Source organism: Halocynthiibacter styelae, assembly GCF_016123485.1.
GTDB classification, from domain to species: Bacteria; Pseudomonadota; Alphaproteobacteria; order Rhodobacterales; family Rhodobacteraceae; genus Halocynthiibacter; species Halocynthiibacter styelae.
In genome coordinates this window covers 111,462-165,333 of record NZ_JADCKQ010000005.1, presented here as the reverse complement: position 1 = coordinate 165,333, position 53,872 = coordinate 111,462, and the positions used below count along the sequence as shown (strand labels likewise).

Here is a 53,872-nt window from a genome sequence, read left to right as displayed (position 1 = left end):
TCGGGTGGCGATTGATCAGGAACTGGTGGAATTTGATGCCTCTCTGGCGGGCGCACGCGAAGTGGCGTTCTTTCCGCCTATGACCGGCGGCTGACATGGATATCCGCGTTCAGGAAGCGCCCTTTGATTTCGGCGCAGAGGCCCAGGCGTTTTCCGATGCCCAGGAAGGTGCAGGCGCAATTGTGACCTTCACAGGCCTTGTGCGCGATCTGCCCGGCACGCCGCTGGATGTGATGGAAATCGAACATTACCCGGGCATGACGGAAAAGGCCCTGGCGAAGATTGCAGAGGACGCACGGGCGCGCTGGGAGCTGTCCGGCTGCCTGATTATCCACCGGTTTGGCAAAATGCGCCCGGGCGATCAGATCATGATGGTTGCGACCGGTTCAAAGCACCGCAAAGATGCCTTTGAAGCCGCAGAATTCCTGATGGACTACCTCAAATCCCGCGCGCCTTTCTGGAAGCGCGAAGTGACGTCCGACAACACCTCCTGGGTTGCCAGTAAGGCCGAGGACGAAGACGCGCTGAGCCGCTGGGATCAGACCCGGTAACATATTGCCCGACACCTGGATCGCCCGTACCCTGCTGATGATTTAAGCAGGAGATTTGATTTGGCAAATGAGATTGCAGAACGGGTTGTCGCGAAATATCTGACCGTTAAGAAACCCGGCTATGCACTGATGCTGGATGCGCCCTGGGGCAGCGGGAAGACCCATTTTATCCGGAAGGTGACCGATCACGAAACGAATGAAACGCGACTGTATGTATCGCTTTTCAATGTTCACACTGCAGAAGAGTTTGAGTGGGCACTTGTCCGGGCGCTTAAACCATGGTCCGAGCAAACAGAGAAATGGGGAAAACGCATTTCTGAGTTTGTAAGTGGGGTAACGGTTGCCGGGTGTTCGGTTGATCTGACAAAGGTCAATATGACAGAGATCGCCTTTGACAGCCTTCCCGATACCCTGATCTTTGATGATGTCGAACGCTGTGGGATTGATCCGAAACAGCTTTGGGGCCTGATCAACGGATTTGTTGAACATGAGGGCAAGCGCGTCATTCTTGTCTGCAACAGTGTTAAGGGTGCGAAAAAGAAGCAACTGGCAGCGATCCGGGAAAAGCTGGTTGGTCAGGTTGTTACGATTGAACCTGATATTGGGGCGGCATTGACAACGGTCTGGGTGCGCTTGCCGGATGGGCCGGGTAGGAAGTTCCTGCAACTGCGGCAGGATGTGATCCGGGAAACATTTGCCGATGCAAAGCATAATAATCTGCGATTACTTCTGCGTGCTCTTCGGGATGCTGTCGATCTGATTGATCAGATAGCACCGGATATGCGGACTTTTCACGAGCCACTGGAACGACTGGTGCGCACATTTCTGGCGTTACATATGGCCTTTCACGAGGGGCGGATTTCAAAGGAAGACCTGGTTAATCGCGGTGAGGTTGCGATATTTCATTCTCTTGGTGGCGGAGACGAAAACCACCCCCTTCACCTGTTGAAAAGAGATCAGGTGAAGGCAGAAATTGATGCTGCTTATAACACTGTATTTTCAGCTGAGCTTGGCAGGAAATTGATTGGCGATGGATATGCGTCATATGCTGTTATCAATGAAGCGCTGCATGAAACACATCAGTTCAGAGAGACAGAGGCGAAGTCGGATTGGGTGCGTCTCTGGGAATGGGCAGATGAGGATGAGACTGAACTGATTGCGCTGGAAGACCGGATTGCGCAACGGATGCAGCGGTTTGAGATAACGGAACCGGGAGAGATCCTGCAATTGTATGGTGCACGAGAGTTTAAAGGGGCGTACTTTGATGACTTTTGTTCGAAAGAGAATGCACGTGAATTTTGTAAATATATTCATGAACTAGATAACCGGGAGCTGTTGCCGACGCGCTTGCCTGCCACGACAAGGGATCGGGAAGGCTATGGGTTTGATGCAGAGTTCGGGCGAATTATATACGAAGGGCGTGCATTTAAACCTGATCTCCGGGCGCGGGTTCTGGTGAGGCTGCTAAAACAGAAGATGGATGCAGCTTACGAACGCGCCTTGCCGGATGTTGCCGCGCAATTGTTCGCGGATCTTCGAAGTGATCCCGTTGCGTTCAGAGAACAGTTGGAAGCACAGGCAGGTGTGCATAACTACAGTTATGCTGCGATTCTGCATCATCTGGATGTCGCAGATGTTGCCCGTATTTTGCTGCGATACTTTATCGAAGAGCGCGAGATTACCGCAGTGCTGGTGTTTGATACAATTGGCAATCGCACAAGCCCACATCGACAGGGGCTTGCGGAGGAACAGGACTGGATAGCTGCATTAAAGCAGGAACTTGAGCGCCAGGCCGGGAATGTATCCGTGATCTGCCTGGCGCAAATGCGCTTGTTTCTTCAACGCCACATGAGAGCTGAGTAATTTTAGCCCTGATTCTGGCGTTCGATCCAGGCACGGAGTTCTTCGGCTTCCTGGCGGGCGGCGCGCAGGCCGTCCATGGCGGCGGCAAGTTCGGCTTCGGTCTGGGTCAGCTGGTTTGTGACTTCGGCCTCGCGCTGATGCGCCCAGGTGATGGCCTGGTCGCGGGTTTCTTCGGCCTCGTGCAGGGATTGCGCCATGTTATCGAGTTCGCCCAGATCGCCCTGCGACACGCGGGTGAACTTATTCACCAGCCAATGGGCAAACCAGCCCAGCAGGAAGGTCACAAAGAGGATGACTGCGATAATCAGGATCAGTTCGGTTCTGTTATTCATTGCCTGCCTCTGTTGTCTCTTCCGCAGTTTCTTCTGTTGCGGTTTCGTCGGTGTTTTCTTCTGCGTCCGGTGCGTCATCCACCAGGGTAAATTCGATCCGGCGGTTGGCTTCGCGGCCTTCTTCGGTCTCATTGCTGGCGATGGGATCGGATTCGCCATAGCCTTTGGCGCTTAAGCCTTCTGTCAGGATACGGCGCGACATCAGCGCATTCAGAACCGCATCTGCGCGCGACTGGCTGAGCTGTTCGTTCATGGCTTCGCGGCCCTGGCTGTCGGTATGCCCGGCGATTTCCATTTTCACATGGGTGCAGCGTTCCATTGCCGTTGCAATGGCCGTCAGCGTATCACCACTGCCCGGCGCGATATTCGCAGAACCCGGTGAAAACGCCAGTTTGGTATTTGTCAGAATGGCGTTGATCTGTTGGACACATTCTTCGCCGCTGGGCAGGTCAGCCTGTGGATCAAGTGCTTCGACATATTCCACATCAATGGCGAAATCCTCAGATGTGCCAAGCTTTTCTGACAACACCCGCGCGATATCTGCGTTTGCATCCGGATTGCCGGTTTTGCCGCGCACGGACACATGGTTTTCAAGGATCTCAACCGCGCCGTTTTCAAGGAAGGCCAAGGCTTCGATGCCGGACAGAACACGCACCGGCCAGCCTTCGGGCAGTTCCGGGTCAAGATCGGTGGCGGCATAGACCTGATCGGCGCCAAAGCGCGAGCTGGCATAGCTTTCGACGGCGGCTTTGGTGCGCTCATCGGTCATGCGGCCACGCAATTGCACCTGCCCTTCCGGGCTGAGCGTTACAGAGAATTCCGGTGGCATAACTTCGGCTTCTTCCTCGGTGACGGGGAAAACCGTGTGCAGGTTAAACAGGTCCGGCAGTTCGGACTGCAGCTGCGATGTCGCGCGTTCAAATGTGTCGGCGTCACTGCTTTCGGCGGCAATCAGGGTGATGTCCGTGTCAGAAAACGTGACAGATCCATCCCCGACCTCAGCCAGGGCATTCAGCGCAAGACTGACAGCTTCGCCCCATTTGGGCGATGGGTTGCCAAGTGCGATTGTGCAACTGGCCGGGCCTTCATGTCCGGCGGCTTCGGCAGCGCGCAGGATTTGCAGGCGGCTGCGGTCGGTGTCGGTGAAGCAGGCGTCAAAGCGACCCTGACCATCTTCACGCAGGAAACGCAGGGTGAAGGGCGAGACAACTTCGCGCGGGGCGGAAATATCAAGCTGCACTTCCAGATCAGACGGGATCGCGCGGGACAGTTCCCGTTTCAGGCGGTCACGGTCATCCGTGCTTTCACTGTTGGCTTCGACGATGACACGTCCGGGATGGACGGAAATCTTGCTGTGGGGCAGTGTGGCAAGGGCATCCACCGCATAGGCCATGGCAAGGTTCCAGCCGGTGGGCGGGTCATAATCTGCGGTTTCCATCATGTCGGACACCGTGTCACTGCCGACAAGATCAGACAGGGTTTCAGCGATCTGCGCCCGATCTGTGGAATCCGGGATCAGGCCGATCAGGGAAATATGATCATCATTGCGCAGAATTTCGACAGAGAAATCGGGGGGGATAAACCCGGCGCTGGCTTCGACCTGCATATCGTCACGGATGCGATAGGAATCGACGACCTCGCCGGCAATTGTCAGGGCATGAAAGCGGGCGGATTCACGCGGTGCAACGCCGGTCAGGCGCAGGTGCAGACCTTCGGCTTCGACCTGTGCCCAGTCTTCGCCTTTCAGCAACAGGGCACGACGCACGCCGTCTTCGGAATTGCGTTCAATCCGGTCGACAGAAACATTTGCAATCAACAGGGACAGGGCGGCAACGCCGGTAAAAACGGTAAAAATGGCTACAAAGGATTTAAGCTGCATCCTGTCTCTCTCTTGCTTGCGATATGCTTACGCCTGGCGGGGCCAGTTTTCAATCACAGCATGGCGGAAACGGCGAAAAACAGCGCAGGGATGAGACCGGTGTTCCGGTTTTCGCGGAAAAGGCGCAGGCAGGCATCCGGATCATCAATTTTCAGGCGACGGATCTGGGTCATCAGGTGCATGCCAAAAGCCCAGGGGCCGCCAATTGCGATGACAAGCGCCAGGACGTTGCCCTTCATGATCACAGCTGAAATCACCGCAAGCGCCATGACAGATACAGACAGCATCAGGAAACGGCGCAGCCAGGCGGCGGTGTTGTCCCCGAACAGGCGCGCGGTGGATTTCACCCCGATCATCGCGTCGTCTTCTTTGTCCTGATGGGCATAGATCGTGTCGTAAAACAGCGTCCAGATGATGCCCGCGATATACAGCAGCACCGCCGGTGTTTCCAAAACCCCGCGATGGGCGGTCCAGGCAACAAGCGCGCCGAAGTTAAACGCGAGCCCCAGGAAGGCCTGGGGCCACCAGGTGAAACGTTTGGCGAAAGGGTAGATCGCGACAAAGATCAGCGAAGACAGCGCCAGCAGGATTGTGTTCAGGTTAAACGTGATCAGAACCAGCGCGCTGATGCCCATCTGGATGAACATCCATACAAGCGCCTGCTTCACGGTCACCTGACCAGAGGGCAGAGGACGGGACCGTGTGCGTTCCACCTGACCGTCAAAGTTGCGGTCTGTGATGTCATTCCAGGTGCAGCCCGCACCGCGCATCAGAAACGCGCCAATGGTGCAGCCCACCGCGATCCAGAGATCAAACAGCACAAATCCGTCCATGGCCGCCGCCAGTGTCAGCCCCCACCAGCAGGGCAAAAGCAAAAGCCAGGTGCCGATAGGCCGGTCCGCCCGGGACAGGCGCAGATAGGGGCGGGTCCAGGCCGGGGCACGGTGATCCACCCAATTGCCGGTATATGCGTCAGCAACCTGGCCATTCTTATGGTGCTCGGACTCTGTGCCCTCTGGCATTCCGGGATCTGCGGACATATGTTTCGCCTTATGACAGGTGCAAAAATCAGACTTTATGTAGACCATGATCTCGCCCCGGGGCAATCCATTGCGCTGACGCGGGAGCAATCAAACTATCTTTTTGCCGTTATGCGGCTGGAAGCAGGCACGCAGGTGTCACTGATCAACAGCCGCGACGGCGAATATCTGGCGGATATTGTGGTCGCGAACAAAAAGAATGGCATTCTGGTCTGCCAGGATCAGGTGAAGCCGATGCTTCTGCCGCCCGACCTTTGGCTGGTGTTTGCACCGGTGAAGAAAGACCGCACGTCTTTCATCGTTGAAAAAGCCACAGAAATGGGGGTGCGTGAAATTATCCCGGTGATGACCGAGTTCACGCATTTTGACCGAATTCGCTGGGATAAAATGGATCTGCAGGCGATTGAGGCCGCTGAACAATGCGGTGGCACCTATGTACCGGGTATTGAGGCAATGGAAAAACTGTCGGATGTGCTGGCCACCTGGCCTGAAGATCGTCAGATCCTGTTTTGTGATGAAAGCAAAGCGGGCCAGCCCACGTCCCTGAAAGAAATTCCGGCAGATCCCGGTGCCCCCTGGGCCATTCTGATTGGTCCCGAAGGCGGGTTTTCTGAAGATGAACGTGCGGCTCTGCAAGCCCATCCCAATGCCCACGCTATTTCCCTTGGCCCGCGTATCCTGCGCGCAGACACGGCCGCCGTTGCGGCGCTGACCCTGTGGCAGGCACAGCTGGGGGACTGGGGATGAGCTTTATCCGACCAGAAGTTGCGGCCCATTTCCGCCGTTATCGCGGTGTGCTGGAAGGGGTGGCCTTTCTGCTGGTCGGGCTCTGGATGTTTTTGCGGCTGTATGGCGCGGTGAAGCTTGTCGGCGCGCTGGTGTTTCTTGTGGGTCTGGGCCTGTGCTGGAATGCGATCCGCCGGGCGAAATTGCGTCAGCGTGAAGGCGGCAAAGGCGTGATCGAGGTCACTGAACGCCGTTTCAGCTGGTTCACCGCAGACGGGGGCACACGGTTTTCCCTGGATGATGTGGTAAAGATCGAAATCGAAACCAATGACCGCGGCCCGGTGGAAGAAGATCTGTTCTGGTATTTCACCCTGTTTGACGGCAGCCGCCATGAAGTGGCTGGCAGTGCGGCCCAGGGCGATACAATTTTTGATCTGCTCGCCACTTTTCCCGGTGTGGACTACGAAAAAGTTATAAAAGCGTCGTCTTCAACCATCTGTGATCACTTTCTGATATGGCAAAAACGCGATTGAACACTGGTAATTTCATCGCTACCGATTAAGTGCTTAAGATCCGCGCCAGAACCTACGCGCCCGCAGGAAAGGAAATGCCCATGTCTATCCCTCAGTCCGGCGGAGGCCCGATCGAACATCGTGATCAGCTTGCGGAATATTTGTCGTCGGGTTGTAAGCCGAAAGACGACTGGCGTATTGGCACGGAACACGAAAAATTCGGGTATTGCAAAGACACGCTGAAGGCGCTGCCATTTGAAGGTAAACGGTCCATTGTGGCCGTGTTGGAAGGTCTGCGCGATCGCCATGGCTGGGCGGAAGTGCGGGAAAGTGGTCATCTGATCGGTCTTGAAAAAGATGGCGCAAATGTATCGCTGGAACCAGGTGGTGCGCTTGAATTGTCCGGTGCCCCGCTGGAAACCATCCATGAAACCTGTGATGAGGTGAATGTTCACCTGCGCGAAGTCAAAGATATCGCGGATGAGATTGGCGTTGGGTTTATTGGCCTCGGGGCCGCCCCGATCTGGCAACATGACGAAGTGCCGTTGATGCCAAAGGGCCGCTATAAGCTGATGGATGCTTATATGGAAAAGGTTGGCACCATGGGCCGTTCCATGATGCGCCGCACGTGTACTGTGCAGGTGAACCTTGATTTCGCGTCTGAGGCCGACATGGTGCAGAAGCTGCGCGTGGCACTGGCGCTTCAGCCGGTTGCGACCGCATTGTTTGCCAATTCGCCCTTTTTTGAGGGCAAGCCAAACGGTCACAAATCCTGGCGGTCACGTATCTGGCGGGATCTGGATGACGCGCGCACAGGTATGCTGCCATGGGTGTTTGAAGACGGCATGGGCTTTGAAAAATGGGTCGACTATGCCCTTGATGTGCCGATGTATTTTGTCTATCGCGACGGGAAATATATCGACGCGCTTGGCATGTCTTTCCGCGATTTCATGCAGGGTAAACTGCCTGCGCTGCCCGGCGAAACCCCAACCCTGTCTGACTGGGCTGACCACCTGACCACCGCTTTCCCGGAAGCCCGGATCAAGAAATATATGGAAATGCGCGGGGCCGATGGTGGCCCATGGCGTCGCCTGTGTGCCCTGCCTGCCTTCTGGGTTGGCATGATGTATGATCAGTCTGCACTGGATGCTGCCTGGGATCTGGTCAAAGGCTGGTCTGCGGAGCAACGCGAAGCGCTGCGGGTTGCCGCGTCTGTCGATGGCCTTCAGGCAAAGGTCGAAGGCATCAATATGCATGACCTGGCGCGTGAAGTTGTGTCTATCTCCGAAGCCGGCCTGAAAGCCCGCGCCCGTGCCGGTGCCGGTGGCATGGTGCCGGATGAAACACATTTCCTGAATGCGCTGAAGGACAGTCTGGAAACGGGCAAAACCCCTGCGGATGAACTGCTGGAACAATATCACGGTGAATGGGACGGCGATCTGACAAAGATCTTCGCGGCGCATAGCTACTGATGGATCTGGGCCGTTTCATACCTGCCCAGGAGGCGCATTATGAAACGGCGCTTGCCGAACTGAGGGCTGGGAAAAAAGAAAGCCACTGGATGTGGTTTATCTTTCCTCAGTTGCGCGTTCTTGGCCGTTCTCCGCGGGCGCATTTCTTTGGTATATCCGGGCGTGCAGAGGCTGAAGCCCTTCTTTCGGATGACGTGTTGGGAAAACGGCTTTTCATCTGTTGCGAAGCGCTGTTGATACATGTGGGCCATAGTGCAGAAGATATTCTTGGTGGAACAGACGCCATGAAGCTGCGATCTTCCATGACCTTGTTCAGGGAATGTGGTGAGAATGAAGTTTTCTCACATGTATTGAGGGCGTTTTGCGATGATATCCCCTGTGAGAAAACGATCACTGCTTTAGAGAAAGAGTGACCGGATTTCTGGTGAAAGTTCGAATGGCGGCAGATCACTCTGTCGCCATTTTTGTTCAGGCCGGGGCTGCTTCGGGCACGGGGAGTGCGGGTGCCTCCGGGCGTGGCGGGTTCATGGCCCGATCAACAACTGCGCGCAGGGTGACAACCGCATTGCTGAACCCAAGCCCAAGGCAAAGCGACGCCAGACCAAGCGCCCCCAGCAGGCCTGCCAGTTCACCCGGGGCAATCGCGACATAGCCTGCGCCAATCAGGATCAGCCCGCCAAAGCCAACGGCGGTATATCCGGTTGCGATGGTGACGGCGGCGGCTTTGGCGGCGCGTCCGCTGTCCGGGCACTCGCCAAGCAATGCGCCAACCTTCAGGATCATACCCGCAAGGGTGATGGTCAGGGCAAGGGCCAGAGCGAAATAGAGAGACAGTAACATGGTATTTCCTTTCAGAGGGTAACAGGGTGGGAATAGATCTCGCGGCGCCAGCATGTATAAAGCCAGCCGCTTGTGCTGCCCCAGAGCGGGGCAAAGACAAAGCCGAAGAGGGAAAGAATAACTGCGCCGCCCATGTCGTGCGCGAATGTATGTGCCGGAGCCAGGGCAACAATCAGGGCACTTGCGCATAGCAGGGCTGTAAATGTTAGCAATGCGCTCCATCCAAAAAGCCTTGCGGAGGCTCTGTTCCGGCTGAGTGTCACCAGCATGACCGGTATTCCGATTGCGAGATACAATGGACCTCCGATGACCAGTGCAAAGACGGGGATAAGAAGCAGGGGGAAACCCAGCAGTGCCACCAGAAGCGGCCCTGCGGCCATCGCCAGAAAGAAGGCAACCGGATCAATGGGGTGCCGTAGCTCAGGTGATTGTTTTGAGTGATGCATCATATCCCGCCCTCCTGCGCGATTTGTTTGGGGTGATCACCGGATGCAGCCAGGGTGCGCATATAGAGGCAACCGCTGAACATGGCCCAGATCGGACCCAAGATAAGCCCCGGCACTGCACCATGTGTGAGGAAGGGAAGAATATCACTTTGTGAATTGGGGATCATGTCGGGCGGGATCAGGCCGGTTATCAGAGCAATACAGGCCTGCGTCAGCAAAGCTGCAAACATGAACAGGAATATCGAAGGAGGGAAATACCACAGGGCCAGGATCATGACAGGTATGCCAATGCCCAGATAGGAAGGCATGCCAGATATATAAGCGAAGAATATCACCAGATTGACCCCGGGCACGGGCGCCAGGACGAGTGTTATAAGTATGGGCCCAACAATCATCGCGAAAATGAGAGAGCCAACAAAAGGGCGGCAACTGGTTTCCTTTATTTTTGTTATTTCTGTCATTTGAGAAATTACCTCACAAATTTTTTTGATGTCAGTCGTCCGAACGTCCACCCGGGATGAAACGGACCAGTTTGGACCCAAGTTTAAGGACGGCCAGGTGCATGGCGCGGGGCAGGCGGGAGAAATCGAGATACCAGTCGTCAAACATCTTCATAACGCGTAGCATTTCGCCCATACGTTCGCGCACCTTGGGTGGTGTCTGGTCCTGGTCGGCCTCATCCATCACGGCTTCAAGCGCAGAAATTGTCGGGGCGAACTCGCGCTCCCTGCGTTGTTTGATCACCATATCCACAAGGTCAAACATATCCCGGATTGAGGTAAAGTGATCGCGACGATCCCCAAGCTGACGGCTGGAGGTCACCAGCTTCCAGCTTTGCAGTTCTTTCAGCCCGTTTGATACATTGGAACGCGCCAGGTTCAGCGTGTCGCAGATCTCTTCTGCTGTCATCGCGTCCGGGGCGATGTGCAGCAGCGCGTGAATCTGTGCAACAGAGCGGTTTACGCCCCACTTAGAGCCCATTTCGCCCCAGTGAAGGATGAAGTTCTGCATGGCGGGTGTCAGTTGCATGGTGATTCCTGAAATTTCTGTTATGACAGAAATAACATAAATCTGATGCAGATCAAATAAAAAACGGCGATGGTTCCCCACCGCCGTTTCTGTTCTGTCTTGTGAAGGCTTATTGTGCCTGCAGTTCTTCCGGTGTCACATCCGCGATGTCAGTCCAGTTGGTGTCTGCAGCGTTGATCAGGTTCGGAATGTCTTCAGACCAGCGTTCCTGTACAGCAGGGGACAGGTTCAGGTACAGGCGGTCGTCAACGATTTTCCAGAGAGTTGGATCGCCGTCAAATTTGAAACCCATCGCAGTACCAAATGCACAGTAGCCGCCGTATGCTGGTGCGTATGCTTCCGGATCTGCCTCGAAGGTTGCTTTGTGCTCTTCAGACGCAAAACGGTAGGTTGCGCCGTTGTATTCCGCGCTGATGTTCCAGTCGCCTTTGGTTGGCTCGCCATCGGTGAAGTAAGCGACCGGGTCATAACCCTGCAGGGCCAGGCCGGTTGGGGTTGCGTTTACATCGGTGCCTGCTGCGAAAACAGAAGTGACCAGTGCGGCGGAGAGGGCGATGCCGGTTACGGCAGTTTTAATGAAGTTCATAATGGACCTTTCTTTCATCTGACCCCGAAGGGCATATCTCGAACTCTGAACAAGACGGTCGGGACAAGTGCCGTCTCATGCAGTGATATTTCATGACAGATCGGTTCACTTACAAGACAACTAAATGTGTATGTGCATGTGTGCGCAATATCTGCGCGCAAACCAGCAGAAAAATTGATTTGGTTCAGGCGTGAAATTGGCGGGAATCGTGAACGGAAACGGTTTACCAGCAAAAAGCACCGTGCTAGCGACATTCACCTGTATCATTGCAGATCGCATATTAAGGAGAATGAAATGCGCGACTTTTTTATTGGTGCTTTTGAAAAGCTGATTGCCGTTGTGATTGTTCTGATGGGGATTGGTGTTCTGATCGGCTCTGTCATTGCTTTTTCAACCCCATCCTATCAGGGCGGTGGCGCTCTGCCTGGCTTCCTGATGCTGTTTGGAGGCGCGATTTATCTGATCATGTTTGGCGGCATGTCCTATCTGTTCCTGGGCATTTACCACAACACCAAACGCACAGCAGATGCTTTGGAGAACAAATCTTCATAAAAGCAAAGACCTGAGCCGGGGAGGCTCAGGTCAGCATTCTTATGCGGGCGGAAGACTGGCCTGTCAAAATGACAGCGAGCGACAGGGCCGGATGAATTTTATGGTCTGGAACTGGAGGGACCTTTTATCTGCTATTCAGGCTCTTTCTGACCCAATACCCGTCGCTTATACAACGCGCGGACTTCTGCCTTGTCCCGGGCCACATCGGTTGCCGTCCGTTCTTTCTTTTCACCCGCCAGAAGCGCATAGGCCGCATAGGGATTATGCCCTTTCTTTTCCTGCCCGGTTGCAGGATCTGCCTGCGGGGCCATTCTGAAGCTGCTTTCGCTCATCTTAGAAGGGCTGAGAACACCAGCCAGCCAGAGCGAACAGGTCAGCAGTGGAATAAGGCAGTACCCCGCAAAAATCATCAGCCGGGCCTGGGCTGTCTGGGTGGCGAATTGTGCCGCAACACCCGGCTCCGCAATCGGGGTGAAGGCCGTCGCCTGGGGAATCTCGGGCAGGCTGAGCATGGCGATGCCATCAAGCACCAGGTCAAACAGGTTCCCTTGTTGAAGCAGTGTTCCAAGGGCGAAGAACACTTCCCAGGCCATCTCTTTTGACGCCATCAGGGACATGGCCACAATCGCGGCTGTCATCACCGCAGGGTCATCAGCATCAGAAATTGTTGCGGTCAGCTTCGTGAACGCTGCAATGGCTGCGATGACACAAAAGCCGATGAACAGCGGGAACAGAGTATAAGGGGCAAAGGCCCATTTCGGACTGTAACCCGCGTCCTGGAGACGCCGCATGGTGAGTGTGACACGGGGTATGAGTGTCAGAACAAAAACGGTGAAGACGCTGTAACTCAGGGGGGTAAGCGATGGTTTTTCACGATTTGCCAGCTGATCAATCACCAGGCCCATATCAAGCCTGAGCAAAAACAGCATGATGACCCAGATCAGGGGGAAAGCGATCCAGTATTCAGAACGGGATGCTTGCCCGAAAGGGTTAAACCCCCGGAAAATGAAATTCTCAACGGCGGTGGCAAACATCGACTGGTAACCTCAGAAACTAAAATCTTCTTAAGGTTGTTTTATCGGCTTTTACGGCAGAAATATGACCCTTCCGGATTTATTTCTCACCGATTTTGGGTTCGGTTCCATTCTTCAGACGCCGGATGTTTGGCGCATGTTTGATATAGACCAGGATGGTCAGGATCAGGCCCAGCATCAGCATCTGGCCTTCAAGGCGCATGAACATCCACAGCGGGGCAGATGCAACGCTGATCAGGGCGGCCATAGATGAAATACGCAAGCCGCCAGCGATGATCAGCCATGTGGCACAACACAAAAGCCCGACCCAGAAATTCAGGGCCAGCATCAGGCCCAGGAAGGTCGCAACACCTTTCCCGCCTTTGAATTTCAGCCAGATCGGGAAAAGATGGCCAAGGAAGGCGCAAAGCCCTGCAAGCTGTGCTGCATCTTCGCCAAACACCGCCCGGGCAATCAGAACCGCAACCGCGCCTTTGCCTGCGTCAAGCAGCAGGGTCAGGGCGGCGGCTTTTTTGCTGCCGGTGCGCAGGACATTGGTTGTGCCGATATTGCCGGATCCGATGTCGCGCAGGTTGCCGAGGTTCATCATCCGGGTGACGACCAGGCCAAAGGGAACTGATCCCAGCAGATAAGACAGCAGCCCGACCAGAATCAGCATGCTTTGGGATGTTTCAATAATAGGCATTGGCGATCAGTCCTTTTGAAATACAGGTTGTCCGGCAACGAAACTCATCAACACTTTTCCCTGCATTCTTGCGCCGTCATAGGGGGTATTTTTGCTTTTTGACCGTAGCCTGAAACGATCCATTACGAAAGGTGCGTCAGGGTCAAAGAGGACAAGATCCGCCGGTGCACCAGCGGTCAGGCGTCCCGCGGCAAGGCCCAGACGTCTGGCCGGGGCAAGTGACATGGCCCGCCACAGCTGCGGCAGGGTCAGATCGCCGGAATGATACAGGCGCATGGCGGCAGGCAGCAGGGTTTCAAGACCCACCGCGCCCGAAGCCGCTTCTTCATAGGGCAGGCGTTTGCTTTCTTCATCCTGCGGTGTGTGGAAGGATGACAGCGTATCGATCAATCCACTGGCCACAGCTGCAATCATCGCTTTGCGGTCGTCTTCAGATCGCAGCGGCGGTTTAAGCTTAAAGAAAGTGCGGTAATCATCGACGTCAAATTCATTTAACGTCAGGTGGTGGATCGAGGTGCCGGCGGTGACATCCAGCCCGGCCTCTTTCGCACGTTTCAGGGCGGGCAGGGCAGCGGATGTGGACAGGCAATCCGCGTGATAGCGGGCTTTTGACATCTCGACCAGGGCCAGATCCCGTTCCAGCCCCATACGTTCGGCCATCGGAGAAACACCTGGCAATCCGCGCAGGGATGCAAATTTTCCGCTGGTCACAGCCGCACCTTTGCTGAGGTCTGGTTCCTGCGGATGGGCCATGACAAGCGCATTCAGGGACCGGGCATAGGTCAGCGCGCGGGAAAACACCTTGGGGTCGCGGATGACGTGATCGCAATCGGTGAAGCCAACCGCACCGGCGTCTTTCATAAAACCCATTTCAACCATTTCACGCCCGTCGCGCCCTTTGGTCAGCGCGGCCATCTGCAACACATTCACAGGTGCGACTTCACTTGCGCGGCGGTTGGCAAAGCTCAGCGCTTCGGGCGTATCCATCGCGGGCGTTGTGTCGGGGCGTGTCACCATGGTTGTGACACCACCGGCCGCAGCGGCAAGCCCCGCCGTGCGATAGCTTTCCTTGTGACGTTCACCCGGTTCGCCGATCTTCACGCCAATGTCGATAATCCCCGGCGCCAGACATTTGCCCTGACAATCAATCTGCTTGTCCGCCCCATGGGGATCAGCCTCGCTGCCGACAGCTGTGATTATGCCATCTTCAATCAGCAGAGATCCGGTTGTTTCGGTGCCGGCTTCGGGATCAATCAGGCGGGCATTTGTCAGCAGTGTTTTCATGTTTCTGTCCCGTTGGATGTCTGAAGTGCTGCCTTTACCCGTGCCTCTTCGATCTGACGCACGATATCCTTCGGATCTGCCTGAAAGCGGATCAGATGTTTCAGCCCGCTGCGGGTGATGATCTGTGCGGCGCTGCCCAGGGTTTTGACTTCGCGGATTTCGGTCAGATCTGCAATGCGTTCCTGTGGCCCCATCGCGCGCTGATTGGTCAGATCCCAGCGGGCTTTCAGATCGTCAGACGCCAGATAAAACCCGCGTACAGCCACTGCAAAGACGGCCCCGACAGCGCCGGTCCAGAAATGCGGGTTCCCCATCAGCCACAGCACGCCCATGCCAAAAATGATCCCAAGCACCGCCAGCCAGATGTGATCGCGGATATAGATGCGTTTGTCCGCGTAAAAGCTGGTGACCACATGTTCCCCGTCATTCAGGGCGGCGGTGGGTTCAAGACTGCGATATAAGGAGTTCATGTTGTGCTCTTCATCTGTCGGTGTATGCTGAGGATCCATGCGCGGGTCTGGCGAGGTTTCCAGACGTAATCAAGGCGATGTTTTGTGCCGTCTTTGCAGTACAGTGTCATGCTCCACCAAAACCGGACTGCAATGTAATCAATATCCTCCATATCAATCACATGTTCCACATAAGGTGTTCCGATCAGGATCCGGAAGGGCGTGACATACCAGCGGTTGCGCAGGTTCATGAGCCAGGAGAATTCGATTTCTCCACTGCCTTTCAGCCAGGCTGTAAACGCAAACAGAATGACGAAAACAGCCAGCCCGGCCAGTATCGCCTGTAAAAGGCCTTGCGGCAGATAAAGCCAGCAGCCGAACGTCATGGCACACACCAACATAATACCATGGGGAATGGCAAAGGCCTTCAGTGTCGGCCGCAGCGTCACCAGCAGCCTTTCATCCTCAGGCAGCTCAGGCGTATACGGCTTGTTCATCCTCTGACCCTGTTTTCAGATTGCGTGCCAACAGATCCATCGCGGCCATGCGCACAGCCACACCCATTTCGACCTGTTCCTGAATAACGGAACGATTGATGTCATCGGCGATCGTGCCGTCAATTTCAACGCCGCGGTTCATTGGGCCTGGGTGCATCACAATCGCGTCGTCCTTGGCGTAAGACAGTTTCTCAGCGTCCAGACCATAGCGGTGGTAATATTCGCGTTCCGACGGAATAAAGCCGCCATCCATACGTTCCCGCTGCAGGCGTAGCATCATCACGACATCCACGTCTTTCAGCCCTTCGCGCATGTCATCGTAAACCTCAACGCCAAGCTCTTTCACTTCAGAGGGCATCAGGGTGGGCGGGCCAACAAGGCGCACGCGGTTTTCCATTTTGCCCAGCAAAAGAATGTTGGAACGTGCTACGCGCGAATGGGCGATGTCGCCGCAGATCGCAACAGACAGACGATGCAGACGCCCCTTTTTGCGGCGGATGGTCAGGGCATCCAGCAGGGCCTGGGTCGGATGTTCGTGCTTGCCGTCACCGGCATTCAGAACCGCGCAATTCACTTTGGATGCGAGCAGGTTCACCGCACCGGAATGCGGATGACGCACCACCAGAATATCCGGATGCATCGCATTCAGCGTCAGCGCGGTATCAATCAGGGTTTCGCCCTTTTTGATGGAAGAGGCCTGCATCGCCATATTCATCACATCCGCGCCAAGGCGTTTGCCCGCGATCTCAAAACTCGCCTGCGTCCGGGTTGAATTTTCGAAGAACATATTGATCTGGGTGAGGCCCGCCAGCGCATCGGAATGTTTCACCTGACGCCGGTTCAGATCCACATATTGATCCGCCAGATCAAGAATGGTGGTGATTTCATCCGGGGCGAGATTTTCAATCCCCAGCAGATGTTTTGCGCGGATGGTCATGCGAACTCCATCATGATTTTCCTGCTTATAAGGGCGAGAGGGCACATGGGGCAAGAGGGCGCGCTCATCCATCCTGACGGATGTCTTCGCTCTGTGCTGAAATGGCCGGTTTCCTTCCCGGAAGGGGTCGCGTAATCTTGGGCTATGATGCTCGAATCTATGGATCACTGGCAATTGCGCGCGGCCCTTGAATGGCAGGCCGAACTGGGGGCGGATGAAGCCTGCCTGGAAGCACCGGTGAATCGATATGAAATGCCTGCAAAACCGGCGGCTGCCGCAAAACCAGCGCAAGCGCCGCAACAGGTTGTTCCTCTTCATGAAGAAGTTGGCCCTGATCCGGTTGCAGAAGCAAAATCCGCCGCCGCGCGTGCCCCGGATCTGGCAGCCCTGGAAGCCGCATTGGCTGCGTTTGAGCATTGCGAACTGAAGCTGGGCGCGCGCAATCTGGTATTCTCCGATGGCAATGCCGCCGCCCGCCTGATGGTGATTGGCGAAGCGCCGGGCCGGGATGAGGATCGGGCTGGCAAACCTTTTGTCGGTGCCGCCGGGCAGCTTCTGGATAAAATGCTGGGCGCGATTGATATGGCCCGCGACGCCACCGACGCACAGCAAGCTGTCTATATCACTAATATTCTGCCCTGGCGTCCGCCCCAGAACCGTGACCCCCTGCCGGAAGAAATCGACATGATGCGCCCGTTTATCCAGCGCCATATCGAATTGATCGCACCGGATGTGATCATTCTGATGGGCAATATCGCCTGTGACGCGCTGCTGGGAAAACGCGGCATTACCCGCCTGCGTGGCACCTGGGCGCAGGCCCATGATGTTCCCGTCATGCCGATGTTCCACCCGGCTTATTTGTTGCGCACACCTGCAGCCAAACGCGAAGCCTGGCATGACCTTCTGGAAATTCAGGCGAAACTCAGATCATAACAGAGGCCCAAATGTCCGACCGTGAATTCATCCCCACCCGTATCGCAATTCTGACGGTGTCTGACAGCCGCTCGCTTGCGGAAGATAAATCCGGTGACACCCTGGTGAAACGTCTGGAAGGGGCGGGGCACATTCTGGCCGCGCGCGATATTATCCCGGATGAACGGGCTGACATTTCCGCGCAACTGCGCACCTGGTGTGATGATCCTGAAATTGACGTGGTGATTTCCACCGGCGGCACAGGCCTGACCGGGCGCGATGTCACGGTTGAGGCGCATCGCGATATCTATGAAAAAGAGATCGAAGCTTTCGGCACGCTTTTCACCATGATTTCAATCAAAAAGATCGGCACATCCGCCGTGCAAAGCCGCGCCACTGGTGGTGTCTGCAATGGCACCTATCTGTTTGCACTGCCCGGCAGTCCTGGCGCGTGTAAGGATGGCTGGGATGAAATTCTGCAGCATCAGCTTGATTACCGCCACATGCCTTGTAACTTTGTCGAAATTTTTCCACGTCTCACCGAAAGTGAGCGACGGAAATAAAACTGGCCAACGTATAACAGTGTAATACAGTTGATCTATGACCCGTGCGGGCCGTTCGCGCGGGCTTTTGCCACGTCGGAAGGATCCCCATGCGGTTTCTCACACGTAGCCTGACCGGGCTTTTCATTCTTGCGCTGACCCTTGGTCTGCTTGCCATGTCCGTGCTGACCGTGCTGTCAGCACTTTCGTCACGCGGCGAAGGTCGCGAATATGGGGCCGGGTCACGTGAACGCGTGTTTTCCGTCAATGTCATTACGCCCGAGGCAGAGGATCTGCATCCTGAACTGACGCTTTTCGGTGAAATCCGCGCGCGCCGCAGCCTGGAACTGCGTGCGGCAACGGCGGGCCGGGTGATTGAACTGGCCGATAATTTTGTCGATGGCGGTGTTGTGCAGGCAGGCCAGCTTCTGGCGCGGGTCGATCCGGCAGAGGCACGATCAGCGCTGGACAGTGCGTTGAACAGTCAGGCCGAAGCACAGGCAAATCTGCGGGATGCGGAACGTTCCCTGGTGCTTGCGCAGGATGACCTGACCGCATCAGAGGCCCAGCGCGATCTGCGTGAGGCCGCGCTTTCACGTCAGAGGGATCTTCTGGCCCGGGGTGCGGGGACAGCAGCCAGCGTGGAAACAGCTGAACTTGCGGGGTCTCAGGCGGTTCAGGCTGTGGTGTCGCGTCGTCTGTCCCTGGCCCAGGCTGAGGCCCGGCTTGATCAGGCGAAAACCGGGTTGTCGCGCCAGGAGCTGGTGGTTGCGGACACCGAACGCCGTCTGAAAGATACTGAGGTATTCGCAGAATTCACCGGCACCCTGGGCGAGGTTTCCGTGGTTCAGGGCGGGCTTTTGTCAACGAATGAACGCCTGGCAACCCTGACCGATGCGTCAGAATTTGAGGTGTCCTTCCGCACGTCCACCGCGCAATACAGCCGACTTCTGGATGATAGCGGTGCGCTGAACAGCCTGCCTGTAACCGTCACCCTGGATGTGCTTGGCGTTGATCTGACCAGCACCGGACGTGTGACCCGCGAAAGCGGCACCGTGGGGGCCGGACAGACCGGGCGCTTGCTGTTTGCCCGGCTTGAAACCACCGCAGGATTCCGCCCCGGTGATTTTGTCACGGTGAAACTGCAGGAACCTCAGTTGCAGAATGTCGCCCTGCTGCCTGCCACCGCCTGGGATGCGGATGGCACGGTGCTGGCGGTGAATGACGAAAACCGTCTGCTGTCGCTGCCTGCGCAACTTTTGCGCCGTCAGGGCAATGATGTGATCGTTGCGGCAGACGGCCTGGCCGGGCAACGCATTGTTGCGGAACGTTCGCCCTTGCTGGGTGCGGGCATTCTTGTGCGTCCGATTGATCCGGATGCACCTGAAGTGCAGGCAGACGAACTGATTGAGCTGAGTGATGATCGCCGCGCGGCGCTGATTGCCTTTGTGCAGGCGAATGAACGTATGCCGGATGACGCACGGTCCCGTGTTCTCAACCAGCTTGCGGAACCCCGCGTGCCCGCCCGTGTGGTGGAACGCATTGAATCCCGCATGGGGGGCTGATCCATGTCACGCGCCCGGGGCATTCTGTCTTATTTCACCCGCCATCGCACTGCTGCCAACCTGCTTTTGGTGATGATGATCGCGCTGGGCATGGCTGCCCTGCCGAAGATGCGCACTCAGTTCTTCCCGGATGTGATCGTTGAGGGCATCACCGTGTCTGCTGTCTGGAAAGGCGCCGGGGCGGAAGACGTTGACAGCGCCATTGTGCAGCTGCTTGAACCCGCGCTTCTGGCGGTGGACGGTGTGACCTCGTCAGAGGCCTCGTCCCGCGAAGGCAGCGCCAGCATCTGGCTGGAATTTGAACCGGGCCACGATATGGGCCGGGCGTCCGACGATGTGCAGCTTGCGGTGGATGCGGTGACAAACCTGCCCGAAGACGCCGAAGATGTGAATGTGCGGCGGGGCAACTGGCGCGATCGCGTGACCGATGTGGTGATTGCCGGTCCTGTGGATGTGGCGCAGCTGGGGCGCTTTGCCGATGAACTGGTGACACGGTTGTTTGCCGCCGGTGTCACGCGTACGACAATCCGGGGTGTGGCGGCTGGCGAAATCCTTGTTGAAACCCCGATGCAGGCCCTGATCCGCCATGATGTGACCATGGAACAGATCGCCCAGGCCATCGCGGGTGAGGTCGATTCAGATCCCGCAGGTGACGTCACAGGCACCAACACCCGTGTGCGCACCGGCACCGCGACCCGTTCGGTTGACCAGGTAGAGGCGATTGTTCTGCGGGTGAACGGTGATGGATCCCGTCTGACCATTGGCGATGTCGCCCGGATTTCCCGCGAAGGCGTGGACCGGGAGCGCGCCTATTTCGTCGGGGAACACCCGGCAATTTCCATGCGGGTGGATCGTTCCGCCCAGGGCGATGCCATTGCGGTGCAACGCGATGTGGAACGGGTGGTTGCCGAGCTGCGCGAAGTCCTGCCCGAAGCGGTTTCCGTTGATCTGATCCGCACCCGCGCCGAAGCAATTTCCGGCCGTCTGAACATTCTTCTTGATAACGGCCTGGTGGGGCTGGGGCTTGTGCTGCTGCTGCTTTTCCTCTTCCTGAATGCCCGTATCGCCTTCTGGGTTGCTGCCGGCATTCCCGTGGCTATGCTTGCGACGATTGCCTTGATGTATCTGTCGGGGCTGACGATCAATATGGTGTCGCTGTTCGCGCTGATCATCACGCTTGGCATCGTGGTGGATGACGCGATTGTTGTCGGGGAACACGCCGATTTCCGCGCCCGTCGCCTGGGCGAGGCCCCGCATATCGCCGCGGAAAACGCCGCGATCCGCATGTCGCCTCCGGTGTTTTCTGCCACAATCACCACGATCATTGCATTCTTTGGCCTGACAGTGGTGGGTGGGCGCTTTGGCGATCTGATCTCAGACATTCCCTTCACCGTGGTTGCCGTTCTGACCGCATCGCTTGTGGAATGTTTCCTGATCCTGCCCAACCATATGGCCCACGCCTTGACCCACAGTGCGAAGGAACATTGGTACGACTGGCCCAACCGTCAGGTGAACAAAGGCTTTCGCTGGCTGCGCGAAACCGGGTTTCGCCCTCTGATGCACTGGGTCGTGCGCGCGCGTTACGCGGTGTTGGCGGGCGCAGTGTTCCTGCTGGCGACCCAGGCGGCGGTGTTTATTCGTGGCGATGTGCAATGGCGGTTTTTCAACGGGCCGGAACGGTCGTCAATCTATGGTAACTTCGCCATGGCCCCCGGTGCCACTCGTGCAGACAGCCTTGAAATGATGCGCGAATTACAGCGTGCGGCGGATGCGATGGGCAAACGCTATGAGGAAGAATACGGCACCTGGCCCATGAGTTACGTGCTGGCCGAAGTCGGCGGAAACACCGGGCGCGGCCTGTCCGGCACGGATGGGAAAACGCCGGATCAGCTGGGCAGCATCGCGATTGAACTGATTGACGCAGATCTGCGCCCCTGGTCGGCGTTTAAATTTGTCGCCGACATTCAGGAAGAAGTACGCAATCACCCCCGCGCCGAAACCGTCAGTTTCCGGGGGTCACGATCTGGCCCGGGGGATGACAGCCTGTATGTGGAATTCTTCGGTGCCGATGCCGATACGCTGAAAGCGGCGTCTGAGGCTTTGAGAGCCAGATTGCAGCAATATCCTGAGGTGTCGGCGCTGGAAGACAACCTGGCCTATGACAAGGAAGAACTGATCCTGGAACTCACCCCCCAGGGCCAGGCGCTGGGTTTCACCATTGACGGGCTGGGGCGTGTGCTGCGCAATCGTCTTGGCGGGATCGAAGCTGCGACATTCCCGGATGGTCCGCGTTCTGCGGCGATCCGGGTGGAACTGCCAGCGGCTGAGCTGACCGCTGATTTTCTGGACCGGACCTACCTGCGCACGCCCGAAGGCGAATATGTCCCGCTTGCAGATATTGTCACCGTCGAAAGCCGCAAGGGGTTTTCCACCGTGCGGCGCGAAAATGGCATTCGCCTGATCGCGGTCAGCGGCGATATCTCTGAGGATGATCCGGCGCGTGCGGCAGAGATTAACGAGACTCTGCGCAGTGAAATCCTGCCCGGTATTGAAAGCGATCATCAGGTGGCCTTCCGCATTGCGGGGCTTGCGGAACAGGAACAGGAATTCCTGTCGGACGCTTTCCTTGGCTTCACCCTGTGTATGATCGGGATCTATCTGACGCTGGCCTGGATTTTCTCCAGCTGGATGCGCCCGGTGGTGGTTCTGGCAATTGTGCCTTTCGGTCTGATCGGCACGATTTTCGGACATGCCAGCTGGGAAATTCCGCTGTCGATGTTCTCTGTTGTGGGTCTGATTGGCATGACGGGGATCATCATCAATGATTCCATCGTGCTTGTGACCACGGTTGAGGAATACTCGGAAACCCGTGACCGTATTTCTGCGATTATCGAGGCCACCTGTGACCGTCTGCGCGCCGTCATGCTGACCACGCTGACCACAGTTCTGGGCCTTGCGCCGCTGTTGTTTGAACGGTCTGTTCAGGCCGAATTCCTGAAACCCACGGTGATCACCCTGGTCTATGGCCTGGGATTTGGCATGATTCTGGTGCTGCTTGTGGTGCCAGCGCTTCTGGCGATGCAGCTTGATCTGAAACGTCAGGTCACCGCCTTGAGGCGCGGATTGCGCAAGCCGGGGACGAAACTGTATCCGGTGCTTCTGGGCTGCGGGGCAGCAATGGCTGCAGTTTTCCTTGCGACCTTCGGCAGCGTGCTGCTGACGGGTGGTCTGCCGGGGTTCGTCCCTATGTTGACGGGGTCCGCGCACAGTTCAGCGTTTGTGATTTTCCTGCTGGCATCTGCAACAATTCTGATCGTTACCCGCCTGATTGCAGGGCTGAAACGTCAGCCGTGACAGCCCTGAATATCCACTGCGCGCTCATTCCCGATCACAGTAATCCGCACCTGTGACCGATCCAGCGCAAAAGGCGTGGCGGACGGCGGGACCATATCCACCTGCGCCAGCAGGCTGTTGCCATCGCGGGACAGTTGCGCAGAGCTGACCCAGATCTGTTGATCCGGCAGTTCAAACACCACCACATCATCATTGCCCACCCGGTGGCCGGGCAGGTCAGCGGTCAAGGTGATACCATCGGAAATTGGCGCGGCATCACATCTGACCCGCCCCATCCCGGCGGATTGCCCGCTTTGCGGACGGCGGGCAAGGGCCGCACGAATATCGCTTTGTTCCGCACCCGGCCCGTTGTTGTCTTCAAGGTGTCCGGTGAAATCCAGCGTCAGCGGAATGCAGACAACTTCGCAAACCCCAAGCTGCATCTGGACATCCACATGCACCGGCTGTGCGGGATCAATCGGTGTGATCTCTACGGGCAGCACCAGCGCATCTTTATAGCCGATGGTGCGCACACCGGCATTCTCGTGAATGCCCGGGCGGGGCCAGTGGAACTGCACAGAGGCCACATTGCGCGACCGCGACCAGTCAAACTGTGGCGGAATGCCGGTTTCCCCCGGCGCGCGCCAATAGGTCTTCCAGCCTTCATGCAGATCAATGCGAAAGGCGGCCATCCGCCTGCCATCGCGTTCCCGCCAGCCATTCAGAACCTGCGCATCGCGCACACTTTCAAACCCCTGGGCAAGCACAGGGGCACCCGGCAGGGCCAGAGACATCAGGGCGGTGAGGGCAAATGCAGCAGTCTTTTTCATGCGCCCACCATAACCACCCGCCCCCGAAAGAAAACTCACATTGCAGCGAGCACACGCCAGCCCGCATCTTTCCGCCGCTTACCCCTTGCACCTGCCGCGCGCCAAAGTCATATCATGGGGTATGACACAGGCTGAAAATAACCAGACAGAGCAGACTTCCGCAGATCTTGGCGGCAAGCTTCTGATTGCTATGCCCTCTATGGGGGATCCGCGGTTTGAGAAATCCGTGATCTTCATGTGTGCGCATTCCGATGATGGCTCGATGGGGCTGATCATCAACAAACCAACGGCTGACGTGACCTTCCCGAATCTGCTGGAACAGCTGGAAATCCCACATATCCGCCGCACCCATGAACCCAACGTGCATTTCGGTGGCCCGGTTGAAATGGGCCGTGGTTTTGTGCTGCATTCGCCGGAATATATGCCGGACGACGGTGTTCTGAAGGTGGATGATGACTTCGCCATGTCTGCGACCAAAGATGTGGTGCGGGATATGGCTGATGGGACGGGGCCTGCGAAAGCAATCCTGGCGCTGGGTTATTCCGGCTGGGGTGGCGGGCAGCTTGAAGGTGAAATCCTGCAAAACGGCTGGCTGACCTGTGATGCGACACCAGAACTGGTGTTTGAAACCGCGCCGGAAGATCTCTGGACCGCAGCGCTGCAAAGCCTGGGCGTTGATCCGATTATGCTGTCCGGCAGCGCGGGCCACGCCTGATGCGTGACTGGCCTGATCTTCTTGTTCTGCGCCACGGCCAGACCGACTGGAACCTTGCGGGCCGCTTTCAGGGGCGCCGCAATTCTGATCTGACGGAACTTGGTCAGGCCCATGCCGCGCAGCAAAATCAGATTTTGCAGCCGCTTCTGGCAGATTATCCCCATCGTTTCGCAAGCCCTCAGGGTCGGGCTGTGCATACGGCGCAGATTGCCCTGGACGATTTGGCTTTTGCGCAGGATGAACGCCTGCAAGAGGTCGCATTCGGCGACTGGGAAGGGCTGACACGCACAGAAATCCGCACACAGATCACAGGGGATTATGACGACTACCACTGGCTGTTCCAAAGCCCGAATGGTGAGACATTTTCTGATATGTGCGCCCGGGTGATCTCATTCCTTGATCACCTCTCTGGCCCCTCGGTCATCGTCACCCATGGTGTCACATCCGTTGTGATCCGGGGCCTCTGGCTGGGGTTGTCTATGGAGGACCTGGCAGTCCTGCCAAAAGAACAGGGCTGCGTGATCCAGTTGAAAGATGGGGAAGAGAACGCCCTGCGGGTTTAATCCCGGGTTTAGTCTCTGGGCGCTGCCGCCCGACGCAGACGATCATTAATCGCACGTCCCAGCCCGTGATCGGGCACAGGTGACACCGCAATCGCCCGGCGTGTGGCATCCAGTTTCCGCAGCATGGCAAACAGGTTTGCCGCCGCTTCCTGCAGATCACCGCTGTCCGAGAGGTTTTCTGTTGCGCCTTCCACCCGGCCAAAGCCCAGCAGTACCTCATGGGGCAGGGCGTGGTCTGCGTTCAGTCGCACCATCGCCTGGGGTGCGTAATGGGATGTCAGTTGTCCCGGCGCAATCGGTTGATCACCTTCCCCCATGGAGAAATCCGGGCGTTTCAGTTTGCGCGCGAGGCAGCGTTCAATATTCTCCGCAGGCAACCCGCCCGGGCGCAACAAAACCACATCGTCGCCGTCAAAGCCAACAATCGTGCTTTCCACACCCACAGGGCAGGCCCCGTCATCAATCACCGCATCAATTCGCCCAGACAGTCCGTCAATAACGTGATCGGCACTGGTCGGGCTGATCCGTCCCGAAGGGTTTGCAGAGGGCGCAGCAACCGGCCCGCCAAAAGCCGCAATCAGACGCCGCGCGGTGGTGTGGTCCGGCATGCGCATACCAACGGTCGGCAATCCGGATGTTGTCAAACCGGCCAGGGCGCTGTCTTGGCGCAAGGGCACAACAATTGTCAGCGGTCCTGGCCAGAAGGCGGTGGCAAGGCGCAGGGCTTCTTCCGGGAAATCTGCATAGGCGCGCGCCATTTGCAGATCGGCCACATGGGCGATCAGCGGGTTAAACGAAGGCCGGTCTTTCGCTGCAAATATCCCGGCCACGGCAGCATCAGAACAGGCATCACCACCCAGACCATAAACAGTCTCTGTCGGGAAAGACACAAGCCCGCCTGCGCGCAGGATTTCAGCCCCGCGTGCAATCCCGGTATCATCAGGTTGCAGGCGTTCTGTCGTCAGATCTGTGCGGGCTTGGGTCATCAGACTTACCGTAGGGTTACTGCATCGGTGACGTTGCGTTTCAGTTGCAGGCCCATAGCAGAGGGCAGACCATGGCACAACATCCGCGCTTGTCTGTGGTTCACAGCTTATGTACCCGGCCAGACAGTTCGCGCCAACCGTATAAGGAGCCCGCCATGCCTTTCCGCGCCCCCGCTGACGAATTCCGTTTCATCTGTAAACACATCGTGCCCTACGGCGATGTGGCCGCGACCGATATGTTCGCCCATGCGGATGAAGACGTCAGCGATGCGATCCTGACAGAGGCCGCGAAAGTCTGTGACGAAGTCCTCGCGCCCCTGCAGCGCAATGGTGATTTGACCCCGGCGGTTCTGGAAAACGGCGTGGTGCGCACAAGCCCGGGCTTTGCCGATGGGTTCAAAGCACTGGCGGAAGGCGGCTGGGTGTCAATGTCCGGGTCTGAGGAATACGGCGGCATGGGGCTGCCTGTGACTTTGTCGACCGCGGTGAACGATATGATGTCAGGTGCTTGTCTTGCGCTGCAACTGAACCCATTGATGAGCCAGGGTCAGATCGAAGCTCTGGAACATCATGCGTCTGATGAAATGAAGGCGCTGTACCTGCCGAAGCTTGCTTCTGGCGAATGGTGCGGCACTATGAACCTGACCGAAGCGCACGCCGGGTCCGACGTTGGCGCGCTGTCCTCAAAAGCGACGGACAATGGCGATGGCACCTATGCGGTGACCGGGCAAAAGATCTTTATCTCCTGGGCCGACAATGATTTTTCTGAAAACGTTTGTCACCTGGTTCTGGCCCGTCTGCCCGATGGCGCGCCGGGCACCAAAGGCATCAGCCTGTTCCTTGTACCGCGTCACATCCCCGATGCAGATGGCAACCCGGGTGAGAAAAACAGCCTGCGCGTGGTGTCCCTTGAACATAAACTTGGCCTGCATGGCTCCCCCACAGCGGTGATGTCTTTTGAAGGCGCGAAGGGCTGGATTGTCGGTGAAAAACACGGCGGCATGAAGGCCATGTTCACCATGATGAACAATGCACGTCTGGGCGTGGGGACACAGGGCATCGGCACGGCTGAGGCGGCTTATCAGAAGGCGCTTGAATATGCGCTGGACCGCAAGCAGGGCCGCAGCCCTGTCGAAGGTGGCACAGGCACCATTGCCGATCACGCCGATGTGCGCCGGATGCTGACCCGGATGAAAGCCGAAATCTTTGCCGCCCGGTCCATTGAGATGATGAACGCCGTGGCGCTGGATCTGGCGAAAGCCACCGGGGATGATGGCCAGGCCAGCCGTGCCGCATTCCTCACCCCCATCACCAAAGCTTTTGGCACTGACATCGGCAGCACTGTTGCGAACCTTGGCGTGCAGGTGCATGGCGGCATGGGGTTCATTGAGGAAACCGGCGCAGCACAATTCGTGCGTGATGTGCGCGTGACCCAGATCTATGAGGGCACCAACGGCATTCAAGCGATGGATTTTGTGGCCCGTAAAATGATGGACGGCGGCGAGATGGCCTTCCGCATTCTGGAAGAAACCGAACAATGCGCAGAAGAGGCCCGCGCGAATTTCCCTAAGATGGCGGGGGCTGTCTGGTCTGCGGCGGAAAACCTGCGTGAAGCCACCGAATGGCTGGTTGCGCAGAAGGATATGAACGACCGCTTTGCTGGTGCCGTGCCATTCCTGTTCGCCTTCGCCCGCGTACTTGGGGCATGCGCCCATCTGCGTGCAGCGATGGTTTGTGGTCCCGATCACGCCCGTACCCGCCTTGCACGTTTCTACATCACGCGTATGTTGCCTGAATATGAAGCTGCGCTTGCCGAGGCCCGTGCAGGCGCTGCTGATCTTTATGCTCTGACCGTGGAAGACCTGACTGCATGACAAACCCGCTTCGCTATCCGCATGAAACCCCACCCGCGGCTGGCGAGGCGATTGAAGTTGCGCCAGGCGTTCTCTGGATGCGCCTGCCGCTGCCGATGAAGCTGGATCATGTCAATATCTACGCGCTGGATGAAGGCGACAGCTGGACAGTGATTGATACGGGATTTGACACAGGCAAGGCGCGGCGCGAATGGGATATGCTGCTGGAAGGTCCGTTGAAGGGCAAACCCATTGGCCGCATCATCGTCACCCACCATCACCCGGATCACGTGGGATGCGCGGGCTGGCTGATGGAACGCTTCGGGGCGGAACTCTGGATGACCCGCACCGCCTGGCTGACCGCGCGGATGCTGACGCTGGATGCCCAGGATCGGCCGACGGCAGAAACCGTGAGTTTCTGGAAAAGCTGCGGCATGGATGCCGGCACGCTGGAACAGCGCCTGGATGAGCGCCCCTTCAATTTTGCCGATGTCTGCTCCCCCTTGCCGCTGGGCTACCGCCGTATTCGCGCGGGCGATGTCATCCGCATCGGGGGCCGCGACTGGGATGTGCATATTGGCAACGGCCATGCGCCCAGCCATGCCACCTTCTGGTCCCGTGACGATAATCTGGTGATTGCCGGCGATCAGATCATTGCGTCGATCTCCCCGAATGTCGGATTGTATGCAACCGAACCCCTGGCGGATCCGCTGGGCGAATGGCTGGAAAGCTGTGAACGCCTGCGCAAACTGGCGCGCGAAGATCACTTTGTTCTGGCGGGGCACAAGCTGCCCTTCACCGGCCTGCCCACCCGTATGCGACAGCTGATTGACAACCATCACGGCGGCCTGGATCGTCTGCGCGAACACCTGAAAACCCCGCGCACGGCGCATGAATGTTTCCCACCGCTGTTCAAACGCACGATAGGTGCGGCAGAATATGGTCTGGCCCTGGTCGAGGCTATGGCCCATACATCACATCTCTGGCATCTGGGCGAGGCCACTTGCGAAACCCGTTCAGATGGGGCCTATGTGTTTCAGACCAGTTAACAGGGTGGAAACGCGATGTCTGAGAAAACCGAAAACGCCGAACCGATTGTGACCTCTGCTGAGGCATCTGAAAACGAAGTGCTGCCGCGTCTGTATAACGCGCGCTGCAATCCGGATGGCTCCATTTCTTCTGGCGAAGAAGCCTTGCCTGAAAAAGTCGCCAAAGCCCCCGTCGCCCAGAAAAGCCCGGCGCAATGGGCGTATGAGCGTGTCATTCTCTATATCCAGAACTTTGAAAAGCAGCTGGATAACGAACACGAAGCCGCCATGGGCTTTGCGGGTGGTGATGCCGGTGTGATGCGTATCGAAGGCCTTGGGTATTTCGACCCGGACATCATCACCTATCACGGCACGGATCAATCCGGCGCAAAAACCCAGCTTGTCCAGCACGTCAGCCAGCTGAACGTCATGCTGCGCGCCCTGCCCAAAGAAGTCAGCCACAAAGAACCCAACCGCATCGGTTTCCGTCTGGCAGCAGAGCTGGAAGAAGACGCCAAAAAAGAATGATGATCCTGTGCCCCGGCTTTGTATTTGAGGTATAGGTGCTGGCGAAATTACACAGTGTCTTTCTGCGTTGCCGGCGCGGAAAGACTTCATTCAGATATATATTCTAAAAAGATCTGCCATATTTGCAGGAAAAGCGATTGAACTGATATGGAAGAGAAAGATGCCGCCAGACTTCAGAACCTGATGAACAAAGGCGAGCTGCATGTTCTCGCGGAAGAATTGAAACCTTTTCTGGCAGAAGGGGATCTGGATGCCCGTTATCTGAACTGCTTGTTCTCGATCGACCCGGACGAAAGCGGTGACGACCTGGACAGCAGGAAAATTACAGAACTCAAGATGCTGGCCCTGAAGTGGCACCGTCCATCGTTGCTGGATCTGGCATGGGCTTATCGGTATGGCGATGATGTTGAACGTGACAGCGGGAAATTTCTGCAACTGATGACAGCAGCTGCCTTTCTTGGGGATGAACAGGCGAAAAGACATGTCGCTGAGTTTATTGAACTGGAAACTGACAATGCGGGTTTATGCGCTGCGTTGGGGGTAACTGAGGAATAGATTCCATTTAGTCTGATATCCCGGAAAATGAGGCCAGGGGGAAGGGTTTGGATGTGTCCCGCAATTTGTTGTTGCTCTCGACGATATCCGATGTTTCCGGATGGTGACAGCCCGGATAAAATCCGCTAAACCACCGCAAACGCATATCTACAGGATGAGTAAAATGGCGAAACACGAACACGGTTCCATGGATATTTCCGCGCAGGAAAAAGCTTATGATGGCTTCCTCAAAGCCAGCACCCGCGTTGCGATTGCATCCATTGTTATTCTGGTCCTTCTGACTGTTTACAACAGCTGATCTGAATTTTGCCGGGGCCGATGACGATTTTCACGTCCGGCCCCGGTGCATCTTAAAAGGGTATTTCATGCGTAAATTTATCTGGCTTCTTCTGCCTGCATTTCTCATGGGGTGTGGTTTTACAGCGGAACCGAAATGGGCGCCGGATGAAGAAGTTTCCAGGGCAACCTACGTGCATGAAGGCCCGAAATACCTTTCCCTCTATACAGTTATCAATCTTGTGTCCGGCTCCGGCGCGCATTCCGGCCTGCTTGTGAACGGGTCACAACGCGTGATGTTTGACCCGGCGGGCACCTGGTGGAACCCGCGTATTCCGGAACGCAATGACGTGCATTTCGGCATGTCCCCGGCCGCCGTGGATTACTATGAAGATTACCACACGCGCAAAACCTACTACACCGTGGTGCAGACAATCGAGGTCAGCCCGGAAGTCGCCGAAATGGCCCTGCGCGAAGTTCAGGCTTATGGCGCTGTGCCCAAGGCGATGTGCTCCAATTCCGTTTCAACGATTCTCTCCCGCCTGCCGGGGTTCGAGTCGATGCGCACCTCCTGGTTCCCCAACGCCACCATGCGCTCCTTCGCCAAATTGCCCGGCGTGACGACGCGGGAGCTTTACGACGACGATGATGACGACAATTCGTCCCTTCTGGCGGGGCAGACCCAGTAACCGATTAGGAGTCTTCGTTGCAATCGATCCAGATGATGTGGTTGATTGGGCAAGGTTCTTTTTTGCAATCAGAAATGATGTCTGAGATCAGATTAAACTGCCTTTGAACGTCATGATGCTTAAACCAGTTATATTCATCGCTGAGGCCTATAGCCGACAGGTCCAGTCTGAGCGGCTGTTTTTCCTGGTCAATGTATTCAAAAGCCTCTGTAGAGGAAATGACTATGTCTTCTTTGAAGAAGGCGAGGTTGCATGCCTCTAGTTCATCGGTTGAGATGGTCATCGTATAGCGCTCGCGGCTTAGCGCATTGTGCTTGATTTCAGCGATGCGTTCAGGTGCCGCATTCATAACGTTCAGTTATCCCAACACCCACAACATCAGAAACAGCGTGCCAATCCCTGCGGCTGCGGACCAGATGAAGTTTTTGCTGAAGTATCCCACCACAAAGGCTGCGCAGGCCGCCGCGAGACGGGCCGGATCAGGCTGACCTTGCGTGGCGGCGGGCCACAGGACCAGCGGCGCGACGAGACCGGGCAAAACCGCAACCGGCGTATAGCGCAGATGGCGCAGCACCCATTCGGGCATTTCACGATCGCCAATAATCCCGATAAACGAAAAGCGCACAAGATAGGTGCCAATGCCAACAAGCGCGATGGTCAGCCAGATTTCGCCAGATGTCATATCCATGGTCTTAGCTCCATTTTCCGCGGGCGATCAGCCAGGTTTCGACCTGTGCGCCTGTCATCATTGCCAGGATTGCCGCGACCATCAGGCCCATGTTGTAGGGCAGGAAGGCAAAGATCAGGGCAGCAAGCACCGATACAAACGCCGCCGCAATATGGGCCGGGGTGCGCAGGGCCGGGCCGATCATTGACAGAAATGTAATCGGCAGGGCGAAGTCCAGCGCATATTCCGGCGGGATCGCCGTGCCCACCACCGCGCCAATATAGGTGCCCGTGATCCAGGCCGGTACAATCGCGCAGGTGATGCCAAAGTAGAACGAAATCTTTTCCTGCGGGGTCATGTCCGGGCGTTTTTCGAACTCCAGCACCCCCACCGCATAGTTCTGATCAAAGAGAAAGAAGCTCGCCAATGCCCGCTGCCACAAAGGCGCTTTGCCAATGTGCGGCGCAAGGGCGGCGGAATACATCGCCATGCGCAGGTTTACGGCAAGCGCCGTTGCCAGGATCACAATCACCGGCGCATTGTCGGACATCTGCTGAAGGGCTGCAAATTGGGCCGCGCCTGCAATCACGATGGAGGTAAAGCCCATGACTTCCAGCAAGTTCAGCCCGGCTTCTGTCGCGACCACGCCAAAAAGCAGCGAAAACGGCCCGGCGACCAGAATAAACGGCAGGCCGGTGCGCAATCCGTGCAGGAATTGTGATTTTGAACTGGTGGTGGTCACGCGCTGCTCCTAATCTGTGCGGGAAATCGTTGCCTGAATTCGCAAAGGGATGCAAATGACAAACGGTGATAGCGCCCATAAATATCTGATCGCCCCCGATCCTTCTGCAAGCGGCCTGACCACGGCGGTCACCGGGCAGGATCAGTTCGGCAATACCGTTGAAATTGACGTGGTCGAAGAGCGCCCGCTGACGATATTTCTGAACGGCCAGGAAATTGTCACGGCCATGACCATCGGTGATTATCCTGATTACCTTGCGATTGGTTTTCTGGCCAATCAGGGCATGCTGGCGGCGGATGAGGTTGTGACCGCCACGGATTTTGATGAAGAGCTTGAAACCATCGTCATCCGCACAGATCGCGTGACGAACTACGAGGAAAAGCTCGCCAAGAAAACCCGCACATCCGGATGCGCCGTAGGCACGGTCTTTGGTGATATGATGGAAGGGCTTGAGGGGCTGGAACTGCCACAAACACAGGTCCGTTCCAGCTGGCTTTACGCCCTTGCGCATCAGATCAACACAACGCCTTCGCTGTACCTGTCCGCCGGTGCAATCCATGGCACGGTGCTGTGCAAGCAAGACCGCCCACTGGTCTATATGGAAGACGTGGGCCGCCACAACGCCGTCGATAAAATCGCGGGCTGGATGCGCGCAACCGGCACGGATGGCGGCGATAAGATCATGTATACCACCGGGCGGCTGACGTCTGAAATGGTGATCAAATGCGCCTCTATGGGCATTCCTGTGCTTGTGTCCCGTTCCGGTTTCACCGCCTCCGGTGTTGCCATCGCCCGTGACCTTGGTCTGACCATCATTGGCCGGATGCGCGGTCGTCGCTTTACGTGTTTGTCGGGTGAAGACCGGCTTGTGCGCGATGTAGATCCCGCGCGTGTCCCGGAAGAAGACAAAAAGAACCGCAGAAAAGGGGCAGAGCAATGAAATCCCCCTTAGGTGTGATCCTCGCCGGTGGTCAGGCGACCCGGCTGGGCGGGAGTGATGCGAATCTGGTTGATAAGGGGCTGATGCAGCTTGGTGGGCGTGTGATCCTTGATCATGTGCTTGCCCGTTTTGAACCCCAGGTCGCGCAACTCGTGCTGAATGCGAATGGTGATGCTTCCCGCTTTAAGGCCTTCAACCTGCCCGTGATTGCAGATGCGCCGGGCGATCTGGCCGGGCCATTGGCGGGTATTCTGGCGGGGTTGGATTACGCAGCGGTTCACGGCTTTGACCATATCGTCACCGCTGCCGCCGACACGCCTTTCCTGCCGCCCGACCTTGTGCCGCAATTGCAGTTGCAGGCCGAAATCACCGGCGCGCCTGTGGTGCTGTCCGCCACGCCTTGCCCGACCCGAAAACAACAACGCCAGCCAACCTTTGGTCTCTGGTCCGTTGACCTGCGTGATGATCTGCGTGCCGCCCTTTCTGACGGCCTGCGCAAAATCGTCGCCTTTACGCAGCCCCGTGGAAACGCCTATGCAGAATTTGCGCTGACAGGCGATGTTAACCCGTTCTTCAATGTGAATACCCCTGAAGACCTGGCCCAGGCGCATGAAATTCTGAAAGGGTAAGCAGCGATGAAAATCTTTGGTGTCACCGGTTGGAAAAACGCGGGCAAAACCGGGCTGATGGAGCGGCTGATTGCGGAATTCACCGCGCGGGGGCTGAAGGTTTCATCCATCAAACACGCCCATCACACCACGGATGTCGATCAGCCCGGGCGTGACAGTTATCGCCACCGCGAAGCTGGCGCGGGTGAGGTCTTTCTGTCCTCAAAGCATCGCTGGGCCCTGATGGGCGAATTGCGCGGGGCGGACGAACCTTCCCTGCCGGAACTTCTCGCCCGTCTCGCGCCCTGTGATCTGGTGCTGGTCGAAGGGTTCAAACGCGAACCCCACAGTAAGGTCGAATGTATCCGCGCGGTGAATGACCACCCGATGATCGCAGCGGAAGATGGCACCGTGAAAGTAATCGCCAGTGATGCCGATCTGCCGGATGCGCCTTGCCCGGTGATTGACCTGGATGACACGGCGGCGATTGCGGACTTCATTGCGCTCGCGCTTGGCTTCACCACAACACCGGCCCCCGCTGATGCGCCCGCGCCCCTGAAAAACGATTGTTTCGCCCTGCCACCTGGTGTCACCTGGACGCCGGTTGATACGGCGCTGGCGCATTTGCGAGACAACCTCACCGTGACCTGCGCCACCGAAACCCTACCGCTTTGGGACGCCGCCGGGCGCTATCTTGCCCAGGATGTTACCGCTCTGCGTGCCAGTCCCCCTGCCGACAATTCCGCCGTCGACGGCTATGGGTTCGCGGCTTCTGCGCTGGGTGATCCGGTGACGGCCTTATCGCTCTCTGACGGTCGCGCTGCGGCGGGGGATCCCCATACCGATCCCGTCCCGCATGGCCAGGCGATCCGCATCCTCACCGGTGCTTTGACCCCACCCGGCATTGATACGGTGATCATGGAAGAAGACGTAGACCTCACCGATGGTCAGGTCCGTTTTCAGGGCCGCATCAAACCCGGGGCCAATGTGCGCAAGATGGGCGAAGACATTGCCGCCGGTGCCCTGGCCCTGGCCAAAGGCACCCGCCTTGATGCCGCCGCGCTTGGTCTGTTGACCTCGCTTGGCATTGCCGAGGTGACAGTGCGTAAACCTCTGCGGGTGGGTGTGCTGTCCACAGGGGATGAGCTGGCAAAACCCGGCGAAACCATCGACCCCGCCCGCACCTATGACGCCAACCGTCCGATGTTGCTGGAAATGATCCGCGCCTGGGGGCATCTGCCTGTTGATCTGGGCCATGCGCCGGACAATCGGGACACCCTGCGTGCCACTCTGGATGCCGCTGCCGCACAGGCCGATGTGATCCTGACGTCTGGTGGCGCATCGCAAGGGGATGAAGACCATATGTCCGCACTGCTGACGGAAAGCGGCGCGATGCAGCTCTGGCGGATCGCCATGAAACCGGGCCGCCCGCTGGCGCTTGGCCTGTGGAACAACACGCCGGTTTTCGGTCTGCCCGGCAATCCGGTTGCGGCCTTTGTCACCGCCCTGATGTTCGCGCGCCCCGCCTGCCTGCAATTGGCCGGCGGTCAATGGCAGGAACCGCAAAGCTTCTCACTGCCCGCCGCATTCAGCAAGAAAAAGAAACCGGGCCGTCGTGAATTTCAGCGCGGTAAAATCACACCAGACGGACGCGTCGAACTTTTCGCCAATGAAGGTTCCGGCCGTATTTCCGGCCTGACCTGGGCCGATGGGATCGTGGATATTGCGGAAGACACCACAGAGATCACCCCCGGCGCGCCTGTAAAATTCATCCCCTGGGGCAGCTTCGGGCTGTAGGCCCCATTTTTGTTCGGCAAATATCCCGGGGGGGAGGGCTGGCCCCCACCGGAAGGCCGTGTGTGGGGGCAGATCCCCCACATGATTTAATCAAATGTCCCGGCAACCTTGCCCAGCAGCATAAAGGCCCGTGCGGTCCGTGTGTCGGAAAACGCCATAATATCATCGTCGCTGGCGTTATTTGCAAACTCGATAAAGCTTTCATCAAACTGCCGGATGAAATGGTGAACCGCATCGCGAAACACCGGGTCCTGCCGCATGCGCCCGGCGCTCAGCGACAGGGACGACCGGTCGCGCACACCGGCAAGGCGGCCAATGCTCTCGCCGCGAATGCCCTCGGCAAAACGACGCCAGATCACGGCCGGCACCTTTTCCTGGCGCAGGTCATCCATATAAATCCCATCCTGGCTGAGCAGAGTGAGAATATCCTGGCTGGCCTGCACAAGTTTCGCGCTGCGCCGGTCCCGCAGGGCATAGCGCAGGGCGGCAAAACCTTCGTGGTCGTCGACATTTTCCGGAAAATTCAGGGCGCGAATGAAATCCCGGATTGAAATCGGATCATCCAGGGCCTCTGCCGGGGTGCCCAGTTCCAGGGCGCTTTGTCCCTGACTGTTGGTTGGCGGTTGTGGTGCGGGGGCCAGGGCGACAGCGGGAAGAGACCCGCTTTGAAGCCCGTGCGAGGCCGTGAACTGTGCCAGAACCGCTTCGGTTTCTCTTTGCGCCGCTGCGATCTGATCCAGCTTCTGTTCCACGGATGGCGCAGCGCCGGTCCCACCGGATTGCATCTGCGCCACATAGGTCTGGCGCATACCATCAATCGCAGCCTGAAGCCGGGTCGCTTCAGCGCGCATAACCCGCGCCGATCTGGCCGCAACCGCGCCAATCCAGATCACCGCCACCGGCAGGAAAATCGCCAGAAGCTTTACGACCAGATCAAGGCCTCTGGTGCCCTCTTCCGCCGTTTCAGAATCGGTGAAGACATAGAAAATCACCACCAGCCCAAGCCAAAGCGCCGTCAGTGCCACAGCAACCAGTTCCGTTGCAGAAAACCCGCCCTGACCCGGGGCACTGTACACACCCAGGCCCGCGCCGGCGGTTGCTTTCTTCTGCTTCCCTCTGCGCGATCCGGGCAGAACAGGTTTTTTAACGGGTTTTGTGACGTTGTTTACAGGTTCCCCCGGGTCTTTCTGCACAGGCGGCTTTGCTTGCGGTGCAGAAAGATCAGAAGGGGCAGAAGGTTTGTTGTCTTCAGGCATCAATGTGCTTTCGTAAAATGAAAGACGTTACTTGTAATGAATTTCCAGAACTTCATAGCTGCGCAGGCCGCCGGGTGTGCGAACCTCAACGCTGTCGCCTTCTTCTTTGCCAATCAGGCCACGCGCCAGCGGGGATTTGATGTTCAGCATGCCGCTTTCAATATCCGCTTCGGGCTCGCCGACGATCTGATAGGTTTTTTCTTCATCCGTATCTTCGTCAACAATCTTGATGGTCGCGCCAAATTTGATCGCACCGGACAGAGTGGTCGGATCAATGACCTCTGCAAGGGAAATGATGGCTTCGATCTCTTTGATCCGGCCTTCAATGAAACTCTGCTTTTCGCGCGCAGAATGATATTCTGCGTTTTCAGACAGGTCCCCATGTTCACGGGCTTCAGCAATGGCCTTGATCACAGAGGGACGTTCCACTGTTTTCAGGTTTTTCAGTTCTTGCTCAAGGGCGGTGAAACCGCCGCGGGTCATTGGTATTTTTTCCATGATCGACCTGTTATTTTTCTGGTTTGGGTAGATTATCGGCTTTTCCAAAGGAAAAAAGCAACTGAACTGTTTAACCTGAGGGCGGTAAGTAAAGTCAAGAGGGGGCGGCCCACCTGCGCATGGCTTCAGCGAAATTGTACTCAGTTGACGGTTTACTTATGGTAAATGCCGCCTGAGGGCTATTTTACGGCGCGTTTGAATTGACGACAGGTCTGTAAACCAGCTAGGGAATTTCGGAAACAATATTGCGCAGCCGCAAGCGACGTGGAGATGGGTACTATGGCCGAGATTGAACGCGAGTCGATGGAATATGATGTAGTGATCGTGGGCGCTGGTCCCGCTGGTCTTTCTGCAGCGATCCGTCTGAAACAACTGGATTCCGACCTGAACGTCGTTGTTCTGGAAAAAGGTTCCGAAGTTGGCGCCCATATCCTGTCTGGTGCGGTGCTTGACCCATGCGCTCTGAACGAACTGATGCCGGACTGGAAAGAAAAAGGCGCGCCGCTGAACACGCCTGTAAAGGAAGATAACTTCCTGATCCTTGGCGAAGCCGGCAAAGCCCGCATTCCGAATTTCCCCATGCCGCCTTTGATGAACAACCACGGCAATTACATCGTGTCCATGGGCAACGTCTGCCGCTGGATGGCGGAGCAGGCCGAAGAAATGGGCGTTGAAATCTTCCCGGGCATGGCCTGTTCTGAACTGGTATTTGGCGACAATGGCGAAGTCAAAGGCGTGGTTGCCGGTGTCTTTGGTCTGGAAGCAGATGGTTCCTACGGCCCGAACACTGAACCTGGCATGGAACTGCACGGCAAATATGTCTTCCTCTCTGAGGGCGTGCGCGGGTCTCTGTCCAAAGAAGTCATCGCGAAATACGATCTGGCCGCAAACAGCGACGTTCAGAAATACGGCGTCGGCATGAAAGAGATCTGGGAAATCGACCCGGGGAAGCATTCCGAGGGCACCGTGACCCACACCATGGGCTGGCCTCTGGGCAGCAATGCGGGCGGTGGTTCCTTCATCTATCACCTGGAAAACAATCAGGTTTATGTCGGCTTCGTGGTTCACCTGAACTACAAGAACCCGCATCTCTTCCCTTACATGGAATTCCAGCGCTTCAAGCATCACCCGGAAATCGCAAAGCTGCTTGAAGGCGGCAAACGCGTGGCTTACGGCGCACGTGCGATCACTGAAGGCGGCTGGCAGTCCCTGCCAAAAACCTGTTTCCCGGGCGGTGCGCTGCTGGGTTGTTCTGCGGGCATGGTCAACGTGCCGCGTATCAAAGGCAACCACAATGCGATGTATTCAGGTATGCACGCAGCCGAAGCCGCTTATGAGGCGATCAAAGCCGGTCGCGGCGGTGATGAGCTGACAGCCTATGACGATATGGTCCGTTCCGGCCCAATCGCAGCCGACCTGAAACCTGTGCGCAACGTCAAAGCCATCTGGTCCAAGTTTGGCCTGGTTGCATCTCTGATGCTGGGCGGTTTCGATATGTGGGTTGCGAACCTCACCGGTTGGAATCCGCTGGGCACCTGGAAGCACGGCAAAAACGATGCGCAGGCAACCGAAGCTGCCGACAAGCACAAGCCAATTGATTACCCAAAACCTGATGGCAAACTCAGCTTTGATCGCCTGACCAACGTCAGTTTCTCCATGACCAACCATGAAGAAAGCCAGCCGGCGCACCTGAAGCTGAAAGACGCAAGCATCCCGATGGGTGTGAACATGCCGCAATTCGCAGAACCTGCGCAGCGCTACTGTCCTGCCGGTGTTTACGAGGTTGTCGATGGCGATTTTGTCATCAACTTCCAGAACTGCGTGCATTGTAAAACATGTGACATCAAGGATCCGTCCGAGAACATCACATGGACCACGCCACAAGGCGGTGACGGCCCGAACTACCCGAACATGTAATCCGGGTGACAGATCAGATTTCAGGGCTGCCTTCGGGCGGCCCTTTTATTTTATCAACGCCAGAACCAAAGCTTTTAGCGTGGCGATAGATTGCATCATGTCTTCGCGGGTCATGCTGTTATATTTCAGCCCCTCAATCGACCAGCTGATGAAATCTGAAACAGCCAGAGGACTTGTGCCCTGACGTTGCAATGCGTCGTTCCAGGGCGTGAACAGCGCGGCAATATCTTCGCGAAAAATCGCGCGACAGGCGGCAATTTCGTTATGTCCGGCGGGGTTGTGCCCCCGCTCCAGTTCCGCCGCCACCGGCGAGCTGTGCAGAAATTCCCAGGGTGTCAGCGCAAAATGATGCAACAGCACATCCAGTTTTTCATCAAGCGATGCACAGGCCTGCCAGCCGGTCAGAACAGATTGCCACAAGCCCTCAATATAACTGCGAATAGCCCCCCGCAGAACCGCATCTGTATTGGGAAACGCATTATACACGGTCTGGCGCGAAACCCCGGCTTCGCGTGCAACATCGGTCATGGTTGTTTTTGCCACGCCTTTTTGCTGATAGGCCCGCATTGCGGCGCGGGCGATGGATTTCTCTCGTTCATTCATAACGAGGATCTTGACAAATCCAGCGATAATGTCAATTTTACAAATTAGTCAAAAATGTAAAGATTTCCCGGAAGGATTCCATATGGACCAGGTAGAAAAGATCGGTTTTTCACATTACCGCATCCACACATCAATTGAGATCGACGCAACGCCAGAACAGGTCTGGGCTGTGCTTGTTGATACAAAGGCCTATGAAAACTGGGCTGCTTTTATGGTCGCCGTTGGCGGGGAAATCGAAGATGGAAACACGATCACCGTTGATTTTCAGCTGAACCCGGCCAAGCCAAAGCGGGTCACAATTGATCACCGGATCGAAGTGACGGCCGGTCAGGAATTTTTCTGGGCAGAAAAGGGACCAGGGGGGATCTGTGACGATCATCACTTCCGGGTTGAAGCAACCTCTGACGGCCGCACCCGTTTTGTGCAAAGTGATGAAATTAAGAAGGGTCTGACCTGGTTGATGGGCTGGAAACTGTCGGCGATTTACCGGGATGGGTATCAGGCGTTTAATCAGGCCCTGAAACAGGAAGCCGAACGCCGGGCACCGGCCAGCTGACGCGGGGCAGGGCTATGGGCGACGTCTGAACCACCGGTTAAGCCCCCCGTCCGCCGCATATGCATAAGATGTGCATGCTTTGTGCATAGGATGTGTATGGCGTATTCTGCCTGTTTTTACCGGTTTTCGGCCCTGCCATTGCCTTTCAGGGGAACAGCACTTAGCTTAACTCAAGTGATCTGAAATCAGCCGGAGCTTCCATGTTCAGAACCCTCATCGCGGCCCTGTTCGCCAGCACTGTGATCCTGCCCACCGCAGGTCAGACCGAAGGCCTTGCCGGGGCGTATCTTGCGGCGCGTCAGGCCAGCTTTTATTCCGATTATGCACAGGCCGCTGACTGGTATTCCCGGGCACTTATTCAGGATCCGCAAAATCCGGTGCTTCAGGAAAATGCGCTGACGGCCTGGGTCGGACTTGCTGATTTTGAACAGGCGATTGCCATCAGTCAGGTGATGCGTGGCGCCGGGTTTGATACGCAACAGACCAGTATTCTCACCGTGGCTGATCTGGGCGCGCAACAGGAATTTGAAACCCTGCTTGAAACCTATCAGGGCGCTGTGAACATTGGCCCGCTTGTGGATGGTCTGGTGACCTCCTGGGCGCTGGTTGGTGCAGGCCAGATGTCCGCAGCACTTGAAGGTTTTGATGCGGTATCCGAAGATGAATCAACCCGGGCTTTTGGCCTGTATCACAAAGCGTTAGCCCTTGCGCAGGTGGGCGATTATGAAGGCGCGGATGGCATTCTGTCAGGTCGGTATTCCGGCGCAATCCCGGCCACGGTCAACGGCATTCTGACCCATGTTGAAGTGCTCAGTCAGCTGGAACGCAACGCCGATGCGCTTGAACTTCTGCAAAGTATTTTCGGCCATTCCACAGACCCGGTCATCACTCAGATGACAGCCACACTGGAAGCGGGTGACACCCTGCCACTTTCTGTTGCCACGTCAGCGTCCGAAGGTCTGGCCGAAGTGTTCTTTTCCGTCGCGGGCGTACTCGAAAGCGAAGCGGCCCCGGCTTATGCGCTGCTGTTCTCACGCACCGCTGAACACCTGAACCCGCGCAGTGTGCCCGCCATGCTTTTGTCCGCGTCTTTGCTGGAAAAACTGGAACAATATGATCTGGCCAACACGACCTATGATCGCGTGCCCCGCAGCCACCCGTCTTTCCACGAAGCTGAAATCGGTCGTGCCGAAGCCCTGCGTCAGTCCGGCAAAGATGATGCGGCGATCGAGGCCCTGCGGCAACTCGCAGAAACCCGGTTTGACCTGCCCGTCGCGCATTCCGCCCTTGGTGATGCCCTGCGGTCTATGGAACGTTTTGAAGAAGCAAGCGCCGCCTATGACAACGCCATTGCGCTGTTTGGGGATCCGGAGCCAGGCCACTGGGGCGCCTATTACACCCGTGGTATTACCCTGGAACGTCAGGACCGCTGGGAAGAAGCCGAAGCCGATTTCCGCTTTGCCCTGGAACTCTCTCCGGGTCAGCCGTTTGTGCTGAACTATCTGGGGTATTCTCTGGTTGAGAAACGTGAAAACCTGGATGAAGCGCTTGCGATGATCGAACAGGCCGTCGAGGCCCGCCCGGATGATGGTTATATCACCGATTCCCTGGGCTGGGTGCTGTATCGCCTGGGCCGCTATGACGAAGCAGTTGGTCATATGGAACGCGCCGCCGAACTTGAACCCGTTGATCCTGTGGTCTCTGACCATTTGGGGGATGTGCTGTGGGCGGTTGGCCGTCAGCGCGAAGCGGTGTTTCAGTGGAAGCGCGCCCTGTCTTTTGTGAACCCGGATGAGGTACATCCCGAAGCCGACCCTGAGCGTATCCGCCGCAAACTGGATGTTGGTCTTGATGTGGTTCTGGAAGAAGAAGGCGCAGATCCCCTCGCCGTTGCCGGCAGTGGTGACTGACGTTTCGCCGGGTTTCGCCCCGGCTAAGGTTAATCTTGCCCTTCACGTGACCGGCCAGCGGGCCGATGGCTATCACTTGCTTGATACGCTGGTGGCGTTTGCATCTGTCGGGGATCATTTGACGGCGGAACCTGCGGGTGCGTTTTCACTACGGGTTTCCGGCCCAGAAGGGGCGGAAGTGCCGGAAGACGATAGTAATCTGGTCCTGCGTGCCGCGCGCCTGTGCCGGGGGGGACCTCGTAAATTTCACCTGGAAAAACACCTGCCGACGGCGTCTGGTATCGGTGGCGGTTCCTCTGACGCCGCCGCAGCGGTGCGTCTGATGCAGGGCGATTATGACACTGACAACATGCTGGCACTTGGCGCGGATATTCCCATGTGCCTGAACCCGGTCACGGCCCGTGTGCAGGGCATTGGCGAAGACATCACACCTCTGCCGACCTTCCCGGAAATGCACGCTGTTCTGGTCAATCCCCGCGTGGCTGTATCAACCCCACCAGTTTTTAAAGCTTTGGCGAATAAGAATAATCCGCCCTTGTCTGCGCTTCCCGGAAAGCCTGAAGAATTTCTGTCCTGGCTTATGGATCAGCGCAACGATCTTCAGGCCCCGGCAGAAGTGCTCTTTCCTGAAATCACACAGACACTCAACGCTTTGCAGGCCACCGGGCCGCAACTTGCCCGGATGTCTGGTTCTGGTGCGACATGCTTTGCGATCTATGACAGTCAGGACCAGGCAAAGGCCGCCGCAACCGATTTGCAGCAGGCCCATCCCGCATGGTGGGTCAAACCTTGCGTGCTTGGATCAGCGCAGACGCGCGACCACGTAATCGGCGATATCTGACAGCATCTGGCGCAATTCGTGATCAGGTAAAACGGACAGGACCGCTTTCGCCTGATCCGCCCATTTCAGGGCTTCTGTGCGGGTGTCTTCCATGGCGTTGTGCTTTTTCAAAAGCTCCAACGCGGTTTCAAGATCACCGTCCTGCTGATTGCCTTTTTCGATCGTGCGCTTCCAGAAGTCACGCTCGGTTGCGTCAGCCCGGGCCACGGCCTTAATCACCGGCAGGGTCAGTTTGCGTTCGCGGAAGTCATCGCCGATGTTTTTGCCTGTCGCGTCAGAACCCCAGTAATCCAGCAGATCATCAACGATCTGGAAACTGATCCCAAGCGCATCGCCATAGTCAAACAGCGCCTGTGTGGTCGCATCATCCGCACCGGCAATCACGCCGCCCACTTCGGTTGCGGCAGAAAACAGAGCTGCGGTTTTGCCACGGACAACCTGCAGATAGATCGCCTCAGTCGTCGCCAGATCCTGGGCGGCGGTCAGCTGCAGAACTTCGCCTTCGGCAATGGTTGCGGACGCATTCGCCAGAATATCCAGCACCCGCAGGGATCCGGTTTCAACCATCAGCTGGAAGCTGCGGGAAAACAGGTAATCGCCGACAAGCACGCTGGATTTATTGTCCCACAGCAGGTTCGCGGTCGGACGTCCCCGGCGCTGGCCGCTTTCATCGACCACATCATCATGCAGCAGGGTCGCGGTGTGAATGAACTCCACCGTCGCTGCCAGCTTCACATGGTGATCACCCTGATAGCCACACAGATGCGCTGCCGCCAGCGTCAGCATCGGGCGCAGACGTTTGCCGCCCGCTTCGACCAGATGTGCGGTCACTTCCGGAATACGCGGCGCATGTTCCGACGCCATGCGTTTGCGGATCAGCACATTCACGGCGTCCATATCATCCGCCAGAAAGCGGGCCAGGCGGTCATGTGGTTTTACGGAAGCATCCATGGGCATCAAAACTCTGCTTTTTTCCGGTCTGGCGCTCGACATTTCAGCGCAACTGCCGTTATCTCATCCATATGAAAGAACTCCTGCGTACCACAGACCCGACGATCATCGCATTCGCCCAGGCGCTCCTTCAGGGGGAGGGTATAGACTGCTTTGAAATGGACGTAAATATCAGCGTTCTGGAAGGGTCTATTGGCATATTGCCGCGCCGCCTGATGGTGCGATCTGTTGATCATGCCCAGGCCACAGTTATCCTGAAAGACAATGATGTCGACTTCGGAATTACAACAGCATTTTCCTGATGGATTGACCGACGACGGGTTCCTGTCTGGCCGACTGCAGATCCTGCAACCGCGACAGGGCTATCGTGCCGGGGCTGATCCTGTTTTGCTGGCGGCGGCCTGCCCGGCAAAGCCAGGGCAAAGCGTGCTTGAGGCCGGATGCGGGGCAGGGGTCGCGACCCTTTGCCTTGGGGCGCGGGTTGCTGAACTGTCCCTCACCGGGGTGGAGCTTCAGGAAAAATACGCGGCACTTGCACAGGAAAACGCATCCCGCAATGATCAGGCGCTGACGGTTTACAACGCTGATATTTCCGCCATTCCTGCGGAATTGAAAGCACGCAGTTTTGATCAGGTGATTATGAACCCGCCGTTCTTTGATCGTTCCCGTGGATCATCCGCGCCGGATGCTGGCAAAGATATTGCGCTGGCCGGTGAAACCCCGTCAGAGGCCTGGATCGACCTTGCCGCGCGCCGCCTGAAGCCAAAAGGTTATCTGACGTTGATCCAGGATATCCGACGTTTGCCCGATGTGCTGGCTGCAACCCTGTCACGTCTGGGCAGTGTGGAAATTCTGCCCATTTCCGCCCGCACGGGCCGCAAGGCGCATCTGTTTCTGATGCGGGCCCGCAAAGAAGGGCGCGCCGATTTTATCCTGCATGCGCCGCTGATCACCCACCTTGGGCCACAGCATGAAAAAGACGGTGAAAGTTATACGGATCAGATTCGTTCAATTTTACGTGACGGATCGGTGCTTAAATTTCCCTGAAATTAACCTTTGCGTAATAATGTTACCAGATATATCGGCGGAAAACCGTTTATCGACGTAAATTTGCTGCGTTGCAACGTGACACGACTCAATTTCTATGGTCGACTAAATCCGTAACTTGGTAACGGAGGATCGCCATGAGTAAGAGTTCGCATATCCAGGAACTCCACCGTAAACACCAATCTCTTTCTGAAAAAGTTGACCAGGAACAACGACATCCTGCAGCTGACCCGATGGACATCGCGGCAATGAAGAAGGAAAAACTGCGCCTCAAGGAAGAAATATCCCGACTGTCCACTGCGTGACAGCATCCCTCTGCCGGGCGGGATGGACCACGACATTCACTCGCCCTGCAGAACAGGCGTTTAGAATACAAAAGGGCAGCCAATTGGCCGCCCTTCCTTTTTGTCAGATGTTTCGCTTATACGAAGAATTGCCCGCCATTCGCGGAAATGGTTGAACCGTTGATGAATTCCGCATCATCAGACACAAGGAACGTCACGCAGCGCGCGATTTCTTCCGGGGTGCCGAGGCGACCCGCCGGGATCTGGCTGATGATTGATTCACGTACTTTTTCAGGCACAGCCATCACCATTTCGGTGCCGATATAGCCCGGGCAGATCGCGTTGGCCGTGATGCCAAAACGTGCGCCTTCCTGTGCCAGGGATTTGGTGATGCCCAGATCACCGGCTTTGGATGCGGCATAGTTTACCTGTGCAAACTGACCTTTCTGACCGTTGATGGATGAAATGGTCACGATGCGGCCGAATTTGCGCTCGCGCATGCCAGGCCAGATCGGGTGGGTCATGTTGAACACGCCGGACAGGTTGGTGTCGATCACCTGCTGCCACTGTTCGCGGGTCATTTTGTGGAACGGCGCATCACGGGTAATGCCGGCGTTGTTGATCAGGACGTCAACCGGGCCAAGTTCCGCTTCAACGGCTGAAATGCCTTCCGCACAGGCATCATAATCTGCTACAGACCACTTGAAGGTCTTGATGCCGGTTTCTGCTGTGAACTTTGCTGCGGCTTCATCGTTGCCTGCATAGTTTGCTGCGACGGTGTAACCCGCCTCTTTCAGAGCGACAGAAATCGCAGCGCCAATGCCGCGTGTGCCGCCGGTTACCAGTGCAGTGCGTGACATGCCTGCTCTCCCTTATAAAAAATCCAGTCGGTAACTCTGTAAAACATTTTTCCATGTATGCGCAACAATATTTCAACGAAAATTGCCGCATTGCAGAAATAAAAACGCCGACAGTGTTACTGTCGGCGTTCTGTCATAGGATTTTGAAGGTATTATGACGCCTCAGCGTTCCACGCAAAGCGCCACGCCCATGCCACCACCAATACAGAGGGTCGCAAGACCTTTCTTCGCGTCGCGACGCTGCATTTCAAAGAGAAGCGTGTTCAGAACACGGCAACCGGACGCACCAATTGGGTGACCAATGGCAATCGCGCCGCCGTTCACGTTCACGATCTCCGGATCCCAGCCCATGTCTTTGTTCACGGCACAGGCCTGGGCGGCGAAGGCTTCGTTGGCTTCAACCAGTTCCAGATCTTTTGCAGTCCAACCTGCTTTTTCCAGCGCAATTTTGGATGCATGCACCGGCCCCATGCCCATTATGGACGGGTCAAGGCCTGCAGTTGCGTAAGATGCGATTCGCGCCATTGGGGTGATCCCGCGTTTCTGGGCGTTCTCTTCAGACATCAGCAGAACGGCCGCCGCACCATCGTTGATACCGGATGCGTTTGCCGCAGTGACGGAACCGCCATCCCGCACAAAAGCCGGGCGCAGTTTTTGCATCGCTTCCATGGTTGCGCCGTGGCGGATGTATTCATCCTGATCAACGATGATCTCACCCTTGCGGGTTTTCACCGTGAAAGGCACGATTTCATCGGCAAACAGACCAGCTTTCTGTGCCGCTTCCGCCTTATTTTGTGAGGCAACAGCGAAGGCATCCTGCACTTCGCGGCTGATGTCCCATTGGTTTGCAACGTTTTCAGCGGTCTGGCCCATGTGGTAGCCGTTGAACGCATCCCACAGACCATCGCGGATCATGCTGTCGATATATTTCACATCACCCATTTTATGGCCCGCACGCAGATGTGCCACATGTGGGGAAAGCGTCATGTTTTCCTGACCGCCAGCGGCCACAATTTCTGCATCACCCAGCATGATGTGCTGTGCGCCAAGGGCGACGGTGCGCAGGCCGGAACCGCAAACCTGGTTAATCCCCCAGGCAGAGCTTTCCTTTGGAAGACCGGCATTGATATGCGCCTGACGTGCGGGGTTTTGACCCTGACCAGCCTGCAGCACCTGGCCCAGAATGGTTTCGGATACATCGCCTTTTTCAACACCGGCGCGTTCTACCACGGCCTCAAGCACTGCCGCACCCAGATCATGGGCCGGTGTGTTTGCAAAAGAACCGCTAAAGCTGCCAACGGCCGTACGGGCCGCGGATGCGATCACTACATTTGTCATATCTGGTCTCCTCCGTTTCAGACGCCATGGCGGGCTTGTTCCCCGGGCGATGGCGTGTTGGCGGTGAGGTTAGGAGGAAAAATATCATCTGGCAATGCGTGCGCAGAGAAAATTTCTGCATTGCAGCAACGTCAGATTTTGCCTTGTTGGTATTTACGTTCCTGTTCCATCGGGCTTTCCATCACGGGGCTGCCGAAATAATAGCCCTGCAGGCAATCCACACCGATGTCTTTCAGAATGGCAATATCATCCTGGCTTTCCACACATTCTGCGACGGTGAACATGTCAAAATGCCTGGCGATGGATACAAGCGCGCGGGTCAGAACCTGATTGTCGGCGCTATGGGCAATGCCGGTGATGAATTGCCCGTCGATCTTGATGACATCAAAGAAGAAATCCTTGAAAAACCGAAAAGCCGTATAGCCCGCCCCGAAGTCATCCAGGGCAAAAGCGATGCCCTGGCTTTGCAGATCGGCCATGAAGCTTGTGACAAGTTCCGGCATCTGCATGGCGGAACTTTCCGTGATCTCAAGGATCAGGCGTTCGCCAATTGTATCATCTTGCGCAAGCCCGGCATTCAGTGACCGTATCCAGGGGGCATATCCGATTGAACGCGCGGACATATTGATCGAAAGGCGCAGGGTCGGATCATCGGCAAGCGCCCGCAGGCCCAGTTCTATCGCGCGACAGTCAATCAGGCGGCCAAGTTCATTGTCTTCGATCTGATTGATGAATTCCTTCGCCGGAATCACCCGGCCGCTTTCATCCAGAACCCGTACAAGCCCTTCGTAAAATGCGACCTGCCCCAGCTGATCGGACCGCACCACCGGCTGATAGGCCAGGGCTACATTCTTACGGATAAGTGAGTTTTCAACCATTTTCAGAATGTTGCGGTCACGTTCTGCAAGAACACGGGATAATGGGCCACCATGTGCACCATCTTCACCCCTGTCGAAACTTAACGGATCACTCAACATCATCTGTCCCGGTTTTCATACTTCAGCTTTGGTCAGACTGCTGTAAAACTCTTAAAGAGCAGTGAAGAAACGCATTTGCGTGAAATCATATGAATTAAAAATGGAAGGATCCGGAAATGACAGAACGCTGTGGCTGGGTCGGCCTGGAAGACATTTACGTGGCCTATCACGATGAAGAATGGGGCGTGCCGGAATATGACGCGCGCGCTTTGTGGGAAAAACTGATTCTGGACGGGTTTCAGGCGGGCTTAAGCTGGCTGACGATTCTGAAGAAACGCGACAATTTTCGTGAGGCGTTTGAAGGCTTTCACCCCGAGATAATCGCCACCTGGGGCGAGGATGACATCGAACGCCTGCTGCAAAACCCCGGCATCATCCGCCATCGCGGCAAGATCGCAGCAACCATTACCAACGCCCAGGCCTATCTGCGGCTGCAGGAAGAACAATGCTTTGCCGATTTTCTGTGGGGGTATTTCGATCACAAGGTGGAACAGAACAGCTGGACCAGCCAGGCTGAGGTGCCGACGAAAGATGCGCGATCCGAACAGATCTCAAAAGACCTGAAGAAACGCGGGTTTAAGTTTTGCGGCCCGACGATTGTCTATGCGTTTATGGAGGCATCGGGCCTTATGAACAATCACCTGGTGACCTGCCACCGCCACCATGAAGTGGCCGCGATGGCGCGGGATCGTCAGGTATAACGCGCGCCCTGGCGGTCCAGTTCATGGCGCACCAGGGTCAGGTCAACCGCGTCCACGCCTTTGCCGGTTTTCACGGATACAGCTGCCGCAATCCCGGCGGCCTGCCCGGCAACGGCACAACAGGCCATGTTGCGGGTGGCGGCGTGGCTGGTTGTATCACCCCCGGTGATCCGACCCGATACAAGCAGGTTTTCGACCTGTTTTGGCAATAGATTGCGGTAAGGGATCTGGAAATACCGCCCGGTGGTGGGCAGGATCAGAATGCCATAGCCATCAATGAATTCCGGGAAGATGCCAACGCTGTCGTCAAATCGTCCCTGTTCGCGCACATCCTGGCCGGTCATATTGTAAACCGTGTCGACTTTGCGCGTATCCCGGATGCCAATCGACATGCCAAAGTTGCGCAAACGGATACCGTTGCACCCAGGCGTATAAGCCCGCAAGGCCTCAATCGCCAGCATGGCCTGACGGCGGCCTTCGATTTCATATGTGGTCAGGCTGTCAGGATCGGTGCCATCACAATTCGCCATATGAATCAGGTTCATATAGGTCAGTTCACCCGTGTCATGGCAGGCGCCCCAGGTACCCGCGATGGTGTTCAGGTTCGGTGGGATCATCCCGTCTTTGATCGCTTGCGCAAAAGGTTTGTGCAGGAAAGGCGAGAACATCTCGTCCTCTTTCCCGGTGGTTTCGATGTTCCACTCGCCACCGCCGCCCCAGTCCTTATAGGTCTGCGGATCGGCTTTGATGCCATCCATGAATTTCTGCTTATCCACGCCTGCCACATGGAACATCACGGACGCTGCCATCATCTTTTCCACTGGCGTCGTGAACACAGGCGCGCCGGCGCGTTGTGCAACATCGGCGTCCCCCGTGGCGTCAATCACCCGTTTCGCCAGGATCGCCTCGCGCCCGGCTTTGGATTCGGTGATTGCGCCGATGATTGTGTTGCCATCCATCAGGGGCGCAACGAATTGGCGGTGCAGCATGGGGCGGATGTTCGGTTCCCCCAGAACCATCTGATCGGCGACCAGTTTGAAGCCTTCTGAATCGATCTCATAGGATAAGGACTGGCTTTCCGGCACCGCCGCCCCCATGTCTTTCGCGCGGTCTTCAAATTCACGCGCGATGCCGTCGCTTTCAACGGTTTCCTCATGGCGATACCAATGCATGCCCTCAACGCCAACAACCGTCAGATTGCCGCCAAAACAGCCGAACCGTTCGACCAGCGTGACTTCCACCCCGGCCCGTGCGGCAGCCAGCGCCGCAGGCAGGCCACCGGGGCCAGAGCCGATTACCAGCACATCGGTTTCATGGACCACATCAATTTCGCGTGCGGGTTCAAGGATTTTACGTGTCATGCGCGGGCCTTTCCTCTGGTCCCGCCTGTATGACGGATTTACGCAGCACTCAGCGAGGTCAATTCCGACCCCCATGTCGCTTTTCAGAAAATAATTACAACTTCACCTGCCTAAGCGTGGAGTAATGCTCGCTGTCTTCGACCTCATGAAGTGTGCAGGATGTTCCAAATCTCTCCTGCAATGCAACTGACATCTGCGGTGGGGACCAGCCATCCTTGCTGCCATGCCAAAGGTCAACGGGGCATTGCACTCTGGGTAACGCGTCACGCCAATCCCGAACATAGGCCTGAACGTATGAAAGATTTGCCTCCCGCCTATTGATAAAGCTTTCCTGTAATGCGGTGCCCATGGCTTGCATGAAGTCAGGGTCTTGCAGCAACTCCTGTTCCATCGGGCCACATTTGGCGAACAACATGTTGAGGACCAGGCGGGGCGATACGCGTGAAAGAACGCCCTGAAAGACCGCCAGAGCGCGCAGAAGTTTTGGTTTTTTGATGGCCAGATCAAATACGGGCTTCCCGGCCATATGGGGTAGAAAGTCACCCAGCTGTAAGGGGGCTGCAGGTGAAATCAGGGTCAATTGGGCGATGCGATCGGGATGTGAGACCGCGATCTGAATGGCGGCCATCGCCCCGATGGAAAACCCGGCCAAATGCACCGGTTCGTCACTTTCGGAGATCAATGCATCGGTCAGCGCCTGGTGCGCGAGTTCTGGCGGATATTGCAGAAGATCCAGCGCCACGATCTCCACCCCAGGATTGGCTCGCGCCAGAAGATCCGCATCTGCTGCGCTGCCAGGCGTTCCATGGCAAAAGTATATTTTCCTCACAACATCGGATCCAATCGTTACCTGGGGGCTGCGCCTGCCCCTTCATACGCCCCGACAGATATCAAGCCGAGATGGTGCTTTTTCGCTGTCGTCTATGCTTTGTAATCCTCAAAACCGGGCGTGCCCGCGACCTCGGGGTTACGTGCCACATGGCGGCGCTTCAGCAGCTCGGTTGATCCGCCCTTATCATCATGGCGCCAGCCTGGGGGCTTTACCGCATAGTTCCATCGATCCTTCCAGGTCAGTCCCGGCTGCCGCCAGTCGCGCCAGATCGCCACCCATTCATGAAAGGCCACGCGGATGGGGTTAAACGTGCCGATATTGTGGATCAGCCCGTAGTCAACTTTCTCATCCTCAACCTCGGGCACAAAGGTGCCAAACATCTTATCCCAGATGATAAACACACCAGCATAATTCGCATCCAGATAACGCGGATTACGCCCGTGGTGCACGCGGTGGTGGCTTGGCGTGTTCATCACGGCTTCGAACCAGCGGGGCATTTTGTCGATGGCTTCGGTGTGGATCCAGAACTGATAAATCAGGTTCACCCCACCCACAAACAGCACCATCGCCGGATGAAATCCCAGCAGGATCAGAGGTGCACGTACCACCATCATCAGGGTAAATGTGCCCGTCCATGTCTGACGCAGGGCAGTGGTCAGATTGTAATGCTGGCTGGAGTGATGGTTCACATGGCTCGCCCAGACCCAGCGCACACGGTGGCCAAACCGATGCACCCAGTAATAGCGCAGATCATCCAGCACAAAGCAGACCACCACGACCAGCACAGACGCCCCCAGATTGATCGGGGTCAGCCACCAGAGGAACATAAAGAAGTTCCAGGCGATAAAGCCCAGCAGGATGCCCGAGACAACCGACCCGACCCCCATGAACAGAGAGGTCATCGCATCCCGCGTTTCATATCGCCCGCCGCGTTTCTTAAAGGTGATCCAGGCGATTTCGATCAGGATGGCCAGAATGAAAAACGGCACCGCGTAATCGGTGACTTTCGGATAGATCAGCATATCAGTCATTGCGGCTCTCCTGCTGGTGGGCGGTGATACGGTCGCGCCAGATGTCACGTTCTTCGGGTGTCAAAGTGATCTTTGCTTTCGGGTCGTCATACTCAGGAAACCCCAGGGTTAGTCCCTGATTTGCCGGCGTGAGTTGCGCCTGGCCCAGATGGTGGATCACACTATCAATGCCAAAACTGCGCAACAGCCAAAGCCCGCTTGCCACCTCTACCAGCGCCGCACGCCCGTCCGAGGCCACAATAATATCGCGCGGTTTCGCACCGGGGCGATGGCGCAGCCAATGCAGGCGCGCGTCCTCAACCGTGGTGAACTGCAGATCCCGTGAACAGCCCGCCCATCGCATGGCCCCCCAGGCGATCAGCAATCCGACCACAACCATCGGTGCAAGTATATGTAATGGCATTCATCTCTCCCTGCACGCTATTGGGGCAAAGGCAGGGGCGTTCTGTCAACGGGGCCGTGGCGTCAACGGGTAGGATTGAACTGGGCCTTCTACCATCAGTTTGCCTTCCAGACTAAAATATTTTCAAAATTTCCGCCCTTCAGATCTGATTTGGGAATCCAGAAGGATAAAGCATAACCATTTGGGTATTCGTATCTCAAAGGATAATCCTGCCCCATAACCTGAAAAAGAAGCACATGATCCCTAGTCAATTTTGGCCAATGATCATGCGCGTGAAAACTATGCGACCGTGCGACACAGGTATATTCATAACCGAACATACGATGCGTTTTTTTGTAATTCAGGTCATTCTTTGGTGGCCGTTTCAGCTTCGTTTTATAGAACCCACAATGTTTCACGAGCTCTTTGTACTTGTCATATGCAAGAGACACAGCAACTGACCGTTCGAGACAGTCATTTTCGTCCTCACCTGGCCAGTCAGGATGACTTGGATGGCTAGGCTCATCATAAACATTGGCCAGAAGAAACTCCATTGGCCAGTGATTTAGCTCTTCTGTACCTCCACCAAAATACCCAGCCTCAAATCGCTTTGCCGCCGCCGCCAGAGTGCCATAATCAGGGTATTCCGTGTGTGGGTCCGGCAGAAGCGGAGCTTTGCGGGGC

At 56.7% G+C, this 53,872-nt stretch carries 62 protein-coding genes (2 of these 62 only partly in view); 31 read left to right on the top strand and 31 right to left on the bottom strand.

The features are described 5' to 3' along the window. The 3 genes in view from moaD to H1D41_RS08705 are tightly spaced (at most 60 nt apart) and all read left to right on the top strand, a layout consistent with a single transcriptional unit that may run on beyond the window. Positions 1-94: the final stretch of a molybdopterin converting factor subunit 1 gene (gene moaD / locus H1D41_RS08715; protein WP_228848535.1), read on the top strand. The gene continues 158 nt to the left of window position 1, outside the view; 94 of the gene's 252 nt are visible here — the last part of the coding sequence; its start codon lies beyond the left edge, outside the window; the stop codon is at positions 92-94. Between the two features lies 1 nt (position 95). Next, positions 96-551, top strand: a complete 456-nt coding sequence (locus tag H1D41_RS08710) for a molybdenum cofactor biosynthesis protein MoaE (protein ID WP_228848534.1) — start codon at positions 96-98, stop codon at positions 549-551. Between the two features lie 60 nt (positions 552-611). After that, on the top strand, positions 612-2,414 hold the full coding sequence (locus tag H1D41_RS08705) for a P-loop NTPase fold protein (RefSeq protein WP_228848533.1): 1,803 nt from the start codon (positions 612-614) through the stop codon (positions 2,412-2,414). Positions 2,415-2,416: 2 nt separating this feature from the next. Here the strand turns inward: H1D41_RS08705 and H1D41_RS08700 are convergent, their stop codons facing one another. From H1D41_RS08700 to ubiA, 3 genes are read right to left on the bottom strand one after another with little or no spacing between them, the layout of a single operon-like run. After that, positions 2,417-2,746, bottom strand: a complete 330-nt coding sequence (locus H1D41_RS08700) for a hypothetical protein (RefSeq protein ID WP_107496716.1) — start codon at positions 2,744-2,746, stop codon at positions 2,417-2,419. Beyond that, a complete protein-coding gene (locus H1D41_RS08695) occupies positions 2,739-4,625 on the bottom strand; it encodes an OmpA family protein (RefSeq protein WP_228848532.1) in 1,887 nt (628 codons plus the stop codon). Before H1D41_RS08695 ends, H1D41_RS08700 begins: the two co-directional genes overlap by 8 nt. Positions 4,626-4,678: 53 nt before the next feature. Beyond that, positions 4,679-5,665, bottom strand: coding sequence for a 4-hydroxybenzoate octaprenyltransferase (ubiA, locus tag H1D41_RS08690; RefSeq protein WP_228848531.1), 987 nt, complete (start codon positions 5,663-5,665; stop codon positions 4,679-4,681). Here ubiA and H1D41_RS08685 point away from each other — a divergent pair, their 5' ends adjacent. The 4 genes from H1D41_RS08685 (at position 5,666) to H1D41_RS08670 (ending at position 8,788) form a co-directional block, all read left to right on the top strand. Continuing rightward, positions 5,666-6,412 (top strand): 16S rRNA (uracil(1498)-N(3))-methyltransferase, encoded by a 747-nt coding sequence (locus H1D41_RS08685; protein ID WP_228848530.1) that lies wholly within the window; start codon positions 5,666-5,668, stop codon positions 6,410-6,412. Beyond that, entirely contained in the window at positions 6,409-6,924 is a 516-nt protein-coding gene (locus H1D41_RS08680; protein WP_228848529.1) for a hypothetical protein, read from the top strand. Before H1D41_RS08685 ends, H1D41_RS08680 begins: the two co-directional genes overlap by 4 nt. An 80-nt stretch (positions 6,925-7,004) precedes the next feature. After that, a complete protein-coding gene (locus tag H1D41_RS08675) occupies positions 7,005-8,375 on the top strand; it encodes a glutamate--cysteine ligase (RefSeq protein WP_228848528.1) in 1,371 nt (456 codons plus the stop codon). Next, entirely contained in the window at positions 8,375-8,788 is a 414-nt protein-coding gene (locus tag H1D41_RS08670; protein WP_228848527.1) for a DUF1810 domain-containing protein, read from the top strand. Before H1D41_RS08675 ends, H1D41_RS08670 begins: the two co-directional genes overlap by 1 nt. A 55-nt stretch (positions 8,789-8,843) precedes the next feature. Here the strand turns inward: H1D41_RS08670 and H1D41_RS08665 are convergent, their stop codons facing one another. The 5 genes from H1D41_RS08665 to H1D41_RS08645 all read right to left on the bottom strand — a co-directional run bounded on the left by H1D41_RS08665 (position 8,844) and on the right by H1D41_RS08645 (position 11,276). Then, positions 8,844-9,215: a hypothetical protein gene (locus tag H1D41_RS08665; protein WP_228848526.1), complete on the bottom strand. Its 372-nt coding sequence runs from the start codon at positions 9,213-9,215 to the stop codon at positions 8,844-8,846. 11 nt (positions 9,216-9,226) lie between these two features. Further along, the gene (locus tag H1D41_RS08660) at positions 9,227-9,664 is read right to left on the bottom strand and encodes a hypothetical protein (protein ID WP_228848525.1); all 438 of its coding nucleotides are present in this window, start codon (positions 9,662-9,664) and stop codon (positions 9,227-9,229) included. Beyond that, positions 9,661-10,173, bottom strand: a complete 513-nt coding sequence (locus H1D41_RS08655; protein ID WP_228848524.1) for a hypothetical protein — start codon at positions 10,171-10,173, stop codon at positions 9,661-9,663. Before H1D41_RS08655 ends, H1D41_RS08660 begins: the two co-directional genes overlap by 4 nt. Then, on the bottom strand, positions 10,154-10,690 hold the full coding sequence (locus tag H1D41_RS08650) for a GbsR/MarR family transcriptional regulator (RefSeq protein ID WP_228848523.1): 537 nt from the start codon (positions 10,688-10,690) through the stop codon (positions 10,154-10,156). The genes H1D41_RS08655 and H1D41_RS08650 overlap by 20 nt, the downstream gene beginning before the upstream one ends. A 109-nt stretch (positions 10,691-10,799) precedes the next feature. Then, on the bottom strand, positions 10,800-11,276 hold the full coding sequence (locus H1D41_RS08645) for a YHS domain-containing (seleno)protein (protein WP_228848522.1): 477 nt from the start codon (positions 11,274-11,276) through the stop codon (positions 10,800-10,802). A 294-nt stretch (positions 11,277-11,570) separates the two neighbouring features. Here H1D41_RS08645 and H1D41_RS08640 point away from each other — a divergent pair, with 294 nt between their 5' ends. Further along, the gene (locus H1D41_RS08640; protein WP_228848521.1) at positions 11,571-11,828 is read left to right on the top strand and encodes a hypothetical protein; all 258 of its coding nucleotides are present in this window, start codon (positions 11,571-11,573) and stop codon (positions 11,826-11,828) included. Positions 11,829-11,959: 131 nt separating this feature from the next. Here H1D41_RS08640 and H1D41_RS08635 read toward each other — a convergent pair whose 3' ends face one another. The 6 genes from H1D41_RS08635 to H1D41_RS08610 form a co-directional block, all read right to left on the bottom strand. Then, complete coding sequence (locus tag H1D41_RS08635) at positions 11,960-12,862, bottom strand: DUF805 domain-containing protein (RefSeq protein ID WP_228848520.1); 903 nt, start codon at positions 12,860-12,862, stop codon at positions 11,960-11,962. 79 nt (positions 12,863-12,941) lie between these two features. After that, positions 12,942-13,547, bottom strand: coding sequence for a glycerol-3-phosphate 1-O-acyltransferase PlsY (gene plsY, locus H1D41_RS08630; protein ID WP_228848519.1), 606 nt, complete (start codon positions 13,545-13,547; stop codon positions 12,942-12,944). A gap of 6 nt (positions 13,548-13,553) precedes the next feature. Continuing rightward, positions 13,554-14,831 carry a dihydroorotase gene (gene pyrC, locus H1D41_RS08625; protein WP_228848518.1) on the bottom strand — a complete coding sequence of 426 codons (1,278 nt, stop codon included), beginning with the start codon at positions 14,829-14,831 and terminating at the stop codon, positions 13,554-13,556. Beyond that, a complete protein-coding gene (locus H1D41_RS08620; RefSeq protein WP_228848517.1) occupies positions 14,828-15,301 on the bottom strand; it encodes a hypothetical protein in 474 nt (157 codons plus the stop codon). Before H1D41_RS08620 ends, pyrC begins: the two co-directional genes overlap by 4 nt. Then, on the bottom strand, positions 15,298-15,777 hold the full coding sequence (locus H1D41_RS08615) for a hypothetical protein (protein ID WP_107496731.1): 480 nt from the start codon (positions 15,775-15,777) through the stop codon (positions 15,298-15,300). Before H1D41_RS08615 ends, H1D41_RS08620 begins: the two co-directional genes overlap by 4 nt. Beyond that, positions 15,755-16,714 (bottom strand): aspartate carbamoyltransferase catalytic subunit, encoded by a 960-nt coding sequence (locus H1D41_RS08610; RefSeq protein WP_228848516.1) that lies wholly within the window; start codon positions 16,712-16,714, stop codon positions 15,755-15,757. Before H1D41_RS08610 ends, H1D41_RS08615 begins: the two co-directional genes overlap by 23 nt. Before the next feature lie 147 nt (positions 16,715-16,861). On the opposite strand from H1D41_RS08610, the gene H1D41_RS08605 reads away from it, so the two are divergent. From H1D41_RS08605 to H1D41_RS08590, 4 genes are all read left to right on the top strand, one after another. Then, positions 16,862-17,647, top strand: coding sequence for a uracil-DNA glycosylase (locus H1D41_RS08605; RefSeq protein WP_228848634.1), 786 nt, complete (start codon positions 16,862-16,864; stop codon positions 17,645-17,647). Positions 17,648-17,658: 11 nt separating this feature from the next. Continuing rightward, a complete protein-coding gene (gene moaB / locus H1D41_RS08600) occupies positions 17,659-18,189 on the top strand; it encodes a molybdenum cofactor biosynthesis protein B (protein WP_228848515.1) in 531 nt (176 codons plus the stop codon). A gap of 89 nt (positions 18,190-18,278) precedes the next feature. Further along, positions 18,279-19,733: an efflux RND transporter periplasmic adaptor subunit gene (locus H1D41_RS08595; RefSeq protein WP_228848514.1), complete on the top strand. Its 1,455-nt coding sequence runs from the start codon at positions 18,279-18,281 to the stop codon at positions 19,731-19,733. Between the two features lie 3 nt (positions 19,734-19,736). After that, the gene (locus tag H1D41_RS08590) at positions 19,737-23,087 is read left to right on the top strand and encodes an efflux RND transporter permease subunit (protein WP_228848513.1); all 3,351 of its coding nucleotides are present in this window, start codon (positions 19,737-19,739) and stop codon (positions 23,085-23,087) included. Here H1D41_RS08590 and H1D41_RS08585 read toward each other — a convergent pair. Beyond that, on the bottom strand, positions 23,078-23,896 hold the full coding sequence (locus tag H1D41_RS08585; RefSeq protein ID WP_228848512.1) for a protein-disulfide reductase DsbD domain-containing protein: 819 nt from the start codon (positions 23,894-23,896) through the stop codon (positions 23,078-23,080). The genes H1D41_RS08590 and H1D41_RS08585 overlap by 10 nt on opposite strands. A 121-nt stretch (positions 23,897-24,017) precedes the next feature. Here H1D41_RS08585 and H1D41_RS08580 point away from each other — a divergent pair, with 121 nt between their 5' ends. Continuing rightward, complete coding sequence (locus H1D41_RS08580) at positions 24,018-24,611, top strand: YqgE/AlgH family protein (protein WP_228848511.1); 594 nt, start codon at positions 24,018-24,020, stop codon at positions 24,609-24,611. Then, positions 24,611-25,174: a histidine phosphatase family protein gene (locus H1D41_RS08575; protein ID WP_228848510.1), complete on the top strand. Its 564-nt coding sequence runs from the start codon at positions 24,611-24,613 to the stop codon at positions 25,172-25,174. Before H1D41_RS08580 ends, H1D41_RS08575 begins: the two co-directional genes overlap by 1 nt. Before the next feature lie 8 nt (positions 25,175-25,182). Here H1D41_RS08575 and H1D41_RS08570 read toward each other — a convergent pair whose 3' ends face one another. After that, on the bottom strand, positions 25,183-26,160 hold the full coding sequence (locus tag H1D41_RS08570; RefSeq protein WP_228848509.1) for an L-threonylcarbamoyladenylate synthase: 978 nt from the start codon (positions 26,158-26,160) through the stop codon (positions 25,183-25,185). 155 nt (positions 26,161-26,315) lie between these two features. Between H1D41_RS08570 and H1D41_RS08565 the strand changes: the two genes are divergently transcribed. From H1D41_RS08565 to H1D41_RS08540, 6 genes are all read left to right on the top strand, one after another. Further along, on the top strand, positions 26,316-28,034 hold the full coding sequence (locus tag H1D41_RS08565) for an acyl-CoA dehydrogenase (RefSeq protein WP_228848508.1): 1,719 nt from the start codon (positions 26,316-26,318) through the stop codon (positions 28,032-28,034). Then, the gene (locus tag H1D41_RS08560) at positions 28,031-29,062 is read left to right on the top strand and encodes an MBL fold metallo-hydrolase (protein WP_228848507.1); all 1,032 of its coding nucleotides are present in this window, start codon (positions 28,031-28,033) and stop codon (positions 29,060-29,062) included. Before H1D41_RS08565 ends, H1D41_RS08560 begins: the two co-directional genes overlap by 4 nt. A 15-nt stretch (positions 29,063-29,077) precedes the next feature. Then, on the top strand, positions 29,078-29,569 hold the full coding sequence (locus H1D41_RS08555) for a DUF6173 family protein (RefSeq protein WP_228848506.1): 492 nt from the start codon (positions 29,078-29,080) through the stop codon (positions 29,567-29,569). Between the two features lie 147 nt (positions 29,570-29,716). Beyond that, the gene (locus tag H1D41_RS08550; RefSeq protein WP_228848505.1) at positions 29,717-30,124 is read left to right on the top strand and encodes a hypothetical protein; all 408 of its coding nucleotides are present in this window, start codon (positions 29,717-29,719) and stop codon (positions 30,122-30,124) included. Positions 30,125-30,287: 163 nt separating this feature from the next. Beyond that, positions 30,288-30,422 (top strand): aa3-type cytochrome c oxidase subunit IV, encoded by a 135-nt coding sequence (locus H1D41_RS08545; RefSeq protein WP_107496743.1) that lies wholly within the window; start codon positions 30,288-30,290, stop codon positions 30,420-30,422. 67 nt (positions 30,423-30,489) lie between these two features. Next, complete coding sequence (locus H1D41_RS08540) at positions 30,490-31,089, top strand: hypothetical protein (RefSeq protein ID WP_228848504.1); 600 nt, start codon at positions 30,490-30,492, stop codon at positions 31,087-31,089. A gap of 4 nt (positions 31,090-31,093) precedes the next feature. On the opposite strand, the gene H1D41_RS08535 is transcribed toward H1D41_RS08540, so the two are convergent. Genes H1D41_RS08535 through H1D41_RS08525 form a run of 3 tightly spaced genes read right to left on the bottom strand, consistent with a single transcriptional unit; the run spans position 31,094 to position 32,498 of the window. Beyond that, a complete protein-coding gene (locus H1D41_RS08535) occupies positions 31,094-31,438 on the bottom strand; it encodes a hypothetical protein (protein ID WP_228848503.1) in 345 nt (114 codons plus the stop codon). 9 nt (positions 31,439-31,447) lie between these two features. After that, positions 31,448-31,777: an AzlD domain-containing protein gene (locus H1D41_RS08530; RefSeq protein ID WP_107496746.1), complete on the bottom strand. Its 330-nt coding sequence runs from the start codon at positions 31,775-31,777 to the stop codon at positions 31,448-31,450. 4 nt (positions 31,778-31,781) lie between these two features. Continuing rightward, entirely contained in the window at positions 31,782-32,498 is a 717-nt protein-coding gene (locus H1D41_RS08525) for an AzlC family ABC transporter permease (protein ID WP_228848502.1), read from the bottom strand. 49 nt (positions 32,499-32,547) lie between these two features. Between H1D41_RS08525 and H1D41_RS08520 the strand changes: the two genes are divergently transcribed. From H1D41_RS08520 to H1D41_RS08510, 3 genes are read left to right on the top strand one after another with little or no spacing between them, the layout of a single operon-like run. Beyond that, positions 32,548-33,438, top strand: a complete 891-nt coding sequence (locus tag H1D41_RS08520) for a formate dehydrogenase accessory sulfurtransferase FdhD (protein WP_394355401.1) — start codon at positions 32,548-32,550, stop codon at positions 33,436-33,438. Then, complete coding sequence (gene mobA, locus H1D41_RS08515) at positions 33,435-34,067, top strand: molybdenum cofactor guanylyltransferase MobA (protein ID WP_228848500.1); 633 nt, start codon at positions 33,435-33,437, stop codon at positions 34,065-34,067. The genes H1D41_RS08520 and mobA overlap by 4 nt, the downstream gene beginning before the upstream one ends. 6 nt (positions 34,068-34,073) lie before the next feature. Beyond that, positions 34,074-35,843: a bifunctional molybdopterin-guanine dinucleotide biosynthesis adaptor protein MobB/molybdopterin molybdotransferase MoeA gene (locus H1D41_RS08510; protein ID WP_228848499.1), complete on the top strand. Its 1,770-nt coding sequence runs from the start codon at positions 34,074-34,076 to the stop codon at positions 35,841-35,843. Positions 35,844-35,929: 86 nt separating this feature from the next. Here the strand turns inward: H1D41_RS08510 and H1D41_RS08505 are convergent, their stop codons facing one another. After that, a complete protein-coding gene (locus H1D41_RS08505) occupies positions 35,930-37,099 on the bottom strand; it encodes a hypothetical protein (protein ID WP_228848498.1) in 1,170 nt (389 codons plus the stop codon). 27 nt (positions 37,100-37,126) lie between these two features. Beyond that, positions 37,127-37,597 (bottom strand): transcription elongation factor GreA, encoded by a 471-nt coding sequence (gene greA, locus H1D41_RS08500; protein ID WP_228848497.1) that lies wholly within the window; start codon positions 37,595-37,597, stop codon positions 37,127-37,129. 279 nt (positions 37,598-37,876) lie between these two features. Here greA and H1D41_RS08495 point away from each other — a divergent pair, with 279 nt between their 5' ends. Beyond that, positions 37,877-39,514 (top strand): electron transfer flavoprotein-ubiquinone oxidoreductase, encoded by a 1,638-nt coding sequence (locus H1D41_RS08495; RefSeq protein WP_228848496.1) that lies wholly within the window; start codon positions 37,877-37,879, stop codon positions 39,512-39,514. A 45-nt stretch (positions 39,515-39,559) separates the two neighbouring features. Here H1D41_RS08495 and H1D41_RS08490 read toward each other — a convergent pair whose 3' ends face one another. Further along, the gene (locus H1D41_RS08490; RefSeq protein ID WP_228848495.1) at positions 39,560-40,117 is read right to left on the bottom strand and encodes a TetR/AcrR family transcriptional regulator; all 558 of its coding nucleotides are present in this window, start codon (positions 40,115-40,117) and stop codon (positions 39,560-39,562) included. Between the two features lie 82 nt (positions 40,118-40,199). Here H1D41_RS08490 and H1D41_RS08485 point away from each other — a divergent pair, with 82 nt between their 5' ends. From H1D41_RS08485 to H1D41_RS08475, 3 genes are all read left to right on the top strand, one after another. Next, positions 40,200-40,673, top strand: a complete 474-nt coding sequence (locus tag H1D41_RS08485) for an SRPBCC domain-containing protein (RefSeq protein ID WP_228848494.1) — start codon at positions 40,200-40,202, stop codon at positions 40,671-40,673. Positions 40,674-40,873: 200 nt separating this feature from the next. Continuing rightward, positions 40,874-42,583, top strand: coding sequence for a tetratricopeptide repeat protein (locus H1D41_RS08480; protein ID WP_228848493.1), 1,710 nt, complete (start codon positions 40,874-40,876; stop codon positions 42,581-42,583). Next, positions 42,525-43,424: a 4-(cytidine 5'-diphospho)-2-C-methyl-D-erythritol kinase gene (locus H1D41_RS08475; RefSeq protein ID WP_228848492.1), complete on the top strand. Its 900-nt coding sequence runs from the start codon at positions 42,525-42,527 to the stop codon at positions 43,422-43,424. Before H1D41_RS08480 ends, H1D41_RS08475 begins: the two co-directional genes overlap by 59 nt. Here the strand turns inward: H1D41_RS08475 and H1D41_RS08470 are convergent. Further along, entirely contained in the window at positions 43,386-44,381 is a 996-nt protein-coding gene (locus tag H1D41_RS08470) for a polyprenyl synthetase family protein (protein ID WP_228848491.1), read from the bottom strand. The two genes, H1D41_RS08475 and H1D41_RS08470, sit on opposite strands and share 39 nt — an antisense overlap. A 65-nt stretch (positions 44,382-44,446) precedes the next feature. Here H1D41_RS08470 and H1D41_RS08465 point away from each other — a divergent pair, with 65 nt between their 5' ends. From H1D41_RS08465 to H1D41_RS08455, 3 genes are all read left to right on the top strand, one after another. After that, positions 44,447-44,677 (top strand): putative signal transducing protein, encoded by a 231-nt coding sequence (locus tag H1D41_RS08465; RefSeq protein ID WP_228848490.1) that lies wholly within the window; start codon positions 44,447-44,449, stop codon positions 44,675-44,677. Then, a complete protein-coding gene (locus tag H1D41_RS08460; RefSeq protein ID WP_228848489.1) occupies positions 44,640-45,422 on the top strand; it encodes a tRNA1(Val) (adenine(37)-N6)-methyltransferase in 783 nt (260 codons plus the stop codon). The genes H1D41_RS08465 and H1D41_RS08460 overlap by 38 nt, the downstream gene beginning before the upstream one ends. 137 nt (positions 45,423-45,559) lie before the next feature. Continuing rightward, positions 45,560-45,727: a YdcH family protein gene (locus tag H1D41_RS08455; RefSeq protein ID WP_107496759.1), complete on the top strand. Its 168-nt coding sequence runs from the start codon at positions 45,560-45,562 to the stop codon at positions 45,725-45,727. 116 nt (positions 45,728-45,843) lie between these two features. Here the strand turns inward: H1D41_RS08455 and phbB are convergent, their stop codons facing one another. The 3 genes from phbB to H1D41_RS08440 form a co-directional block, all read right to left on the bottom strand. Continuing rightward, positions 45,844-46,566: an acetoacetyl-CoA reductase gene (gene phbB, locus H1D41_RS08450; protein ID WP_107496760.1), complete on the bottom strand. Its 723-nt coding sequence runs from the start codon at positions 46,564-46,566 to the stop codon at positions 45,844-45,846. Between the two features lie 162 nt (positions 46,567-46,728). Beyond that, entirely contained in the window at positions 46,729-47,904 is a 1,176-nt protein-coding gene (locus H1D41_RS08445; RefSeq protein ID WP_228848488.1) for an acetyl-CoA C-acetyltransferase, read from the bottom strand. 131 nt (positions 47,905-48,035) lie between these two features. Then, entirely contained in the window at positions 48,036-48,878 is an 843-nt protein-coding gene (locus H1D41_RS08440) for an EAL domain-containing protein (protein WP_228848487.1), read from the bottom strand. Positions 48,879-48,997: 119 nt separating this feature from the next. On the opposite strand from H1D41_RS08440, the gene H1D41_RS08435 reads away from it, so the two are divergent. Continuing rightward, positions 48,998-49,582 (top strand): DNA-3-methyladenine glycosylase I, encoded by a 585-nt coding sequence (locus H1D41_RS08435; protein ID WP_228848486.1) that lies wholly within the window; start codon positions 48,998-49,000, stop codon positions 49,580-49,582. On the opposite strand, the gene H1D41_RS08430 is transcribed toward H1D41_RS08435, so the two are convergent. The 5 genes from H1D41_RS08430 to H1D41_RS08410 form a co-directional block, all read right to left on the bottom strand. Then, positions 49,573-50,943, bottom strand: coding sequence for an FAD-dependent oxidoreductase (locus H1D41_RS08430; RefSeq protein WP_228848485.1), 1,371 nt, complete (start codon positions 50,941-50,943; stop codon positions 49,573-49,575). The two genes, H1D41_RS08435 and H1D41_RS08430, sit on opposite strands and share 10 nt — an antisense overlap. A gap of 94 nt (positions 50,944-51,037) precedes the next feature. Then, entirely contained in the window at positions 51,038-51,772 is a 735-nt protein-coding gene (locus H1D41_RS08425) for an alpha/beta fold hydrolase (RefSeq protein ID WP_228848484.1), read from the bottom strand. 92 nt (positions 51,773-51,864) lie between these two features. Further along, a complete protein-coding gene (locus tag H1D41_RS08420) occupies positions 51,865-52,806 on the bottom strand; it encodes a sterol desaturase family protein (RefSeq protein WP_228848483.1) in 942 nt (313 codons plus the stop codon). Continuing rightward, positions 52,799-53,209, bottom strand: coding sequence for a hypothetical protein (locus tag H1D41_RS08415; protein WP_228848482.1), 411 nt, complete (start codon positions 53,207-53,209; stop codon positions 52,799-52,801). The genes H1D41_RS08420 and H1D41_RS08415 overlap by 8 nt, the downstream gene beginning before the upstream one ends. A gap of 95 nt (positions 53,210-53,304) precedes the next feature. Next, on the bottom strand, positions 53,305-53,872 hold the 3' portion of the coding sequence (locus H1D41_RS08410) for a DUF1963 domain-containing protein (RefSeq protein WP_228848481.1). 395 nt of this gene lie beyond the right edge of the window; 568 of the gene's 963 nt are visible here — the last part of the coding sequence; its start codon lies beyond the right edge, outside the window; it ends in the stop codon at positions 53,305-53,307.

What these genes read in the sequence shown, in the direction of transcription:
- H1D41_RS08710 (WP_228848534.1), top strand. Translation starts at nt 96, where the DNA reads ATGGATATCCGCGTTCAGGAAGCGCCCTTTGATTTCGGCGCAGAGGCC.
- H1D41_RS08700 (WP_107496716.1), bottom strand. Translation starts at nt 2,746, where the DNA reads ATGAATAACAGAACCGAACTGATCCTGATTATCGCAGTCATCCTCTTT.
- H1D41_RS08695 (WP_228848532.1), bottom strand. Translation starts at nt 4,625, where the DNA reads ATGCAGCTTAAATCCTTTGTAGCCATTTTTACCGTTTTTACCGGCGTT.
- ubiA (WP_228848531.1), bottom strand. Translation starts at nt 5,665, where the DNA reads ATGTCCGCAGATCCCGGAATGCCAGAGGGCACAGAGTCCGAGCACCAT.
- H1D41_RS08685 (WP_228848530.1), top strand. Translation starts at nt 5,666, where the DNA reads ATGTTTCGCCTTATGACAGGTGCAAAAATCAGACTTTATGTAGACCAT.
- H1D41_RS08680 (WP_228848529.1), top strand. Translation starts at nt 6,409, where the DNA reads ATGAGCTTTATCCGACCAGAAGTTGCGGCCCATTTCCGCCGTTATCGC.
- H1D41_RS08675 (WP_228848528.1), top strand. Translation starts at nt 7,005, where the DNA reads ATGTCTATCCCTCAGTCCGGCGGAGGCCCGATCGAACATCGTGATCAG.
- H1D41_RS08670 (WP_228848527.1), top strand. Translation starts at nt 8,375, where the DNA reads ATGGATCTGGGCCGTTTCATACCTGCCCAGGAGGCGCATTATGAAACG.
- H1D41_RS08665 (WP_228848526.1), bottom strand. Translation starts at nt 9,215, where the DNA reads ATGTTACTGTCTCTCTATTTCGCTCTGGCCCTTGCCCTGACCATCACC.
- H1D41_RS08660 (WP_228848525.1), bottom strand. Translation starts at nt 9,664, where the DNA reads ATGATGCATCACTCAAAACAATCACCTGAGCTACGGCACCCCATTGAT.
- H1D41_RS08650 (WP_228848523.1), bottom strand. Translation starts at nt 10,690, where the DNA reads ATGCAACTGACACCCGCCATGCAGAACTTCATCCTTCACTGGGGCGAA.
- H1D41_RS08645 (WP_228848522.1), bottom strand. Translation starts at nt 11,276, where the DNA reads ATGAACTTCATTAAAACTGCCGTAACCGGCATCGCCCTCTCCGCCGCA.
- H1D41_RS08640 (WP_228848521.1), top strand. Translation starts at nt 11,571, where the DNA reads ATGCGCGACTTTTTTATTGGTGCTTTTGAAAAGCTGATTGCCGTTGTG.
- H1D41_RS08635 (WP_228848520.1), bottom strand. Translation starts at nt 12,862, where the DNA reads ATGTTTGCCACCGCCGTTGAGAATTTCATTTTCCGGGGGTTTAACCCT.
- plsY (WP_228848519.1), bottom strand. Translation starts at nt 13,547, where the DNA reads ATGCCTATTATTGAAACATCCCAAAGCATGCTGATTCTGGTCGGGCTG.
- pyrC (WP_228848518.1), bottom strand. Translation starts at nt 14,831, where the DNA reads ATGAAAACACTGCTGACAAATGCCCGCCTGATTGATCCCGAAGCCGGC.
- H1D41_RS08620 (WP_228848517.1), bottom strand. Translation starts at nt 15,301, where the DNA reads ATGAACTCCTTATATCGCAGTCTTGAACCCACCGCCGCCCTGAATGAC.
- H1D41_RS08615 (WP_107496731.1), bottom strand. Translation starts at nt 15,777, where the DNA reads ATGAACAAGCCGTATACGCCTGAGCTGCCTGAGGATGAAAGGCTGCTG.
- H1D41_RS08610 (WP_228848516.1), bottom strand. Translation starts at nt 16,714, where the DNA reads ATGACCATCCGCGCAAAACATCTGCTGGGGATTGAAAATCTCGCCCCG.
- H1D41_RS08605 (WP_228848634.1), top strand. Translation starts at nt 16,862, where the DNA reads ATGCTCGAATCTATGGATCACTGGCAATTGCGCGCGGCCCTTGAATGG.
- moaB (WP_228848515.1), top strand. Translation starts at nt 17,659, where the DNA reads ATGTCCGACCGTGAATTCATCCCCACCCGTATCGCAATTCTGACGGTG.
- H1D41_RS08595 (WP_228848514.1), top strand. Translation starts at nt 18,279, where the DNA reads ATGCGGTTTCTCACACGTAGCCTGACCGGGCTTTTCATTCTTGCGCTG.
- H1D41_RS08590 (WP_228848513.1), top strand. Translation starts at nt 19,737, where the DNA reads ATGTCACGCGCCCGGGGCATTCTGTCTTATTTCACCCGCCATCGCACT.
- H1D41_RS08585 (WP_228848512.1), bottom strand. Translation starts at nt 23,896, where the DNA reads ATGAAAAAGACTGCTGCATTTGCCCTCACCGCCCTGATGTCTCTGGCC.
- H1D41_RS08580 (WP_228848511.1), top strand. Translation starts at nt 24,018, where the DNA reads ATGACACAGGCTGAAAATAACCAGACAGAGCAGACTTCCGCAGATCTT.
- H1D41_RS08575 (WP_228848510.1), top strand. Translation starts at nt 24,611, where the DNA reads ATGCGTGACTGGCCTGATCTTCTTGTTCTGCGCCACGGCCAGACCGAC.
- H1D41_RS08570 (WP_228848509.1), bottom strand. Translation starts at nt 26,160, where the DNA reads ATGACCCAAGCCCGCACAGATCTGACGACAGAACGCCTGCAACCTGAT.
- H1D41_RS08565 (WP_228848508.1), top strand. Translation starts at nt 26,316, where the DNA reads ATGCCTTTCCGCGCCCCCGCTGACGAATTCCGTTTCATCTGTAAACAC.
- H1D41_RS08560 (WP_228848507.1), top strand. Translation starts at nt 28,031, where the DNA reads ATGACAAACCCGCTTCGCTATCCGCATGAAACCCCACCCGCGGCTGGC.
- H1D41_RS08555 (WP_228848506.1), top strand. Translation starts at nt 29,078, where the DNA reads ATGTCTGAGAAAACCGAAAACGCCGAACCGATTGTGACCTCTGCTGAG.
- H1D41_RS08550 (WP_228848505.1), top strand. Translation starts at nt 29,717, where the DNA reads ATGGAAGAGAAAGATGCCGCCAGACTTCAGAACCTGATGAACAAAGGC.
- H1D41_RS08545 (WP_107496743.1), top strand. Translation starts at nt 30,288, where the DNA reads ATGGCGAAACACGAACACGGTTCCATGGATATTTCCGCGCAGGAAAAA.
- H1D41_RS08540 (WP_228848504.1), top strand. Translation starts at nt 30,490, where the DNA reads ATGCGTAAATTTATCTGGCTTCTTCTGCCTGCATTTCTCATGGGGTGT.
- H1D41_RS08535 (WP_228848503.1), bottom strand. Translation starts at nt 31,438, where the DNA reads ATGAATGCGGCACCTGAACGCATCGCTGAAATCAAGCACAATGCGCTA.
- H1D41_RS08530 (WP_107496746.1), bottom strand. Translation starts at nt 31,777, where the DNA reads ATGGATATGACATCTGGCGAAATCTGGCTGACCATCGCGCTTGTTGGC.
- H1D41_RS08520 (WP_394355401.1), top strand. Translation starts at nt 32,548, where the DNA reads ATGCAAATGACAAACGGTGATAGCGCCCATAAATATCTGATCGCCCCC.
- mobA (WP_228848500.1), top strand. Translation starts at nt 33,435, where the DNA reads ATGAAATCCCCCTTAGGTGTGATCCTCGCCGGTGGTCAGGCGACCCGG.
- H1D41_RS08510 (WP_228848499.1), top strand. Translation starts at nt 34,074, where the DNA reads ATGAAAATCTTTGGTGTCACCGGTTGGAAAAACGCGGGCAAAACCGGG.
- H1D41_RS08505 (WP_228848498.1), bottom strand. Translation starts at nt 37,099, where the DNA reads ATGCCTGAAGACAACAAACCTTCTGCCCCTTCTGATCTTTCTGCACCG.
- greA (WP_228848497.1), bottom strand. Translation starts at nt 37,597, where the DNA reads ATGGAAAAAATACCAATGACCCGCGGCGGTTTCACCGCCCTTGAGCAA.
- H1D41_RS08495 (WP_228848496.1), top strand. Translation starts at nt 37,877, where the DNA reads ATGGCCGAGATTGAACGCGAGTCGATGGAATATGATGTAGTGATCGTG.
- H1D41_RS08490 (WP_228848495.1), bottom strand. Translation starts at nt 40,117, where the DNA reads ATGAATGAACGAGAGAAATCCATCGCCCGCGCCGCAATGCGGGCCTAT.
- H1D41_RS08485 (WP_228848494.1), top strand. Translation starts at nt 40,200, where the DNA reads ATGGACCAGGTAGAAAAGATCGGTTTTTCACATTACCGCATCCACACA.
- H1D41_RS08480 (WP_228848493.1), top strand. Translation starts at nt 40,874, where the DNA reads ATGTTCAGAACCCTCATCGCGGCCCTGTTCGCCAGCACTGTGATCCTG.
- H1D41_RS08475 (WP_228848492.1), top strand. Translation starts at nt 42,525, where the DNA reads ATGTGGTTCTGGAAGAAGAAGGCGCAGATCCCCTCGCCGTTGCCGGCA.
- H1D41_RS08470 (WP_228848491.1), bottom strand. Translation starts at nt 44,381, where the DNA reads ATGCCCATGGATGCTTCCGTAAAACCACATGACCGCCTGGCCCGCTTT.
- H1D41_RS08465 (WP_228848490.1), top strand. Translation starts at nt 44,447, where the DNA reads ATGAAAGAACTCCTGCGTACCACAGACCCGACGATCATCGCATTCGCC.
- H1D41_RS08460 (WP_228848489.1), top strand. Translation starts at nt 44,640, where the DNA reads ATGATGTCGACTTCGGAATTACAACAGCATTTTCCTGATGGATTGACC.
- H1D41_RS08455 (WP_107496759.1), top strand. Translation starts at nt 45,560, where the DNA reads ATGAGTAAGAGTTCGCATATCCAGGAACTCCACCGTAAACACCAATCT.
- phbB (WP_107496760.1), bottom strand. Translation starts at nt 46,566, where the DNA reads ATGTCACGCACTGCACTGGTAACCGGCGGCACACGCGGCATTGGCGCT.
- H1D41_RS08445 (WP_228848488.1), bottom strand. Translation starts at nt 47,904, where the DNA reads ATGACAAATGTAGTGATCGCATCCGCGGCCCGTACGGCCGTTGGCAGC.
- H1D41_RS08435 (WP_228848486.1), top strand. Translation starts at nt 48,998, where the DNA reads ATGACAGAACGCTGTGGCTGGGTCGGCCTGGAAGACATTTACGTGGCC.
- H1D41_RS08430 (WP_228848485.1), bottom strand. Translation starts at nt 50,943, where the DNA reads ATGACACGTAAAATCCTTGAACCCGCACGCGAAATTGATGTGGTCCAT.
- H1D41_RS08420 (WP_228848483.1), bottom strand. Translation starts at nt 52,806, where the DNA reads ATGACTGATATGCTGATCTATCCGAAAGTCACCGATTACGCGGTGCCG.
- H1D41_RS08415 (WP_228848482.1), bottom strand. Translation starts at nt 53,209, where the DNA reads ATGCCATTACATATACTTGCACCGATGGTTGTGGTCGGATTGCTGATC.